Below are 57,671 nucleotides of genomic sequence, written 5' to 3' on the forward strand. Positions count from 1 at the left end.
CATCTTGTGCTTCTATTTTGTGTATAGAGTTTGGTCCCAGTTGATAAACATCTCCTTTTGCCCAGTTTTGTTCGACGCTGGTAACCACACGCTCTTTGGCCTCAGAAGAAATCCCCGTTCCTAATGCTACGATTTTATCTTCGAACATAAACCAGGATTTTCGGGCATTTGTTTTAAATTGGTTTTGCATATCAAAAACAAAATTTCCTATTTTCCCATTGGTTACTCCTCCTGAAAAAGTAGAAGTACCGTACGTGATATAATCGGTAGCTGGGATAATCTCCTTTTGTGGAGCAGTAGTGCCTGGAATTTTAGCCCAATCCCATATCGGATAGATGTTATAATACTCATTTCCATCAATCAAGAGGGTAGTAGAGCCTATAGAACGATATCCTCCTTTGTTATTTTCACCATTTCCCATATGGCCATAGGTACCACAGTAATCAGTTTCTGCCTGGGCAGTATGGATAGAAGAACCTTTGACAGAAAATAAAAATCTTTTATTTTGTACAGAGGCAAAGTCAGTACGCCAATAGTTTGAAAATACTTGTTTGATATGATAACCGGGGTCTTTTTTCTCTAAAATTCTTGCCAAAGCGTCATCATAAGTACTCTTATATTCGGGATCAATCCTTTTCATTTTTTCCAGATAAGGAATTAAATCTATGGCATCAGTAAAATTTTTCCGGCTTATTTGTCGACCAAAGGTATTATGATTGATATAACGTCCGCGAATCTGAGCCAATATTCCCTTCCGAACAAAATTGGATAAGATACGGAGATGTCTTTCTTTCATCTTAAAAGCCGTTTCACGGGTGACATAGCCAATAGAAGCCTGCCCTTTGAAATATTCAGAGCCATATCCAAAAATATGAAGCATAATATCGTGCTGTGCATAAGAGAAATCAGGTTGTATTCCTTCCTTATCCGTAGTCACATTGACACTATACATTCCCTCGATCGCTTTCATAGTGATTTCAGGATCTTGCTTAAGTATTCCTATGAAAAAAAGATGCATATCAAAATCTATCTTATTGACTCCGGTAGTTCCATTGAATCGTCTGACATTCATTTTTTCAATAAGGCTATCCTGAAGAACGGGAGCTAGCTTTTGTGCTCCTGCCTGCTGCATCATAACCAGAATCAAACCCAATGTTCTTGGAGTGCCAATTTCATTATGCCACCAATTGGTGCTGCGGCATTCATGCTGATTCCAATACGATAAAGCCGCTGAAATCTTTTCGAAAATAGAAAAATCCCCTTTAAGGCTACTCCAGGGAGCAGTATAAGCTATGGTTAACATTTTTACTCGCTGAAGGTGTTGTGCGGGAGGCCATGGACTACGTACCTTACTGGTATAGTCTATATCTTTCCAAAATCCATTCTGGAGCAATTGACTAAAGCTTTTCGTGTCGTTAAGTAATTGACTTCTATTATTTATGTTTTCCCACTGTTCCTCCACTATACGCAGTCTGATGACTTCAAAATCATTGCCCCGGTACAGAAGAATTCCAAGCAAAAAAAGGATCATACCCATTCTTTCTCTCATAATTACTGATGATTAAAGATACCAGTCTTGATAACGTTTTAAAGCCTCCAAAAAGTAATAATCTGCATAGATGAGCGGAACATCAATTTCTGAGTGTAATGGAAGTGCTCCAGTACTGTGCTTGAGGATAAAGCCTCCATTTTCTCCTATAGCAGACCTATATTTCGGGCCTGATAAAGATATAATTATTTGCTTTGCAACATCAAGATATTTTGCTTTTTCGGGCTCTGGTGTGTATTGACCAAGCTCCAGCAGGGCAGAAGCGATCAATGCTCCTGCTGAAGCATCCCGTGGTACGTCCGGGATTTTAGGATCATTAAAATCCCAGTAAGGAATCTTGTCTTCCGGTAAATTCGGATTCGTCAATATAAAATTGGCAATATTTTGAGCTTGCTTCAAATATTTTGGATCCTTCGTAAAACGATACATCATGGTATAGCCATACAATCCCCAACCTTGCCCTCTTGCCCACGCTGATTCATCAGAATATCCCTGAAAAGTTTTCTTTTTAATGACTTCACCTGTATTCATATTATAATCTACTACATGGTAAGAACTATAATCCGGACGAAAGTGATTCTTTAATGTAGTATTGGCATGGGTAACCGCTATTTCCTGATATTTTGAATCTCCACCGTTTTGACTGACCCAATTCAAAAGTTCAAGATTCATCATATTGTCAATGATCACCGGGCCGTCAAATTTTTTGCTGCTATTCCATGACTGGATAACTTTTGCTGCCGGTTTATACCTGCTGGATAAAGAAGCAGCTGATTGAAAGATGATCTCCTTATATTTTGGATTTCCCGTCAACCTGTATGCATTTCCAAAACTACAAAACATCATAAAACCCAGGTCATGATTTCCGGTGTAGGTTTGATTAGGCGCTATAATGTTGAGTGCTCTTTCCGCCTCTTTTCTGATAACAGGATCTTGGGTCTGCTCATAAATATACCATAAAGAGCCAGGATAAAAGCCTGTACACCACCAGGTCCGCTCATAACTAACGACTTTTTTATTGATAGAGTCATAAGTTTGAGGAAGTTTGTCCTCAGGAATAACTTTCATAAGGATCTTATACTGTTTTGCAGCCTGTTTAAAATTATCTTCTATGAGAGCGCCCATTTTTATTTTTTGGGCAGGAATAAAAGCATAGAGCAGATAAAAAAAAACATAATAGTATTTTGTATTGGGTACCTGATTTCATAGAACATATTTTACCAGCCGGGATTTTGTTTGATTTTAGGATTTTTGGCAATCTCTGAAGTGGGCAATGGCCACAAGTAATCTTTTTGCGGATCGAATGTTCTATTGCTTGCGGCTTGGATCAGAATATAATTATTCGCATCTACTGCAGTGTTAGGAGCCCAGCCTCCCGTACCAGGGTTAAGCATTTCTGTGAACAAATAACTTCCGGTAACCGATTTAGGCAGCTCCGTTTCAGCTGTTTTCCATCTGAGCAAATCCCAATATCTTAATCCCTCGAATGCAAGCTCTACTCTTCGTTCTCTTCTGATTTCTTCTCTCATATTTAATCCGTTACTTGCAACAAATATATTAGTCAGCTTTGGCATAGATACATAATTAGGTGCTGCTGTTGTCCCTATATTGATCTGTGGCAATCTTGCCCTCAGCAGATTTATGGTTTTATCAAGATCCCCGTCTGAAATAGCTCCGTCTGACTCATACACTGCCTCCGCATAAGTAAGCAATACTTCAGCATAGCGAATAATTGCCCGGTCAATAAAAGACCTTTGATCCTTCCATGCTATAGCGTTAGCATATTTTCTAACCGTATATCCTGTTCTGGAAAGCGTCGCATTAGGTGTTGTATATTCACTAGAGGTAAATTCATCTCCTCTTTTCATAAACGAGAAAGACATTCTTGGATCTTTTTTATTAAAGTATTCCGCATGTTTTGTTGTTGAGTTCGGAGCTGTATATAAAGGGGATTTATCTATTGGTAAACCGTCTGCCATTAGATATGATGCAGCGAGAGATTGTGTAGGCCCTGCATTTCCACCTTCAAAAGTTCTTTGAATAGTAGTGGATGTAATGTTATTTGTTGGGTCATTCCCATAGATTCTGACCAATATATTTTCTTTATTTGCCCTGCCATCTCCAGCTTCCTGGAATAGATTATAATAGGCATCATTCTGAATTTCACCATTCGGGCCGCTTTTAGGTGTATTTAATAAGCTATGTAACCCTGAATTCATTACAGCAGCTGACATTTCCTTTGCAATAGTCAAATGTTTTTTAGCGTCTCCGTAACCATGAAATTTGCATCTCGTTCCTTCAAACAGTGCTATTCTGGCCTTCAATGCCTGTGCTGCGGTTTTAGATACTCTTCCATAATCCACAGTGCCTAATTGATCTATTGTTTTCAGTTTTGAAATAGCATTATCCAAATCACTGTATATTTGGTCCAATACTTCATCTCTTGCAGCTCTCGGCAGATATATATCAGGATCATCAATATTCATAGTCTTCAGAATTAAAGGCACTCCTCCAAATCTTATAAACATTTTGTAATAGGCAAATGCTCTAAAAAAATAGGCCTCACCAACATAATTATTAATATCCGCCTCTTTACCTCCTTTTGCAATTACTCCCGGAGCTTTTTCCAGAAGATTATTAGTCGCAAAAATCAGACTATAATCATAATCCTCAGATGTTGCCGGGGTAACCCGCGAGCCATCACTAATTTTATCAGCACTTGTATTCCTTGCCAGATTATCTCCCCATACGTCCTCTATACTCTGACTGGCATTAAGTTCCGGTAATTTTTTATAGAAATAATTAGCTGCCAGTTTAACATCATTTTCATTATTCCAGAAATTCTGATCCACAAGACTGGTCTCCGGAAGCCTGTCAATATTACATGAGCTCATCAGCATAAAAGCTGTAAAACACCCTATCATTATTTTATATTTGAATTTCATATTAATTTTTTTTATCGTTAAAAATCAACATTTACCCCAAGTGCTACTGAAGCCGAAAAAGGGTAATTAATACCATTGTAAGGTTGCTCCGGATCTATAACACCTTTAAACACTCCTAATCTGGAAAATGTCAATAAGTCTTCTCCCGTGATATAAACTCTTAACCTGTTAATAGGCATTCCTTTGAGATCATTTTGTGATAAAGAATACCCAATCTGAACATTTTTCAGTCTTGCATAAGCAGCATTAACCACCCATTTGTCTGATGGGATATTATTCTGTCCTGCATTCAGAAAAGGTCTTGGAAATGCTGCATTAGGATTATCTGGTGTCCAATAATCCATATGGATAGACAATGGCTGATACCATGGTTGCTGCTGAGGAAAGATAAGCTCTGAGCTGGGCATAATATTACGTTTACCCACGCCTTGTACGAAAAGGCTAAAGTCAATATTTTTCCAGTTCATGAATATATTAAGTCCAAACAAATACCTTGGATTGGTGTTCCCCAAGTAAACAAGATCTCCTCTGTCTCCCAATCTTCCACCACCAGGACTAATCTTTCCATCTCCGTTTTGATCTACATAGAGAATATCTCCCAGCCCCGGTACCACTCCCGGCATATTATTCAGATTCGAATAACTGGGTGCATTTTTAAGCTGTTCTGCAGTTTGTATATAGCCGTTTGTCTTATATCCCCAAATTGTATTCAGAGAGTATCCTTCAATAAGATTATATATATTCTGATCCACATCAACCCGATTTAATCCTAACTGAATGATGTCTTTTCCACCATCATAACGAATTACTTTGTTATCACTGTCATACACATTCGCCATTACACTGAATTTGAAGTCCTGTCCAATTTTCCCTTTATATTGTAAGGACGCTTCCCAACCCCAGGTTTTTAATTCTCCGCCATTGACACGCGGGGTAGAAATACCTATTGTTCCAGGTAAATTAATTCCTACCAGCATATTTTTGTTGAATTTATTATAATAATCAAAACTACCGGTAAGCTTATTATTGAATAAACCAAAATCTACCCCTATATTTCTGGTTTCTATCGTTTCCCAGGCCAAGGTAGGCGATGGAATTCTTGATTGATACAAATAGGTTGTCCTGTCTACTCCCAGAATAATATCACTTCCTGAAGACAAGGATCTCAAAAAGTCGTAATAAGAAATTCCTGTCTGGCTGCCTACTTTAGCCCATGTAAGTCTTGGCTTAAATTCATTAATAAATCCCAATGTATTCTTGAACCAGTCTTCTTTTTGCATATTCCAGCCTAAAGAGAAGGAAGGAAACGCTTTCGCTCTATTTGCTCCCGGTGCCAGTCTGGAGCTTTCATCTCTTCTTAATGTTGCTTCAAAGATATATTTCTCGTTAAAGTTATAGTTAAACCTTCCAAAAAATGCCTGAAGAGCAAATGTATTGATGTTTTGATTATTGGTTTTGTTTTTTGGATCTCCGGTGAAACCTAGGGCTGGATTATCATTGACATATAAATTGCTGGTTCTGGCAGTTAACAAATCATATCTGTAATCTTCGTACTGAAAACCGCCCATAAAATGGAAATGATGTTTATTGAGCTTAAGGTCATAATCTGCTAGGAATTGAACATTTTGTCTTATATCACTACGTTTTTGTACTTCATAGGAATTGGGATTATTCTGTCTTCCCACAATTGCAGGTCCTTTATCATAGAAAACTACCGTTCTTCTGAAAATATTTTCATTAGAGTCAAAGTTTTCGCGCCCATAAATAGCTTTTAGCTCTAATCCTTTTACCATATTTTTAAAGGTAATTGTTCCCACATTAGATAATGTATTCTGCGTTAACCTGTCGAATCCTCCGTCCTTTAATAATGCATAAGCGAAAATAGATGAAGTGCCGCTGATATAATACCTGCCATCTTCCGTGTACACCGGAAACCGTTGCCTGGCTGTATAAAGCTGACGGAATATTCCATTTCCGCCGGTCTCCAGTCCATAACCACCATCAACAGCTTTTTTCTGATATTGGCTCGTATAGGAAGACCTTAAGTCCAGTGTAATATATTTGTTGAGCTGTGCACTGAGGTTTAACCTGTAATTCCATCGGCTATAATTATCTTCTCCGATTCTTATCATACCATCCTGTAAAAGGTTGCCCACCGAAGCCATAAAGGTGATTTTCTCCGAGCCTCCACTAAAATCAATATTATTCTGATACATATTATAGGATTTCCTCAGAATCATATCCGGGATGTTCTTCTGATTATAAGTGATGTATCTATTAGGATTATTCGGATCTGTAACATATTCAATTCCTCTTCTTATATAATCCATGTCTATGGAAGAATATTCAGGTTGCAGTCCGGCATTGGCTCTTGCCAAATTTGCATATTCCGCCTCTTGTAGTAATGATACTCTTTTAGGTAGATTGATAGGGTACTGGACTGCCATTGAGGATTGATAGGAAACCTGCATTTTTCCTTTTTTACCCGTTTTTGTGGTTACAATAATAACTCCACCTGCAGCTCTTGATCCGTAAATAGCAGCAGCTCCACCATCCCTTAATGTACTAATGCTTGCAATATCATTAGGGTTTAAAGCTAAAAAGGTATTTTGAGAGGCCACCACATTATCAATAATATAGAGTGGTTCAACTGTTCCATTTGCAGTTGTTGCCCCTCTGATTTCTATGTTTATATTTTCATTCCCTGGTCTTCCTGATGACCGTGTGATGGTTAAACCAGGAGATGCTCCCTGAAGTGCCCGGCCTATATTTGTCACGGGTCTGTCTTCTAAAATTTCCGGGCCCACCGTAGACACGGCTCCTGTTAATGTAAGTTTTTTTTGCTTTCCATAGCCCACTACAATTACCTCGTCTATGTCCTTGGATTTTAGAGTGTCTTTTTTCTTTTCTGTTAGCTTCTGACCCATTAAAGGGCTTCCGATACCTAGAAAGAGGAAGAAAAACACTCCGTTTTTATACCATAAAGAATTCGATGCAGATTTCATGACCTGTTATTTAGTTTTTAATAAACTTTGAGATTGTAGTGCCGGTTTCGGATTCTATATGAATAAAATAGGTGCCCTGAAGTAAAGTGCTCACATCAAAGCTTATAGTTCTACTATTCAGATTGGTTTTCATAGATTTCACAATATTACCCCATGCATTGTATATTTTCACGGTCCCGTTTTGTTTAGCCGGAAGCTTTATATTGATCACATCTTTTGCGGGATTCGGATAAACCTCTGCTTCTTCATTGGCAGATATGAGTTTCGCGGTACCAGATTGAGTAGGTCTTACACAACGAATAGATGCATAATGTCTGGAATTCTTGTTCCCATTTTCCCATATATTGGATTCAGCAGTACTGAAGTTATGATACCAGGTTGACGATTCGTCTATGAAACTGGCTTTCATTCCCATCTGATCTCCGCCATCGTAAGATTGTTGATCATTATTATAAACACCGGCAGGAAGAGCATTGAAGCCTACTGTATTGGCATTGGCATTCTGAATTGTCATTGGTCCTTTTGCCCAAAGTCCATCACTTACACGATCCCGGTCTTCTCCACATTTCATCATGGGAGCAAGTTGGTCATCAGTTGTATTGTATTCTTGCTTAATACTGGTGAACAGATTTTTCCAGTCCTGGGTATTGGCAACATCCCATCCGTTAGGACACCAGCTTTTTGATGCATTGAAAGCATTGGTAGGGTAGTATCTTCCATATACTTTTCCTTCAGAATCTCCTGGAACTGCTACCCCCACCGTATTATTGGTTGCTGCATTATTTCCATCATAGCCATTCCAATTGAGATTCTCCATAAACCAATCGGTATTCCCATAACGCTTATAGGCATATTTTTTACCATCTCTAACGTCGGTAACCTCACCATTTTTACTATCGTAATTACAGTATTTTAATTTAGAGGCAAGTTGGTTGCCAGGTTGTACATCAGCTGATGCTGGAGAAGAGCTTTTAATTCCTATTAAAGGTAATGGATAGGTCATGCCGGGATCCGGAGAAGAGAAAGGAGTTGTGAGGTATAGATTATCATTGTAAGGAGGTTTAGGAAGTTGCTTATCGGAAACAAGCTTGTCTATCTTCTCCTGATAATAGGCTGGAATAAACAGTCCCCATTTGTAATATAAATCCCGAAGATCGTATCCCGAAATTTCCATGATTTTATACAAAAAATAGAACTTTCTTTCATCATTACTACTTCCGTCTTTTTCTTCTTCTCTTGTTATTCTGTGCAATAGCTTGGTAAGCTCATCCCCAAAAATATATTGTAATTGAGCCAAAAATATCAAACGACTTTCATTAACATTTTGGTAAACATTTCCGATTTCATTTCCCCAGTAATTACGATTAGCATCGGGTTGGGGAAACCAATTATTATGTACTTTATCCCAAACTGACTGATCCCATTTTTGCCAGTTGGCTCCGAAAAAACTTCTCATTACAGCCATAGAATAAAAATTAACCGTAGTCTCTGTATATTCGCCAGGTTTATAAGCACTTTGCTGGTTTTGATGACCTAACTCATGAGAAATTCCCCAAGGGTTATTTTCTATTTGGTATTGGGTAAGCAATCTTTGCATAGCCCCGTCGTTACTCCCATTATATCCGGATCCATAATCTGTGGCAAACATGTATCCGCTGTTCGCTTCAACCATAAGGTTTCTATGACGAGTATTCATCGGCTTGTGAAGCGGATTTGGATCGTCACTGCTTACGCCGCTTATATCCCTCTGGGCATCAAATATTCTTTCTATAGATTTAAGCCATTCGTCTATATTATGAGGCTTGTTGTTATAATTGGTAAGAGAGTATTTTTCCACATTTGCTTTATTAACAACAATGATCGCATTTCTATTGGCAAATACCACATCTGTATAGCCATAGTTTGTCAATTGTTGTTTAAACTCATCGATCGTACTGGTCCCTAAAACATAGTAGGGATGCTTTACATGTTGACTTCCTGTTTGAGCAAAAGTAACTCTGGCCTTTCCTGTAGGATTGTTTCCATTAGTAATATAGCGTAGGTAGATGATTCCACCAGAATGTTGACTTGAAGAAATGGTATTGAGACCAAGCTGTAAAGGGATTTCTTTTACATTGGAACCGTCTTTTATTCTCGTTCCAATAACCAGAGCAGGCATACGGTTGTCTGAAGACGGAGTTAGAATCTCAACATTAAGCTTCAATGTTTTGCCTGCCGGAAGATAAAAGCCTGTAACTATATGGTCAAATTTTTTCTGTACCTGTCTCAACCTTTTTATTTCCACCTCTGTACTTGTAACTTGCGTTAGTTCAATACTGTTATTATATACATCTGAACTTTCTATTGTAAAGCTCTCTATGCTATTTAATTTGTTTTTTTCAGCAAATACAACATTTCCTTTGGCCAATAACAAAAATAGCAAAATTGTAAAAAATACATTTTTTTTCATAATACATTGTTTTTTTGATTCGTAAATGAAACATTAATTATCAATAATACAATTATTATGAGTATTGTTATTCTTTACCTTTATTTTCTAACATTTGTTTCACGCCTTTAAAAACGATCATCTAAACACAATCATATGATTATTAATTACTTACGAAATATTATTTAAAAATATTTTCACGAAAACGTTATAGTTATCATAATATGGAAAGAATACCACTGTAAATTACTATGATACAAGTATTAACCTACTAAAAATAACAGATATGGAATCCTTTTTTTGATGTAAGAAAATTGATTTTTTAATTGGTAGGGCTTAGGATAATCATTTAAGCCTTACCAAAAATTGCGTTTATTTACTATAAATTAGAGTATTGATCAATTTGTGGAATTCGTCAGGGGATTCTAATAGTTTCAATAAAGCTTCTCCTAACCCTATTGCTGAAGCACCCGCCGCGAACCATTTTTTTTATCTCCTCAATCTCTAACGGTATTCCTCCTGTAACCATAAATTTTAAATGGGGAAATAAAGGTTTGATTCCTTTTAAAAAAGAAGTCCCAATAACACTGGCCGGAAATATTTTGATCATTTTTGCTCCAAGATTCGAGCATATAGCAATCTCTGTGGGTGTCATAGCTCCCGGAATCCATATTTTATGATGAATAGCTGCTGCTTCCGCGATCTCGGGAAGTACTACAGGACTAACAAGGAAATCAGCATTTAAGCCGATAAAGGTTTCCGCTTGCTTTCGTGATGTAATGGTACCAGCCCCCAAAACTATTTCTTTAGCATACTTGTCGCGGTAATCCACTATTTTTTTAAAGTTTTCTTCTGCTTTCTCTCCCCGGTTGACAAATTCAAAAACCCGGATTCCTGCCTGATATGACCTATTAAACGCTTCAATGCATCGTGCAGGATCATTATGATAGTATACAGGAATAATAGGGTAGGCTTCGATCGTGTTGATAATGGTATTCATAATTATGAAAGGATTGTTACTTATATTATCTTGCTATAAAAATCACCGGGAATAAATAATTTTTCAAATCCCATGCGTGTTGCAAAGTCTATAATCTCCTTGGAGTTATTATTCTGACAAATTCCATAAATCAATCCCCCCCATAAAAGCGTCTCCACTACCAATTCTATCTACCACCTCCATTGTTTCATAAGACTCAGAAATCCAGTTTCCGTCCCGGGTGTGATAAGTTCCATAGAAGAGGTTATGTTTCGGATGATCCATAAACCTGAATGTATTAGCAATATGTTGACATTGTGGAAATTGAGTGAAGATTTCCAGGCTTAATTTCTCGGAAAAAATGTAATAATCTTGTTTAGAGGTATTTCTATCAAAATCTTCTTGTATTGAAGTTCCTAACATGAGGTGGGATGACCAGATATTTCCCATAATGACATCACAAAATGTTACCAATTCGAGCATTGCCTCTTTAGGATCTATTCCAAAGTCCCATAATCTGTTGCGATAATTTAGATCTACTGAAATAAACAGATTCCTCTTTTTGGCTTCCTTTAAAACTTTTTTCATGATGTGAATCCATCTTTCCGATAGAGAAGGAGTAATGGCACTCCAGTGAAACCATGTACATCCTTCGAATAATTGATCCCAGTCAAGGTATTCTTCATCTATATTGTAAAATGAAGAAAACTTTCGATCATAAACTACTTCGCCGGTGGTGAGACCGTTGTATCCCTCTAAAAAATATAAACCTATCCGATCTCCCTGAATTAAAACTTTAGAAATATCAACCCCTTTATGTTCGAGTACTTCCAAAGCATTTTTTGCTAATATATGATCAGGAACTGCCGTAAAATAAGAAACCGGGATTTCCAATGTGGATAATACTACAGAAACATTGGCTTCTGATCCCCCGGGATACATTTTAAACAAACCAGAGGAGGCTTCCGATATTTCCGGATCTGCATACGTCTCAAATCTTAAAAGCAGTTCACCCAACGAAAGTACTTTGTGCATAAAAATTCAAATATTGATAAAGTAAAAATAAAGATCTATAACGCTATTTAAAAATATGACAGCAAAAAGTTACGAATACGTTTTAGTAGGTAATTTAAAAAAATAGATCTGAAATAAAAATTTGTATTTACATTACACCCTCTATAATATGCAAGCCGATGGGAATATTAAATCAATTTTCATTACAAGATAAAGTAATTGTTATAACCGGAGCAACAGGAGTCTTGGGAGAGGCTTTTGTAACTGCGGTAGCGGAAGCCGGTGCCAAGGTTGTCATCATGGGAAAGTCTGAAGCCAGAGCAAATGAGCGGAAAATCTTGGCCGAAAGTCTAGGTGCGGAAGCATTGGTTGTCATAGGGGATGTTTTACATGAAGAAGATATGGTAAGAGCAAGAGAAGAAATTCTTACCAGGTTTGGGACAATAGATGGATTGGTGAATGCCGCGGGAGGAAATATTGCCGGTTCAACATTAGAACCTGAACAGGATCTGTTTTCTTTAGATCTGCATAATATAAGAAAAGCTATTGAACTCAATCTTTATGGGACTATGATCCCAACCCATATTCTGGGTCAGGTGATTGCAGAAAAAGGCAAAGGAGCTATTGTAAACATTTCCTCTTTGGCAGCAGACCGCTCTTTAACCCGTGTATTAGGCTATACTGTTGCCAAACATGGTATTGAAGGATACACCAAATGGATGGCAACAGAACTGGCACTTCGTTACGGAGACCAGGTTCGCATGAATGCCATTGCTCCTGGTGTATTTCTTACGATCCAAAATAAGAATCTCCTGACTGATGAAAATGGAAACTATACTTCGAGGGCGCAAAAATTTATCAATCATACTCCATTCTCAAGGCTTGGACTCCCCACAGAATTACAAGGAACATTGGTTTATCTGCTCAGTAATGCATCGGTATTTGTGAATGGAGAAACGATATTTGTAGATGGTGGATTTAGTGCATGGAGCGGTGTTTAAAATAAAATTAAGAATGAATAAATTGGAACAAACATGGAGATGGTATGGTCCTAAGGACCCTGTATCCTTACAACATGCAAAGCAAGCAGGTGCTACAGGAATTGTAACAGCACTACACCACATTCCTCATGGGGAAATATGGACAAAAGAAGAAATTATCCTGCGAAAAGAAATGATAGAATCCTCCGGATTAACCTGGTCGGTTGTTGAAAGCGTTCCGGTTCATGAATCCATAAAAACCCGGTCGGGAGATTCAGAAAAATATATAAAAAATTACTGTCAAACATTAGCCAATCTAAGTGCCTGCCATATCAAAACGATTTGCTACAATTTTATGCCGGTTTTAGACTGGACAAGAACTCAATTGGATTTAGAAATGGAAGATGGTTCAAAAGCATTGTATTTCGATTGGATTGATCTTGCTTACTTCGATATACACCTGTTACAACGTGAAGGCGCCATCAATGACTATTCGGACCCGATCTTAAAAGCGGTTGATAAAAAAAAAGAAAAGCATAACAGCGGAAGAGCGTAAAGTATTGTCTGAAAATATTTTAATGGGAATACCAGGAGAAAAGAACATTACTCTGGAAAGCCTCAGAAAGAGTATAGACGTCTATAAAATATCGGAACTGAAGGATTGCGGGCCAATTTAAAACATTTCTTAGAATCTATCGCTTCTGTTTGCCGGAAAGAGAAAATAAAAATGACCATTCATCCTGATGATCCTCCTTATCCTATTCTTGGATTGCCAAGAATTTTAAGTCATAAAGAAGACTTTGAGTATCTGTTAAACACCATAAATGATGAGTTCAATGGTGTTTGTTTCTGTACCGGATCGTTAGGAGCCGGTATCCATAATAATATTCCTGAGATCTTTGATTTGGTAAAAGACCGGGTAAATTTTATCCATCTCCGCAATGTCAAAAAGGATAAAATCGGAAGTTTTTACGAAGCAGATCATCTGAATGGTGATGTAGATATGTATCATATTATGAAAGCGATTACTACTGAAAATCAAAAAAGAAGCATTCCAATTCCATTCAGGCCGGATCACGGCCATCAAATGATGGATGATATGAATAAGATAACCAATCCGGGCTATTCTGCGATCGGCAGATTGCGGGGACTGGCAGAACTAAGGGGACTCGAAATGGGAATTTTAGGACAATAATCAATATTATATGGAATATTTCTTGCAAAATAATTTTATTTTGGAATCATCTGTAGCAGAGAAGATCTATTTTGATTACGCGGCTCCGCAGCCCATTATTGATTATCATTCTCATTTATCACCGCATATTTTAGCCCGTAATCAACCATTTGAAAATATGACTGAACTATGGCTTCAGGATGATCATTACAAATGGCGGGCAATGAGGGCTTTTGGTGTAGAGGAATTATTTATTACCGGAGAGGTAGATCCAAGGGAAAAATTTAGGAAGTGGGCAGAGGTAGTACCTTATACTATAAGAAGTCCTTTGTTCCATTGGACTCATATGGAACTTAAAAATCCTTTTGGAATCAAAGAATTATTAAATCCTTATACGGCAGATCGAATTTATAACCAGACTTTAGAGCAGTTGCAAAGTGACGATTTTAAACCGAGGAAAATTTTGCAAAACTTTAATGTGGAAATGCAGGGAACCACAGATGACCCTATTGACTCGCTCATGGACCATCAACAATTAAGGCAAGAAGAATCTGGCATAAAAGTACTTCCTTCTTTTCGACCAGATCAAGTTTTCAATATCAATCAGGGGGATGGTTATAGAAACTATATCCAACAATTAGAACAAGTCAGCTACACGAAGATCAGTAATTTTGAATCCCTGATTGCAGCGCTAAAAAAAAGAATTGATTATTTTCATCTGGCAGGCTGTGTCTCATCCGATCATAGCTTTCCCTCAATGCCGGTTCCGCATTTCACTATAGAAGAAACAGATCAGATTTTTCAACAGGTAATGAATGGCGATGATTCCCAGGCAGAAAAAGTTCATACGAGTTTCACATTTTATGTTTTAACAGAATTATGCAAGTTATATTATGACAAAGGCTGGGTACAACAATTCCATCTCGGTGCTCTTCGTGATGGAAATATTAACAAAGCTAAGATTGCAGGTTCTAATCAAGGATATGATTCCATTGGGGATTATGCCCAGGCTACACAACTTTCTTTTTTTTCTAAGCCACATGGAAGGAGAGGCACAATTAGCTAAAACGATTATCTATAATCTTAATCCCTCTGATAATGCTTTGTTTGCAGCTATGATAGGAAATTTTCAAGGGGATGGAATTAAGGGAAAAATACAATTAGGGTCTGCGTGGTGGTTTCTCGATCATCTCGATGGAATGACACAACATCTAAATGAACTTTCTAATATTGGTTTATTAAGCACTTTTATAGGAATGACTACAGACTCGAGATCGTTTGTTTCGTATTCCCGACACGATTATTTTCGCAGGCTACTGTGTAATTTATTAGCCAATGATATCAGAAAGGGATATCTTCCTCATGATATTCCTTTTATCGGATCGGTCATCAAAGATATTTGTTATCAAAATATTAAAAACTATTTCAATTTATAAAAGCTATGGAAAGCAATAGGGTGAAAAACTATAGATGGGTTATTTGTTCATTACTATTTTTTGGAACAACCATTAATTATCTCGATCGTCAGGTTCTGAGTTTGCTTCATCCTATTTTGGAAGAACAATTTCAATGGTCCAATTCAGATTATGGGATCATCACAGCTATTTTCCAACTTTCTTACGCTTTTTTCATGTTGCTGGCAGGCAGATTTGTAGATAAAATGGGAACGAAAAAAGGATATGCGATTGCTTTGGTCATTTGGTCTGTCGGAGCTATTATTCACGCTTTTGCAATCCCAATGGGTGAGGTTTCAGTCCAAATATTAGGGGTATTAGGTTTCAGCGGACTTTCTATTTCGGTGACGGGATTCATTATTGCACGTCTGATTCTTGGTGTGGGAGAATCCGCAAATTTCCCTGCAGCCATTAAGGCAACCGCGGAATACTTCCCAAAAAAAGAACGTGCTTTGGCTACCGGAATCTTTAATTCAGGTTCAAATGTCGGAGCTATACTCGCGCCGCTCACAGTTCCGTGGCTGGCATATTATTATGGCTGGCAAAGTGCTTTTATTATCATTGGCTCTTTAGGGTTTTTCTGGTTGATCTTATGGTTGATTTTTTATGATACCCCGGTAAAACAAAAAAGATTGTCACCTGAGGAGCTAAACTATATATTATCAGATTCGACTTCTGATATAAAAACTGAAGAAGAAAAGGAATATAAAGTCTCCTGGCTAAAGCTATTGACGTTTAAACAAACCTGGTCATACTCATTAGCCAAATTCCTAACAGATGGGGTATGGTGGTTTTTCTTGTTTTGGCTGCCATCCTACCTGAACAAAAAATTCCATCTTTCAGGCTCGGATATTATACTTCCTTTAAGTGTATTGTATACCATGACCATGATCGGAAGCATTTGCGGAGGATGGCTGTCCATGTATTTTATCAATAAAGGATTTGCTCCTTATGATGGCAGGATGAAAGCAATGTTTTATATTACTTTAGTTCCATTGATCGTTCTTTTTTTAGTTCAGCCTTTATCCGGAATATCGTATTGGGTTCCTGTTATTTTAATCGGATTAGCAGCTTCTGCACACCAAGCCTGGTCAGCCAATGTATACACTACTGCTTCGGATATATTTCCCAAAGCAGCAACAGCAAGTATTACAGGAATTGGAGGCATGGCAGGCGGGATGGGTGGAGCACTCGTTTCTTTTTTTGTAGGAAAAGTCTTTGACTATTATCACCGTATCGAAGATCCCAACCTAGGATATACATTAGTATTTTCAGCTTGTGCTGTTGCCTATCTTGTGGCATGGATCATTATGAAACTGCTTGTCCCAAAAGCAAAAATCATCAGAATAGAAGAAATCACAAATCTGTAGATTTATTAAAATGAATTGTAGTATCCAATAAAATAGTTTCATAAGCCCTATGTCTTTTATGTTGTTCCATATTTAACAAATCAACAAGTTTAGTAAGAGCCGTAAAACCTATCTCTTGTGTAGGTTGACGTATACTTGAAAGAGAAGGATTAAGAGCAAAAGGCATATCAAAATTTGAAAATCCAATCACGGCAATTTCCTCCGGTACTTTCACCTTCATCTGAGCTAAAATCCCAAGGACACGGATTGTAATCACACCCGTAGCCCCAAATATAGCATTAGGCTTTACCTTGGATTTTAATAATTCGGTGAGTGCCTGCGAAATTTGTTGATCCATCATTTCACTATTTTCAAGATTACAGGTAAGCATAAATTTGGGATAAAAAGGAATATCTAAGGTTTTTAGTGCTTTTTTAAATCCTTGAATTCGTGGATTATTTTCTCCAAATTGACATCCTGTAATAAATACTATTTTCTTTCGATTAATCCTGATGAGATGCTGAGTAGCTTGCAAGGCTCCTTTATATTCATTAACTCCTATTTTCATCGTTTCTAAAGAAGGATTGAAACGATCAAACAAAACAACAGGACAAACTTCCGAATTGATTTGACGCAAATATTCTGTATTGGATGTTTCACTGACAGGGGCTAGTAAAATGCCATCCACCCCTTTATTCAATAATGCCTCAATACATGATTTTTCATTTTCTACATTTTCATGACTCTGCATGATGATAATATCATATTCTGTCTCATAAGAAGCTTTTTGTATTCCATCCAAAATTTGAGAAACAAAAATATTGTTGATAGAACAGACGACTACTCCAATCGTATTGGAATGACCTCCCTTTAAGCTTTTGGCTAAGCGATTGGGTTTATAATGATTTTCTTTTGCGTAGTTCCGAACTCTTATTTTTGTTTCCTCACTGATTTCATAACTATCATTTAAAGCTTTAGAAACTGAAGAAACAGAAAGTCCCAAACTTTGTGCAATATGTTTTATGGTAATTTTTGTCATTCTATCAATTGCTTTTTATCGATTCAGCTTATTCCTTTTCAAAGTCATAAAAGTTAATCCCAACTTCTACATCTTTGACCTTGAGTATTCTGGTATCCAGCGGATAAAAAATAAATTCTCCGGCACCGCAAATTTTTGCATCCAAAAGATGTCCTGCCAGAGCTGTATAATCCTGTCTGCCTAACGTGATATGCAAATGGAGTAGTGGCTGGCCGTTGAGCTCAGAAACATTCCCGGAAATATTAGAGACTTCCATTTGTTCATTGAACGTTTTATCCACATATTTCTTTGTTGAGGGTACAAAATAACGAAGCGTCGCTTCACTTACAGCACCAATTCCTGTTATTTCTCCCGATTTGATGTCTTGATTTATTACAAAATCGGTCAACGCTTCCACAATACCTGAATGGTTTTTCACACTCACAATATAAGTGGAATTTACTTTTTTAGCAGTCCAGTTATTTCCTTTTAAAATAGCAGTACTCGTACTCATCATATTTCAGTTTACACTTATTATTTCTTAAGATAATTGATGATCCCGATAACATCATCTTTTCCAAATCCTTCATCATGGGCAGATTGATAGGTTTCAATAAGCGTTTTTGATAAAGGATAATCAGCTCCTGCATTATGGGCTAAAAGGATATCTTTTAACATCAGATCCAGGGCAAATGCCGGTGCATAATCATCATTGATCAGTAGTGGTGTTTTTACTTTTGTGGCACCACTTCCACTTGCACTTTCATTAATGATATCAAGCATGTCCTTCCTGTCGATTCCCAATTTATCTGAAAATAAGACCGTTTCCGCAAGGCCCTGATAGAGCGTAGACAGAAAATAATTCACCGAAAGCTTAGCAGCGATTCCTTTTCCGTTTTCTCCTAAATGTCTGATCTTTCCCAGCTTTTGTAAATAAGGTTGTGCACGATCAAGATCCTTTTCATCACCTCCTGCCATGATGATCAATGTTCCATCAGCTGCAGGTTTGGTACTTCCTGCTACAGGTGCATCGATAAAACCGGCTTCCTTTATCTTAACTGCAGAGGAAATATCATTGGTCGCTTGTGGAGAAATGGTACTCATATCTACGAAAAGTTTTCCATGAATATCCTCTGAAAGAATTTCTTCATATACCTGGCGCACTGCTGTATCATTGGTCAGCATTGTAAAAATAACATCACTGTTTTTTACCAGCTCAGTAACTTTGGTATATACGGTTGACTTCTCCTTAAAATCATTTGCTTTTTCGGTGGTTCTGTTATAGACAGACAAAGGAAATCCTGCTTTTTCTAAATTTTTAGCCATGGGATGCCCCATATTTCCTAATCCGATGAATCCAATTTTTGCGTCTTCCATATTTTTATTTTTTGTAAAATGTAAAAAGTATTAATAATGAATTGAAAGTTGGAAAATGCAGCTTAAAGATTAGACAAATAATGATAATTATGTATGGTTATTCATAACTGCCTCAGATTTCATATCCTGTAACCATTGATTTAAAATCCGGGATTCATAATTTACTTCTTATTTCTTAAGCCTTACAATGTGTTTTTCTATCCAAACAACAATCAACGTATCAAAATTACGCATTCCAAAATCAATTTTATTACCCTCACATTTTTTATAATGAGAAAACTTACAGAAATTTGCAGAAAAAATAAGCAGTATAAAAATGAAGATCATTGATGTTGAAAAGTGGAACAGAAAAGAACATTTTAATTTTTTTTTCAAAAATGGCAAGTCCTTATTTTGGTTTTACAGCAGAAGTGGATTGTACAAAAGCTTATGATACTGTAAAAACTAACGGTCATTCTTTTTTTGCCTATTACCTTCATAAATCGATGGTTGCCGTGAATTCTGTTGAAGAACTGAAAATGAGAATTGTTGATGACCAGGTGGTCATTTTCGATGTCATCGATGCGGGAAGTACAATCGCCAGGGCAGACGGAACTTTTGGTTTTTCTTATATTCCTTTTTCAGAAAGCTTTGACGTTTTCAATAAAGAATTACAAAAAGAAATTCAGGCTGTACAAAACTCTACAGGATTAAGATTAAGTACTGATACCGTCACCAAAGCTTTAATAAGACATTCTACTATTCCCTGGAATTCTTTCAGTGCATTGCTGCATCCTACGAATTTTGATAAGACGGAATCTATTCCGAAAATCACATTTGGAAAATACAGCATCCGTAACGGAAGGAAATATTTACCGGTTTCCATAGAAGCTCATCATGGTCTGGCAGACGGTCTTCATCTGGCAAAATACTTTGAAGAATTTCAAAAACAATTGGATTTGTAACGAATAATTTTAATGTAATTGAATTATCTTTGCAGGTAATTAAAAGGTTTCTTTTTCTTTCTGACCGGAATTTAAATCCTCGATTTGATTCCGGAAATCAGGAAAGATACTTATCTCATTATTCTATAATTAATTTTGAATTTAAAACGTTAGTATGCAGGCGAGTTCTTCTCAGGGCATTTCCAGAACTGTGATATGGCTGATGGCTATTATTTCAGGGTTGGTAGTTGCCAACAACTATTATAATCAGCCACTATTGGCACTCATTTCAAATGATGTACATATTTCAGAAAGTGCTGCCAGCAAAATATCCGTACTGACCCAGATAGGATATGCACTGGGATTGCTTCTTATTGTTCCGTTGGGTGATAAATTTTTCCGTAAAAAACTGATTTTGATTGATCTTCTTTTGGTTTTCGGATCACTTTTATGGATGACCTTTGCTACTCAACTATGGATGCTGTATGCTGCGAGCTTACTGATCGGAATGACCTCTGTTATTCCGCAGCTTTTTGTTCCTATCGCAGCAGAACTTTCATCTGATGAAAAGAAGTCTTCCAATATAGGATTGGTAATGTCCGGATTACTTTTGGGTATTCTCTTATCCAGGTTTGTAGGGGGAATCCTGGGAGAAATTCTGGGTTGGAGGGCCGTTTTTGGTATTGCGGCAGGCTTGATGATACTCGTTTGGTTTGCAGTGTATAAAATGCTTCCTGAGCTCTCACCAAATTTTAAGGGAACATACAAAGATCTGATGCGTTCTGTATTTCATCTCGCAAGGGCACAGCCTGTTTTACAACTGGCCTCTTTCCGGGGCGCAATGGCTTTTGGCTCTATGTGTGCTTTATTCACCACTTTGGTTTTTCATATGGAGAAACCTCCATTTAATGCCGGTTCATCTGTGGTAGGGAGTTTTGGTCTGGCGGGGGCAGTAGGTGCTTTAGCTGCAGCCAAAGTCGGGGCATTCCAAAAGTTCATGAATATCAACAGAATCATATTTTACTCATTACTAATTGTTTTAGGCAGCTGGGCTTTTACCTATTTTGCAGGATACACGTATTGGGGTTTGATTGTGGGAGTCATCCTGGTTGATCTCGGAGTACAATCCAGTCATATTATGAATCAAACCAGTTATTTTCTGATCAGAACCAATGCGGTCAACCGCCTGAATACGGTTTATATGGTCTGCTACTTTATCGGTGGATCATTAGGAACATGGCTGGCATCGGTTGCATGGCATTACGCACAGTGGGAAGGGGTGTGCTTCGTTGGGGTAAGCTTTGGTCTCTTAGCTTTAATCGCTCATTTGATCTTTAGCAGGAAAGTAAGTAAAACATTGTAATCCGCGTTTCTATTCGTGAAACGAAGTAGATTCAAGTTAAATGTAATAAATTTTGTTACATTAAAATTAAATGGTAACTTTGCAGAACATTACAACAAGAATTACAATGAAAATAGAAATATGGTCGGACGTTATGTGTCCGTTTTGTTATATAGGAAAAAATAATTTTGAACAGGCTCTTCAAAAATTGCCATTCAAAGATCAGGTAGAAGTAGAGTGGAAGAGCTTCCAGCTGGATCCTACCTTAAATACAGGTGAAACAAAGAATACACTTACCTACTTCAGAGAGAAAAAAGGCTTTCCTGAGGCCCAGGCTACGCAAATGATCAGCCAGGTTACTCAAATAGGAAAAGGGGCTGGTATTGATTTCAATTTTGAAACTGCGCTTATAACCAATACTTTTCCTGCACATAAATTGTTGCATTTATCTAAAAAATACAACAAGTCCAATGAAATGGAGGAAGCTCTGTTCATCGCCCATTTTATTGATGGCAAAAACGTGGGGGATGTTGATACATTGGCAGAAATTGCAGAATCACTGGGTATTGATAAAGAGGAGGCAAAGCATGCAGTAACTTCAGAGGAATTGACATCAGAAGTCAATGAAGACATCCAACAAGCCAGAAATAATGGAATTACCGGCGTTCCATTTTTTGTTTTAAATGGAAAGTATGCTGTTTCGGGCGCTCAACCTGTTGAAGTTTTTGAAAATGCACTCCAGCAAACGTATAAAGAAACGGTTTCTCCATTCACAGATCTTTCTAATGGAGAAAATGTCTGTGGTCCCGATGGATGCAGCATTTAACTGATATAATATTCAGAAGACAATTAAATTACGTTATATAGAAAAACCTGAAGAGATTTTCTTCAGGTTTTTCTTTTGTATTTGTAATTTTATACCCTTATTTATTGTCAGATTATGGATATCCATTTTTACCAACCAAGAAATCCTGTTCTTAAAAAATATATCCAGGGATATTATTTTATGGATAAAGATGAATCTGCTTCGTCTATCAGATATCTGACATTTCCAAACAATTTTTTCATTGTTTCAGCCTGTCAGGATGCCGAGATCAGATCGGATGAAGGCAGTATGGAAATTTATCATTCTCCCATAAAAAATATAGTGATTGATTTGGTCTCCCGATGCACAGGATCTACGGAAATCTTTTATGAGAAACCCATTAATGAAATTACCATCTACTTTAAACCTTTAGGGATCTATCATTTTTTTAATGCTGACAACTGCTTAATTCTAAAAGATAAAATTTTATCTTCGGACTTTCGTGAGGCTATGGATAAGATACTGAATGAACACGGGAAGGAAATACAAATAAAAGCCCTGGAAGATTACCTGCTCTCTAAATTCATTGATAAGCATCTGACTGGAGCCGAAAATATCATCAAAGACCTTGAGAATGATATCAGTATCCTGGACATTGCGGAAAAGAATGGCATTACAAGACAATACGTTAATAAAATTACCAAACGGTTTGCAGCAAAACCAGCCTCCGAATACCGTAAAATAAACCGGTTTCGAAATTCCCTGCTGCAAAACAAACAGGTGAAAAATCTTACGGAATTATCCTATGAAAATCTTTTTTACGACCAGTCTCATTTTATCAAAGATTTTAAGGAACTTACTCAAATAACTCCAAAAACATTCTTTAAAAAAGTTAATACAGAACAAAATAATATCTGGTTATTTATTTAATCTGTTTCCTTTTTTACAATTCTCAATTTTTCCTGCCCCGTACTTTTGTCATGAACTTAAATTTTATCTCATGAAGAAAACACTTGTCCTCATATCATTATTATATTCTTTAGCATTCTGCTGCCAGAAAACAAACAACCCTGTTGTGAAAGATATTCTGGAAAAGGTCAAAGATCACTATACAGATAAAGATCTTTATAAAAAGCTTGAAACGGAATTTCAACCGGAAGACTGGGATACACTGACCGGAAAAGAACTGGCTCAGAAGCTTACTGAAAAATTGAGGACTGTGTCCGGTGATCAGCATTTTTTCATTAAATACAAGGACGGTCTAACATCTGAAAATAAGAAAAATGCAAAGGAAACCGCTGCTGAAAATAATTTCCTTAATAGCCTTGAAAATTTCGGATTCGAAAATGTAAAAAGATTGGAAGGGAACATTGGTTATATTAATTTCAAAGGGTTTGCAGAATCCCATTCAAGTGCAAAAACACTTGCATCAGTAATGGATTTTGTTGCGAATACCAACTCTTTGATTATCGATCTTCGTGAAAACAGAGGAGGTGATAACGGAATGCTTATCTTATTTTGCAGTTATTTTTTCAAAGAAAAAACCAATCTGTATTCTACCTATTTCAGAGACAAAGAAAAAACGGTTCAAAATACTACCCGAACAAAAGTTTTAGGAAAAAAATACCTTGATAAAAATGTCTATATCCTTACGAGCAGGTCTACTTTTTCTGCTGCGGAAGGATTAGCCTACTTTCTTAAAAACTATAAACTCGCCAAAATCATTGGAGAAAATACCGGAGGGGCGGCAAATCCTGTAGACGAATTTATTATTGCAGATCAATACCTCACCGTTATTCCGGTAGGAAAAATTTCAGCCACAATAACCCATGGAAACTGGGAACACACAGGTATTTCCCCGGATATAAAAGCCACATCGGAAAATGCTTTAAAAACAGCATATATTCTGGCTTTAAAAGAGATCATGAACAGTAAAATACAAACAGAATTAAATAGGGATGAACTGGAAAATCTTATTGAAAAATTAGAAAATGAGAAAAGCAAGATGGCAGTTTTCTAAGCTTATATTTTCCAAATTGTAATACATCATAAAAAATCCTTTCTGCACAAATGCTCAGAAAGGATTTTATAGTAAAATTTAAATCTTTAAATGATTAGAAGTCTTTGAAGTTTTTACCCAAATGTTCTTCTATTACAAAGAATGGATCTTCTTTAAGGGTATGTCCCCTCATATCTATAAGACTTACTTTACTCATCATACGAAGCATGATCCTTCTTTCACAGGTATGTTCAACACCATTAATATTTTTTATTCCCGCGCGGAAAGCAGATCTTCCGTGGGCACATAAATGGTTATTAACGACGATAACATCTCCTGCCTGAGGAGTAAAATCTGAATAAATCAGATGTTTTGCTTCCTGCCAGAATTTGCTGAGCGCATGATGGGCAATATCTGTTTGCTTAATATCCGGATTAAACAATTGCTCTGCGGCATCAAATCTCATAAACGGCAGTTCCTTATTTCCGTATAAAATAGCATCTAAAGTATCGATTTCCTCTGCCTCGGTTTTTAGATTCGCATCCTTAGGAATCTTAAAGATCGGATCAAATAAAGGTTTGTAATCTTCGTGAATAGATTCATGGGAACGGATAGAGTAAAGGGTAGAAGGTACCTGCTCTTCATTACGGATATACATAAAGCTTAAAAAGTCTGCCTGATGTTTAAGAAAAGCATCTTCCGTATGGACATACAGATCTGTAGCTGATCCTGATCCCGTCTGAGTATCCCGCATTTTTTCATCCGGAATGATCGCATGGATCAGCCCGCCTCCCTTACGCTGTGAATAATACTGTACCGGTTTCGATGGAAGAGCACCATGCAACAAAGCACAGGCAAATCCGTATTGATTGAATTTTGAGTAATCCGCCGATTGCCAGTTGGGTGGAGTCTTTCCTATTTTTTCCTGGTCAATGTCAAAAAGGCCCTGGAAAATCAATGCACCATACTGCTCTCTGGAAAAATCGCTGGCAAATGACGCCAGAACCTTTAATAATCTTTCCGGTAAAAAATAAGAGGCCAGTTGATGAACCTGCATGACAAACTCTCTGTTTTCAAAAGTTCCATATTTTCTTTCGAGATGATCTACCGCGTCTTTGATCATCCTGCGCTCGCTATCTGTAATCTGAATGGCTACAGGAAGTACTCTTTCCATAGTCAAACTGCTTTCTTCAAGAATTTTTAGAGAATTCATTAAAAAAAAATTTTGTGTTAGGATTAAATTATTATATTTGTTTTTAATTATTCTAAATAACAATTGCGTTGTCAAATTTATGAATTTTTAATTAAGTACCAAATAAAAAATGCAAAAAAATAAAACTTAACGTATTGATTACGAGATATATAACCTATGCCCAAATAAAAATAAGTCAACACCATTTTTTTTAATCAACGTTATAAATAAATATATGAACAACGAAATTTTGCCTCACGAAGGAGTGATAAACGACACTTTGAATCACTTTTCGGGGAAATTTGAAAACATTTTTCATCAGGATAATTATGATCACTATCGTTCCGCTATTAATGACACTTTAGACCTGGTCGGAACATTTCTTCATAGAAACGACAAACCATTTAGCGGAATAGAAGCTAAAACAATGAAACAAAAGGTTCAGCACATTGACCTGAACCAAAAACTCTCTTCTTATGAAGAGCTCCTGAATGAGGTGGATGACATCTACGTAAAGCATGCCACAGCCTTTCACCTTCCTCAATATGTAGCCCATCTCAATTGCCCTATTGTAATTCCAGCATTAGCCGGAGAAATCCTTGTGAGCGCTATCAACTCTTCACAGGATACTTATGATCAGAGTGCCGGCGGCACTTTTATGGAAAGAAAACTGATTGACTGGACAGCAGAAAGATTAGGGTATTCTTCTGAAAGTGATGGTGTATTCACCGCAGGAGGTTCACAAAGTAATCTGATGGGATTGGTGATGATGCGGGATGTCTTCTCTCAAAAAAACTTACATCACAACATCAAACAAGACGGCTTACCGCCTGAAGCCGGCCGTTTTAGAATTTTCATTTCCGATAAAGCGCATTTCAGCAATTCAAAGAATGCATCTATTATGGGGTTAGGGGAAAAATCCATAATAAAAGTTCCCACTGACCATGAATTCCGGATGGATATTACATTACTTCAGAAATACATGAAGCGTGAGATCGAATTAGGAAATATTCCTATCGGGATCATAGCAACCGCCGGAACAACAGATTTTGGCAATGTAGACCCATTGGAGGATATTGCGAATATCGCAGCTCAACATAATATCTGGATGCACGTAGATGCAGCATATGGTTGTGCCTTACTTTTAAGCGCGAAATACCGTCATCTTTTAAACGGCATTGAAAAAGCAGATTCTGTAACAATAGATTATCATAAATCATTCTTCCAACCGATCAGCAGTAGTGCTTTCATTGTTAAAAACAAGAGAGAACTTCGAATTCTTAAACATCATGCCGATTATCTGAATCCTGCAGAAATGGATGAGGAAGAGATTCCTGCACAGATCAATAAGTCTATTATACAAAGTACCCGTCGATTTGACGCCTTAAAACTTTGGTTTACCTTAAGAATGATGGGGCAGGAACAATTGGCTGAATATACCGACAGGGTGATTGATCTTACTAAAGATGCAGCAGCAATGATCACTGAAGACCAGGAATTTGAATTGCTATCCCATACTGACCTTAGTGTATTGGTATTCCGTTATCTGAGAGACGATATTGAAGATCTGAATGCACTGAACTTACATATAAAAATGAAATTGTTCTACAGTGGAGAGATCCTGGTAGCAAGTACCAAGGTTGATGGTAATTTCTATCTGAAATTTACTTTCCTGAATCCTATTACTACGACTGAAGATATTCATCAAATATTAAACACAATAAAAAAGCATGGAGAAAATTTTGGAACAACAAACTAATGTTGCAGAAAAAGCACTTACCATTACAAGCAGAATCTTATTGAATGGTATGTTGCGGGAACTGGGGAACGGAAGATTTTATGAAGGAGTTCCAAAATATGATACCCTTACAGCCCGGGCACTTCAAAACAGCAATTACCTGCTATACATAAGATTTGAATTAAAAAAGAGCGATCTGTTTTTATTCGCCCCTGTTGCTTATCGTTCCGAAAGTTCATTTCACGATTATGCAATGCCTTTATGGGCCGTTGATCATAAAAATGAAAGCATTTTTGAGGTGGATATCGACCAGCTGACAGCTTTGGTTTATAAAGAGCTTTCTGAGCAATTCAGTGAACAAGGGTTGGAATTGTTTACCAAAAGAATCCAAAGCAGCTTCAGAAACCTGGAACTGATCATGAATGCTGGTGCTCAGGAGAATGATCCTGTTTCTTACTCGTTTCTGGAATCTGAGCAGAGGCTTCCGGCAGGGCATAATCTTCATCCTTTTACCAAAGCAAGGATGGGATTTTCAAAAGAAGAACAGCTTTTATATGGTCCTGAATTCAATAAAGAGATACAGCTTGAGTATTTTTTAGTGCATAAAAACAACGTTGTAGAAAACTCTGTTTTAGAGATCTCCTACAATGAATTTCTGAAAAGCATCGTTTCTCTGCCTTCGGACTTTGGAAAAAATTATCTTAAAGAAGGGGAAAGCCTGTCCGACTTCTATATCGTTCCATGTCATCCCTGGGAAGCCAGTTATCTTTTATCGATAAAAGAAGGCTCGGAAATGATAGAAAACAGGACATTAATTTACATCGGAGCCCTGGGAGAAGGATTTTATTCAACATCTTCTATAAGAAGCATGTACAGCCCTCATATTCCATGGATGCCAAAGTTTTCCCTGAATGTTCTTTTAACCGGTTCGATCAGGATCAACACTGAAAAAGATTTAAAAAGAGGCTATGCTTCAGCATTATGGCGTAAGCACGCAGCTTCAGCATTTGAAAAGGATTTTAATCAGTTCAAACTTCTTTTAGAACCTGTAACATTGGGAGTCTACCACAATGATAAAAACATTGATAGTCTTAATTTATTAGTTCGCGAGAATCCGTTTTTACCTGAAGATAAAATACTTTTACTCGCCAGGTTATGCCAGGATGAACCTGCTGACGGAAAGACTTTTATACAGAAATTTTTCTCGGATGTTTCAGATGTCCTGGGAATGGGTCTTGAAGAATCCATAACCATCTGGTTCGAAAAGTATATTAAACTATTAATCGCTCCATTAAACCACTTATACAGCCAATATGGAATGGCTCCTGAAGCTCATCAGCAGAACCTGTTAATTCAGCTGGATGATCAATTGCTTCCTCAAACACTTTTTGTAAGAGATGCACAGGGTTATCTCCTCAGAGAAAGTTCGAGAGACCAGTATACCGGGCTGGCTAAAGAATATCCGGAGATTGAGGATCTCTTTATCAAAGATGAGCGTCTTTTAGATATCATTTCTTATCATGTACTGGTGAGCAATTTTTCAGCACTTATCGCCTCATTAGGAAAAACAGGGTGGGTAAGTGAACGAATGCTGATTGATATATTATACCGGGAGTTTGATGCCGTTCACCATGAGATGCCTTCAGCGTTTACCAACTATGCCCTTCAAAACAGGTATTGGGGAACCAAAACAAACTTTAAGGCAGTAGCCAATGAGATTGATGGAATTACCAGTGCCGGTGCTATTTCTTATGCCAGGGTTCCCAACCTTCTTTACAAATATTTCTTCTCGGATCAGCTGATCAATCCAAAAGGAAACGATGTGTTCTTCAGGCGTTATTTTCAGAAAGAAGATGTTACAATCAGTATGCGTCCTATTAACCTTGATGAAGATCTTGAAATGCTTCATGAATGGTTCAATCGTGAGCATGCTGTAAAAATATGGCAGATGAACTGGCCGATTGACGAGCTGGAAACCTATTACCGACTGATGTTACCGGGTGACGAAGCCCACAGCTATATTATTTCGAGTAATGATGAACCTTCCTGCAATATTGAAGTTTACTGGCCATGCCGGGATATTGTGGGAGATTATTATGATGTAATGCCTACAGACTATGGGACGCATCAGTTTATAGCTCCGACAGATCCTAAAAAGAAATATGTTTCTCCTTCCACACAATCTATGGTAGATTACGTTTTTGCCCAACCGGAAGTTGGAAAAATGGTAGGAGAAGGCTCTGTAGATTCTTTTGCATCCATGATGAATAAGGCACATGTAGGCTTCAAAATAGAAAAAATCATTGAAATGCCACACAAAAAAGCCAATCTGAACTTCTGCTACAGGGAATGGTATTGGGAAAAATTCCCACAAAACAAAGATGTACAAATCACCGCAAAAATCGCTGAACATGACTAATGAAACCATATATAATGTAATAGGAATAGGTATCGGGCCTTTTAATTTAGGGCTAGCTGCTTTATCCAATCCTATATCTGAACTAAAAACACTTTTTCTTGATCAAAGGGATGGCTTCGACTGGCATCCGGGATTAATGATAGACCACGTAACCCTTCAGACACCGTTTTTGTGTGACTGTGTTTCGATGGCAGATCCTACCAATCCCTTAAGCCTTCTTAATTATCTTAAAGAAACCAACAGGTTATATAAATTCTTTATCAGGGAAGATTTCTTCATTCCCCGAAAAGAATACAACCGCTATTGTCAATGGGTAGTCAGCCAATTGCCACAATGCCGTTTTTCCACACAGGTTGTCGATATTATTTATGAAGACGGACTTTATCTGATTACCACACTTCACACCAAAACCAAGGAGGCGGTAGTTTTTAAAGCGGAAAGACTCATCCTTGGTACCGGGACACAGCCCCATATTCCTTCATTTATTCCCAAAGAAGATTCCAGGATCCTTCATACAAGTTCTTATTTGTACAGAAAAGAGGAGCTTTTAGCTAAAGGCCGTAAAATAGCGGTAATTGGTTCAGGGCAAAGTGCTGCGGAAGTCTTTTACGATCTTCTTCAAAGCCGCAATGAAAATACGGAATTAGGATGGTATTCCCGACCTGACCGGTTTTTCCCGATGGAATATTCAAAGCTTACCTTAGAGCTTACTTCCCCTGATTACGTAGATTATTTTTACAGCAGAAACGAAGCTGCCCGCAAAGCTATCTTAAGCAAGCAACAGGCACAGTTTAAAGGGATCAATTATGACCTGATCAACCAGATCTACGATTTTATCTATGATCTGAATATTGATAATGCCAATCCAAAGCTTACGATCATTCCCAACAGCCAGCTGGATCGGGTAGATAACAGCAATACAGAACGTCTTACCCTTGAATTTACACAATTGGAACAGGATATCCCTTATGAACAGGAAGCTGATTATCTCGTAATTGGAACAGGATACCGTTATCATGAACCTTCATTCTTAAAAAATATTGAATCAAGAATTAAAAGGGATTCCAACGGGTTATTTGCCGTGAACAGGAATTACTCAATAGATCATAACGGAGGTGAAATCTATGTGCTTCATGCTGAAGTCCATACCCATAGCTATATTTCTACCGACCTTGGAATGGCGGCTTACCGTAATTCTTATATCATCAATGATATTCTGGGAAGGGAGCATTATAAGATAGAAAAGAAAATAGCCTTCCAGGATTTTGACGTTGAAAAACACGCAATGCCAACCGCCAAAATATAATGAATAATGAGTAACGATAATACGATAATTAACCAGAAACACTGGCTACAGGCTAACAGGGACCTTATAGCCAAAACAATCGCCGAATTAATGCATGAGGAGCGATTAAAGCCTGTCGCTGTATCTCAAGATGAAGAAGGATATACCATCTTCAGCCTTGAGACAGGATTTGAAAACATAGAATATAGCTTCAGGGGACAGGAAAGAATGATGGATTTCTGGCATATTGATAAAGCCAGTATTACAAAAACAGAGAATGGCGAAAAAACCGACATCCTTAATATTCCTCAATTTTTCCTTGAAATGCAGGCGGTTTTTGATCTTGATTCCAATACATTAGCAAAATACACAGAAGAATTACTTCATACTTTATATTGTGATTCCCTGATCTTGTCCAGAGGGATTATGACTTCAAAGGATCTGGCATCCAGTAATTACCAGACAGTAGAGCACCAGATGACAGGTCACCCATGGGTTATAGTCAATAAAAGCAGATTAGGCTTTTCACCTACTGACCTTGAAACCTTTGCCCCGGAAGCGGATAAGAGCTTAAAAGTCCTTTGGTTTGCCGCTCATAAGAGCAGATCATCTTTTCATTCTTTAGGACATATCGATCAGGAAGAATTTTATCGCTCTGAAATCGGGGATGAATTATATCAGAATTTTCAACAAAAACTGATCAACAAAGGAAAATCAGTTGAGGATTATCATTTCATCCCGGTGCATCCCTGGCAATGGGAACATAAGTTAAAGATCCATTTTGCCGGAGATCTTGTCTCCGGAATATTAATTCCGATGGGAGAGGGTAATGACGTTTACAGCCCGCAACAGAGCATCCGTACTTTATTCAATGCAGATCATCCTGAGAAGAGATACTTAAAAACGGCTGTCTCCATTCTGAGTACCGGAAACATCAGAGGACTTTCCCCTAAACAGATGAAAATAGCACCCTCCATTACAGATTGGGTAAAAGGACTGATCAAAGGGGATTCTTATCTGGAAAATAAAGGAACCATATTTCTCGGTGAAGAAGCTTCAATCGCTTACTACCATCCGCAATACGGTGCTATTACAGGCGTTCCATATCAATATAATGAGTTCCTGGGGGCATTATGGCGTGAAAGTGCTGGATCTTATTTAAAGGAAGACGAAGAAATGTTTACCATGGCTTCATTGCTCTATGTGGATCAAAACGGAGTTCCCCTGGTACAAGCTTTTGCTGAAAAAGCAGGAATTAGTGTAAGACAATGGATCACAGAATATCTGGATGCTTATCTTACTCCTCTTCTTCATATCTATTACACCCATTCTCTTTGCGTAACACCTCACGGAGAAAACATTATGGTGGTATTGAGAAACGGGCTTCCACAAAGAATTGTTATTAAAGATTTTGTAGATGACATTGTTTTAACCACAGAAGCCAGAGAAAAATTACCGGATCATCTGGCAGACGGACTGATTCAGTCCTCAAACAAAGAAAATGTTCCATTGTCCATTCTTCTTGGAGTTTTTGATGCCTTTTTCAGATATTTATCAAACGTTCTTCATACTTATTCGGATCTTAAAGAAGAAGAGTTCTGGACACTTGTTCATGAATGCATAGAGCATTACAAAAATCAAAACCCTGATTTAAAGGAACGCTATGCAAAATATGATCTGTATGTTCCGTCATTCAAAAGATTCTATATCAACAGTGTACGCTTGAAAAATAACGGTTACAGTGAAAACAAAGCATTTGCTATTCCAAAGAAAGATGGTGCTTTACCCAACCCATTGTACCAGATAGCCAATAAAAATTCTGTTGTGGCACTATGAAAAAGTTCCTGCATCTTGTAAAAGACGGTTCTGTATTTGCGTACGGAGCATTAGCCGGGAGAAAAACCGAGCTTACCAGCGGAAGCATCAACCGTTCAATCTTCAGTTTAGCCATTCCTATGGTGATGGAGCTTGTTATGGAATCTGTTTTCGTGAGTATCAATCTTTTAATTATTGCGAAGCTTGGAGATAAGGTCCTCGGACTTGTTGGTATTACAGATAACTACATCAATTTTGCCAACGCGATTGCCATCGGTCTTGGGATAGCGGCTGCTACATTAACGGCAAGGAGAGCAGGTGAAAAAGACAAGGAAGGAATGGGACAAACGGCACAGTATATCATACTGTTTGCGTTTGGATTTGCCCTCTTGGTTGGGGGACTGTCATTTATTTTCGCATCCGATATCATCGGCTTTCTCGGGATTAAACCCGATAGTATTGATCATGGAGTCCTTTTTTCCCAACTGGTATTTTTAAGTATCGGATTGGTTATTCTGAGGCTTTCCATTAACGGGCTTTTCAGAGGGGCCGGGGATGCCTCCCTTGCCATGAAATCCCTTTGGCTTTGCCATATATCGAGTATGGTATTCGCGGTCATCTTTGTTTTCGGACTTGGTTTTATTCCTGCTTACGGATTAATGGGATTAGCTTATGCTACTGTTTTATCCCGTCTGCTCGCGGTAATATACCAGTTTTTTATCCTCCTTACAGGAAAAACTAGCATCAAGATCGGTACGAAGTTTCACTTCGACCTTTCCTTAACAAAGAAAATCCTCAAAATTACCTTTGGCGGACTGGTTCAGTATATTATTCCTGCCTCCAGCTGGCTGATTATGGTGAAGATTATTGCAACCTTTGGAACCACCGCACTTGCAGGTTACATTATTGCCCAAAGGATAGCTTCTGTGGCAACCATGCCTGCCTGGGGAATAGGAAATGCTGCGGGAGTTCTTACGGGCCAGAATCTGGGAGCAGGAAATCCGGATCGTGCGGAAAAAACCGTATGGAGGGCAGGAGGAATCAATATGACATATCTCGTGGCTGTTGCTTTATTCTGGCAACTGGCAGCGGAATATGTTGTTACCTTTTTTACTTCGGAAGCCCAGGTCGCTCAGTATGCAGTCCAGTATATCCACGTGGTTTCAATGGCTTATTTGTTATTAGGCTTTACAATGGTGATCAGCCGCGCACTTAATGCTGCCGGAAATATCATGCAGGTAACCCTGCTGTATATGATCATGTTTTATGTTATTCAGCTTCCTTTGGCTTATCTCCTTGGAGTAAGGCTTCAATGGGAACTGAAAGGAATATTTACAGCTATCGTTTCTTCGGAAATTGTACTGGCTGTGCTTTTCCTTATGATCTTCAGAAATGGTAAATGGAAAACTATAAAAATTTAAAATGCACACAACAGACGAATTTTATGAAATTATTGCATCAGCAATTGCAGTAAAAAAAGAAATGATTGATGAAAACCTTACCTACCAGGAAATCCCGGAATGGGATTCTATGTCCCATCTTCTTATAGTAGAAGCATTGGAACAGTTCTACCAAATAAAGTTTGATTTTAATGATATTCTTGAAATGGGAACTGTAGGAAAGATCCGCGACAAAATGAAAAAATACGATGTACTCGTAGAAAACTAAGTATATGAAAATTTTAGAAAATGTAATTGCCAACAGAAGCCTCTCTTTTATAGAGGCTTCCAGTGGCAAAAGTGTTCCGGTAGGAACATTGTACCGGTCATTAGACCTGAATCCTGTAGAAAAAGGATTGATTTTTTTATACAATGACAATCAGCTGTCCAGTATTGAAGTTTTACTGAACTTCTATGGTACGGCTCATGCCATTGCAATTCTGGGACAAAAGCTTCACCCGGACTTCAAAGAACGCCTGGAAGCAGAATACCGTCCGAAATACATCTTTGATCCGTCACGGGAAGAGTTTCAGGGATATTCATCCAGAGAATTCTCAGAAACCATTAAAATCTTTGTTAGAGAAGATTATAAACCGGAAGTTTCCATTCATCCGGATATTAAGATTCTTTTAAGCACCTCGGGAACAACAGGAGTTCCTAAGCTGGTTAAGCTTTCGGATGAGAGTCTTTATAAAAATGCGGTGAGTATTCTGCAATACATGCCTATCCTGGAATCGGATGTAGTTCCGTTAAATGTCCCAATTAATTTCGTGTATGGTTTTTCGATTTTCACTACCAACTGTATGCGGGCAGGGAAAATAGTATGCACGGATAAAGATATTATGCAAAAGGCATTCTGGGATGAAATGGAAGAGTACGGATACAGTACACTGGGTGGCGTTCCATACCTTTATGAAAATCTGAACCGAATAGGCTTCTTCAGAAAAGACAGTAAAAGCCTACGATACATGACCCATACGGGAGGGGTGATCAACGGAGAACTTCGAAAAACGATCTTCAATTACTGTCATGAATTTGAAAAACAATTCTTTGCCCAATATGGACAGACAGAAGCCGGAGGAAGAATGGCTTACCTCAGTACCGATGGACTTCTTGAAGAAGAAACGTCTATTGGTAGCCCGGTACACGGCGCAAGCTTTGAGATCGATCCGGAAACAGATGAACTTCTTTTCTTCCATGAAAGTATATGTGGAGGATATGCCAATACACTCCATGATCTTGCAACTTATGAGCAACCCAAAGTGCTTCGTACAGGAGACACCGCCAGGAGAGGACAAAATGGACTGTATTATATTACAGGAAGAATAAAACGCATCATGAAGCTATTCGGAATTCGTCTCAACCTGGATGAGGTTGAATTTATTCTTAAAAATGAACTGGAGGGAAACACATTTGTATGCCTTAATTCCAATGACAAAAAGATCATTGTATTATATGACAACAATGAAATTGATCCTCAGATTATCACTGAAACCATAAAGAATAAATTACGCATCAATCCTCAATATGTACGCACGGAACATATAGAGACATTTCCACTATCACAAAACGGCAAAATAAATTATCCCCTGTTACAAAACCTTCAGCATGAAAACATTTAGAACCCTTATATTACTTTTACTTCTTGTCAGCTTTCCCGTAATTGTCTCTGCACAACAGAGCGAACGTGTCAACGGCAAGATCATGCTGTCTGATAAAGCACCGGTAAAAAACGCGCTTTTAAGACTAGTAAATACGCCTTATCAGGCAAAAACCAATAATTCAGGAGAATATTATTTTGACAACGTGCCGCCTGGGGAGTATACTCTTCAGGTGGTTTTAAATGATATCGAACTCACACGTGAAACCATTCGTATTGAGAAAGATGTCTATGAAATCCCGGTTATTTATACCGCGGTGGAGAACAATGTTATTGAAGGAATTACCGTATATGCTGTAAGCAGAAATAAATTTCTCGATAAGGACAGTACTTCAATTGCTAAAATGCCGTTGAAAAACCTGGAAAATCCACAGATGTACACCAGCATCAATCAGCAGATCCTTAAAGAACAGCTTGTTTATGATGTTTCAGATGCCTTGAAAAACGTTCCTGGTGTTGTGAAAATGCAGGGAAGCGCCGGAAGAGCAGGAGACGGAAGTTTCTACTATAATTTAAGAGGTTTTCCAACAAGAGTTTCGATGGTAGACGGTGTCCCGGCAACCACCAACTCTGAAATTGATCCTTCAGATATTGAACGTATTGATGTAATCAAAGGACCTTCCGGAACATTATATGGTGGAGCGGTAACATCATTTGGCGGACTGATCAATGTTGTAACCAAAAAACCAAAAGATTATTTCGGGGGAGAAGTTTCCTATTTATTGGGAAGCTATAACCTGAATCGTGTTACAGCTGATGTTTATGGTCCGATCACCGATTCCAGAAAAACTTTATTCCGATTAAATGCAGCATATCAGTATCAGAACGGATTCAGAGATTCTGAGTTCAGAAAGTCTATGTTTGTGGCTCCTACACTGAGTTACCAGGTTAATGACAGATTAAAGTTCAATCTTGGAGCGCAGATTTATACCTACGAAGGAACGAATACGCCGATTATTTTCCTTGCCAGAACACGCCCGTTTGAAGCACATACTCCCCAGGAGCTCGGATTTGACTGGAAAAGATCATATTCCAACAATGATATGAGTTTAAAAGCTCCGTCTATCAATGTAAAAGCTGAGGTTAATTATAAAATTTCCGACAACTGGAGTTCGCAGACTTTGATTTCGAGAAACTACAGAAAAACAGAGGGATTATACCAGTATCAATTTATCCGATCACCTAAAAGAGATGATATGCTGGAGCGTAATGTACAATGGCAGAATTCAGAAGGAGCTTCCACAAGTATCCAGCAGAATTTTAACGGACAATTTAAAATTGGGAAAATTAAAAATAAACTTCTTATCGGATTGGATTATTTAAATCAGTCACTGAACAATAATAATTCTCCAATCGTAAAGTATGATACGATCAACGGAAGGGATCTTACGGGTAAATACGGTGCGATATCAAAAGATCTGGCACTTCAGAAAATACAGATTTTCACACAAAATGCTATTACTAAAACAGGAAAATCGCCATTGGAAAGAAATACAATTTCAAGTAATATGTATGGGGCTTATATTTCTGATGCCGTTTATATTACCGACCGTTTAATTACATTGCTAAGTTTACGTTTTGATCATTATGAAAGTAAAGGTCAACTTGACCTCAATACCAATACGAATACAGGTGCATTCAATCAGAATGCCTGGTCACCGAAACTGGGTATTGTTTACCAGGTATTTAAAGATCGCCTGTCTGCATACGCCAACTATATGAATGGTTTTAGCTATGTAGCTCCGAGCTCTCAGCCGCTTCCAGATTATAGCGGAGATTTTAAACCTCAAAGATCTAATCAATGGGAAGCTGGAATTAAAGGAAATTTGTGGAGAAACAAGGTGAATTTCACGATCGGATATTACAATATCCTTGTCGACAATATGCTAAGGGCAGATGTTGTGATTCGAGATGGAAAAGGGTATAATGTAACCATTCAGGATGGAGAACAAAGAAGTAAAGGAATTGAAATTGAAACCATTTTAAACCCTATCCATGGTTTAAATATTATGGCAGGATATTCATACAATGACAGTAAATTTGTAAGATCCGCGGCCAATGTGGAAGGCCGCCGTCCTTCATCTTCCGGTCCTGCAAATGTATTCAATTCATGGATCAGTTACATACTCCCAATCAACGGACTACAGGGATTAGGTATAGGTTTCGGACTTAATCGTGTAGGTAAACAAATAACAGTGGATAATGCAACTACAGGACAATTTATATTTCCTGCCTATACATTGATCAATGCTTCTGTCTCTCTTGAAAAAGAAAGATACAGACTAGGATTTAAAATGAATAATTTAGGGAATGCCCAATATTTTGCAGGGCAAGGTGTTGTAGTAGCCCAAATGCCTCGTAATTTTGTAGCTGAGGTTAGCCTTAAGTTTTAATAATGAATTCTAAATTGAGAAAAATCACATATCAATTACATCTATGGCTCGGACTAATGTCCGGGCTTATAGTTGTAATAATGGCAGTTACCGGCTGCATCCTGGCATTTGAAAAAGAATTAAAACATACGTTCTATCCTGAAAAATATTTTGTCAGATCAGTTAAAAATGAAAAGCTCCCGTTTTCGGAACTAAAATTGAAAGCCGAACAGGCATTACCTGACAGCTTAAAACTTAGCAGGGTAGAGATATCTTCCGATCCTTACCGCAGTTATGCATTCCGTTCCCTGAAAATGAATGACGAAGCATGGACATATTGGGGAACTTACATTTATTATTACCGGGTTTATATAGATCCTTATACCGGAAAAGTCCTTGCAGTTGAGAACGCCAAAACCGACTTTTTTGAAATTGTGATGGATCTCCACAGAAGATTATTGCTTGGAGAAAAGATAGGAAAGACCATTACGGGATATTCCACACTGATTTTAGCGATCATGCTTTTTTCCGGCTTAGTGATCTGGTATCCCCGTAAAATGAATAAAAATGCATTGAAAGGCATGTTTTTTATTAAAACATCAGCTAACTGGAAAAGAATTAATTATGACAGTCACAATGTTCTGGGTTTTTATGCTGTGATCCCTCTGCTTCTGATCTGCTATTCCGCAGTGATATGGAATTTTGAAAATATTGATCAATGGATAAAGAAAACTTTAAACGGAAAGGCCCACACTGAACAAAAAGCTAAAAGTACAGTACCCGCCACCGGGTTCTCCAATCAAAAAATGATCCTGGATATCGTAGGGAATAAAGTGGAAAAAAGTCTGGCAGGTAAAAAATCCGCATTGATCAGTTTTCCCAAAAAAGAAGAGGGAACGTACTATGCAGAGATAACATATGGTGATAAACAATACCAGAATGAGCAATTCAATTTTGATCAATATACCGGGGAAACTTTAAAACATCAATTGTATAATGACAAAAATATCGGGAACGGAACCGCTCTAAGAGGAAGAAATTACGATCTGCATACAGGAAGTATTCTGGGTACGGCAGGCAGAATTTTATATCTCATTGCTGGTTTAATTGCAGCATCACTTCCCATTACAGGGTTTATGATTTATCTAAACAGGAAAAAAAAAGAAACCAACAAAAAGGAGTCATGCAAAAATTCATAAGCGAAGACATTCCTTTTTTCAAAATAGCCACTAAAAAGAGTAATAAAAATAGTACTCATTTTTTTGGGCTTCAAAAATTACGAAATCAGTCTCTTTACATTTTCAGATAAAATTCTGATACTTTGTTCCATTTCTTCGAAAGTTAAGTTTCCAAATCCCAGCCTCATTGCCGTAAGATTTTTGTTTTGATACAATAATGTTTTAGGAATGAATAGGTTATTTTGAGCGCAATTCCTGCTGAGCTGCATAAGGTTCAGGGGAACATTCCACTCAATCCAGATCGCTAGGCCGCCTGATGGTTTTTGGAACCGTATATATTCCCCGAGATATTCTTCCAGTAAAAGAGCGAACTGGTCCCTTCTTTCCTGATAAATTTTGACCGATTTCTTAAGATAACGATGAATTTCTCCTTCAGCAATCATTTCACCCAATACCTGCTCCATAAGAATATCACCCTGACGGTCTATAATTCCCAAATATTTCCGCAATTCAGTCATCAGGTTTTCCGGAGCCACAATAAATCCTGTCCGGAATCCCGGGGCCAGTGATTTTCCGAAAGAACCGGTGTAAACAACCATTCCGTTTGTATCTGCACTTGCTAAAGGAAGGATAGGACTCTTATCATAATGGAAGTCATAATCGTAATCATCCTCCAGGATCACAAATCCAAATTCGTTCGCCAGGTTCAGCAGCTCTAGTCTTCTTTGAGCACTTAACGTTACCGTGGTAGGATAGTGGTGGTGAGGAGTGAGATATAACATCCGTATCTTTTGCTTTTTACAGGTCTCCCTTACATATTCCACCATAATTCCTTCTTCATCGATAGGAACAGGAACAATATGAACCCTGGCTTTCTCCAGTATCATATTAACCGAAAAATAGCTCAGTGCTCCTACCAATACAGTGTCGCCTTCTGATAAAAGTACTTCCGAGACAATATAGATGCTCATTTCCGTACTTCTTGTAATAAGCAGATTTTTTTTTGGAAATAGGAAGCCCTCTTGATAGATTCAGGTAATGAGAAAGGTTCTTTTTAAAGAATTCACTTCCGTCATGATTATAATGGCCAAGCATTTTATGATGTGCTTTACGCTTGAGAATAGCACTGTAAATCTTGGAATGCTGGTCAATCTGTGTTAACCTGATATCCGGTACCCCATCATTCAACAGATATTCACATGCAGAATGCTCAAATGGGTTATCGAGGATATTGGACGTTTTAAAAGAAAAGCCTGTTGTTTTCGGATAATGTTCAAGGTCATTGGTTTCAAAATTTTTAACCTTTGTAGGCTCATCCTTATTTTTCCCGATAACAAATGTCCCCTTATTCGGGATGCTGTCCACCCAGCCCTGAGCAAACAGCTCATCATATACGGCAACAATCGTATTACGATGCACTTCAAGGGTTTGACTTAAAGCCCTGGTTCCCGGAAGTTTGGTCCCAAAAGGAAGGTAACCACGCTGAATCGCATTGATCAGCTGATTGGCAATCTGCATATATATTGAAGCGTCTGAACTTCTGTTAATTTTGACAAAACTCTGATAAGGAATTTCAACCGGACTATCCATAATATTAAAACTGGCACCATTCAACCATCCGGCAATATACTACATTTGAATCAAAATAAAAATACATGGAATTTTACAATCTATTAGAACGTATTGTAAAAAATAATGAGGTTCATGCCAAATGGCTGAATACATTATCTTTTATGGAGAATGCAGGAGCCAGAAAAATTTCCAGCTGTGAGCATCCTACCCAGGTGAGCCAGATCCAGCTAAAACATGCAGCAGAAGAACACCGCCATGCCTACTATCTGAAAAAGCAGATCGGAAAGCTTAATCCCGACTTCTGTAAAACCTATGAAAAAGAGGAGCTTCTGGCTTCATTGGCAACCCGTCAATATCTGCACTCTTTGGATATTAAAGCGTGTAAATATTTACAAAAGGCATTTTCCTTAACCAAAGAAGAGCTAAAATATGCGGCTTACCTTTTTGTAACCTATGCCATTGAAGTACGTGCCGATGAGCTATATCCCGTATATCAGGATATCCTGACTAAAGAATCTTCTAAAATTATGGTAAAGTCAATCATTCTTGAAGAAGAAGGACACTTAGAGGAAATGATCAATCAACTGAATGAGTTTTCACCAGACTGGCAGCTTCATGCAGAAGAGATTCTTAAAATTGAACATCAGTTACATCAACAATGGATCAGCTCCATTACAAAAGAAGTAATACAGCTGAATTAAAAATGGGAGGGGGTCAATTAGCTCATTTCCAGCAGGCATTGGATAAAAGAAGAGAGCAGGGAATCTTCAGGTCTCTCCGGCCTAAGCTTGAAGGAACAGATTTTTATTCTAATGATTATCTGGGTCTGGCACAAAATAAAGCATTTCAGCATTATTTGCTCGGGCAGGTTCAGAATAATCCTGCATTATTAGCAGGCAGCACCGGATCAAGACTAATCAGTGGTAATAGTGCAGTAGCCGTTCACACGGAGGAATTTATTGCCCACCAACATCAATACGATTCAGCATTGCTTTTTTCTTCCGGATACAATGCCAATCTGGCTTTGTTCTCAACCCTGCCAGGAAGACAGAATACTATTATTGTAGACGAACACATCCACAGATCGGTACACGATGCCTGCTGCATCACCCATGCAAAAAAGATCAAGTTTAAACATAATGACCTTATCAGCTTAGAAGAAAAATTAAGCAAAATTCAGGGAAACTGTTATATTGGCATTGAAAGCCTGTATTCGATGGAAGGTGATTTTGCTCCGATCCAAAAAATCGTTGAGCTGGCAGAACAATACAATGCCCATCTCATCGTGGATGAAGCTCATTGTTTTGGTGTTTTAGGATATGGATTAGTTAATGAAAATCAATTACAGGACAGGGTTTTGGCTACTGTGATAACTTATGGTAAAGCTTTAGGGGCACATGGAGCAGCTATTTTAAGCAGTCGGCTGATCAAAGACTATCTCATTAATTTTGCCTCTCCTTTTATTTATACCACATCAGCACAGGATGTTCAATGGAATTCTGTAAAAGCCGGATATGATTTCCTGAAAATCCATCCTGAATTAGCATTAGAACTACAGCACAATATCACCTTTTTTAGAAAACAAGGACTTCAAAGCCCTTCATCAGAAAGCAGCCCGGTACAGGCTATTGTTATTCCTGATAATCACCAATTACAATTGCTTCAAAAAACATTATCGGAAAAGGGAATGCTCACCTATGCAGTCTACAGTCCAACCGTGAAAGAAGGAACAGAAAGATTGAGGATTTGTCTGCACAATTTTAATACCGAAGAAGATATTATTGAGCTTGCCACAACAATCAGAGAAATTATGTGAATATAAAATAACGAAATCACAGAATTGAGGATTTGTAGTTGATTATCAAGAGGTAAACGCCTTCTACTTTTTAACAACATTATAAATCCACAATTTTAAGATTCAGCAAGTAAGCTGTTCAGCGATTTCGCTTTTAAACAATATTAAACCTATGAAATTATTTGTCACCGGAATAGGAACCGAAATAGGAAAAACAGTTTGTTCAGCAATTTTAACCAACCATTTTAAAGCAGATTACTGGAAACCCGTTCAATCCGGAGATCTGCATTATACGGACAGTATGAAAATTAATAATTGGGTGGGACATGAGGTCTGTTGTTATCCCGAAACCTACCGTTTACAATTGGCAGCTTCTCCTCATCAATCTGCAGCAGCAGAAGGAAAACAAATCAGTGTTGAAGATTTTCAGTTACCTGATACATCAAATACCCTGGTCGTAGAGGGAGCCGGAGGATTAATGGTACCACTTTCGGATCATGAATTTATGATTGACCTGATAGAAAAACTGCAGTTACCTGTTGCCCTGGTAGTCAGAAATTATTTAGGATGTATCAATCACACTTTGTTATCCATAATGGCTTTAAGAGAAAGAGGGCTTTCATTAAAATACCTGATCCTTAACGGATCTTTTCCCACCGATACAGAACGGGTGATCATCAACTATATAGAAAAAGAAACCCATATCATCAGAATACCTGAGATAGATTCAATTACAAAAGAAAACATAGAAACAATATCAAACAATTTAAAACACGTATACAATGGATAAAACAACAAAACTTAGAAATGACTGGACGAAAGAGCAGATAGAGGAAATATTTAACCTGCCTCTATTAGAACTTGTATACAAAGCTGCGACCGTTCACCGGGAATGGCATAACCCTGAAGAAGTACAGATTTCAACATTATTATCAATAAAAACAGGAGGTTGCGTGGAAGACTGTTCCTATTGCGGACAAGCTGCACGCTATCATACGAATATCAAAGTACAGGCCCTACTTCCTACAGAAAAAGTAATTGAACATGCTCAGAAAGCCAAAGATTCTGGATCTTCAAGGTTCTGTATGGCTGCTGCGTGGCGTGAAGTACGCAACAACAAGGATTTTGATCGCGTAATCGATATGGTGAAAGGAGTAAACGAGCTCGGATTAGAAGTGTGCTGTACATTGGGAATGCTCACAGAAGAGCAGGCAATACGTTTACAGGAAGCAGGGTTATATGCTTATAACCACAATCTGGATACCTCTGAACAGTATTATGAAGAAATTATTTCAACGCGTACATTCGACAACAGGATCAATACCATTAATAACGTTAGAAAAGCAGGAATTACTGTATGCTCCGGAGGGATTATCGGTCTTGGGGAAACCAATGGGGATCGTATTTCCATGCTGCTGACATTAGCTACAATGCCTAAACACCCGGAATCCGTTCCGATCAATGCCTTAGCCAGAGTAGCCGGAACCCCTCTTGAAAACAACCCCAAAGTAGATACCTGGGAAATGGTGAGAATGATCGCTACCGCAAGAATTGTAATGCCATCATCAATGGTTCGTTTGAGCGCGGGACGCATCGAGATGACCGAAACCGAACAGGCATGGTGCTTTATGGCAGGAGCTAATTCCATTTTTACCGGAGAAAGGGAAACTCTTTTAGTAACGCCAAACCCAGGAGTTTCGGAAGATATGCAAATGCTCAATACCCTCGGATTGAAACCGATGAAAAAAAGAGAAGAAGCCTTTGTGAATAGTGAAAGTTAGAAGTTAGAGGTTAGAGGTTAGAGGTTAGAGGTTAGAGGTTAGAGGCAAAATTACAGATAAGTCCAGGTCTTTATTCTTTATTCTTTATTCTTTATTCTTTATTCTTTGTTCTTTTCTCTTTTCTCTTTTCTCTTTTCTCCTCTTTTTCTCCCCTTCATCATACACACTAAAACAACACACAATATAAATCAATCTATGCCGAACGAATTACAAAAAAGAGACCGGGCCGTGAACTGGCATCCGTATACTCAGATGAAAACAGCTGACGATGCAATTCCTATCGTCAAAGGAAAAGGAGTATATCTCTATGACAATGAAGGTAAAAAATATATCGATGCTGTTTCATCATGGTGGGTTACTTTGCACGGACATGCTAATGAGCATATTGCCGAACGTGTTTACAGTCAGCTGAATACATTAGAGCAAGTTATTTTTGCCGGATTTACCCACGAACCGGCGATACAACTTTCTGAAAACCTCCTGAAGCTATTACCGGATAATCAGGAGAAGATTTTTTATTCAGATAACGGATCTACTGCGGTAGAAGTTGCTTTAAAAATGAGCATCCAGCATGCTTATAATCAGGGAAAATCAAAAACAAAGATACTTGCTTTTAAAGATGCTTATCATGGAGATACCTTTGGAGCGATGTCAGTGAGCGGAAGAAGCATCTGGACCCAGCCTTTTGGCGAAATGCTGTTTGAAGTGATCTTCATAGATACTCCGAATTCTGAAAATCTGGAAGAATTAAAAATCCGGATTGAAGATTTTGCCGATGATGTGGCCTGTTTTATTTACGAACCATTGATACAGGGAGCTGCCGGAATGCTGGTACACCATGCTGAAGATCTTAGTAAGCTTATGAAGTTCTGCAGGGAAAAAGAAATCATCCTGGTTCAGGATGAAGTTTTTACAGGATTCGGAAGAACGGGAAAACTTTTTGCAGCGAATCACCTGTCCGAACAACCTGATATCATGTGTTTTTCAAAAGGATTAACAGGCGGAACAATGCCAATGGGTATTACAACCTGCTCAGAAGTGATTTTCAATGCTTTCTTATCCGATGATAAATATAAAACTTTATTCCATGGTCATTCCTTTACAGCAAATCCTTTAGCCTGTGCTGCGGCACTTGCCAGTATGGAGCTTTTATTACAGCAAGATACACAACTTGCCATTGAAAGAATCTCCCAACAACATGCTGATTTTACAAAAATCCTTCAGCAGCATAAGAAAGTGGAAAATGTCCGCCAAATGGGAACCATTCTGGCCTGGGAGCTCAAAACGGATCAGGGAACTTCATACTTTAATGAAACCGGAAAAAAGATCTACAATGAATTTCTGTCCAGAGGAATTATCATGCGCCCGCTGGGAAATGTGATGTATCTGGTTCCTCCTTATTGCATTACCTCAGAAGAGCTTGATTTCATTTATGAAAATATCATAGACGTTCTTAACCTATTTCTGAAAATGAAATAGCCCATACTCTCGCTGCCGGCAACGATACACAGATTTAAAAAAACACAAAATTATGATCTGTTACATTAAGCATGGTATGCGGGAGTATATTTTTGCATCTTTTTTCGCTGATTGGAGAAGATACTGAAGAAAAGTAAATCTTTAATTCCACGCTGTCTAAATTTAAAGTTTAATGATCAATTTTTCCCATGAATATTGATTCTTACCCCTTAAACTCTTAAATTAGCTCCTCATAATAACTATTACAATGATTCTTGAAACAGAGAGATTAGTCCTCAGAAACCTCCATGTAAGTGATAAAGAAGCTCTTTTCGAATACCGGTCAGATGCTGAAACCAATGAATTCCAAAGCTGGATCCCCAAAACAATAGATGAAGTGGAAGCTTTTATCCTTAGAAATCCTAAAGAATTCAATCAACCGGAAACCTGGTATCAGCTTTTGATTACGGACAGGAAGACAAATGACGTGATCGGGGATGTTGGCATCCATTTTATAGACAGTGACAACAAGCAAGTCGAATTTGGAATTACCCTGAACAAAAAACACCACCATAAAGGGTATGCTTCAGAAACATTGAAAAGCCTGATTGATTTGATGTTCAAAGACTTTAACAAGCATAGAATTACAACCTCTGTTGACCCCGCAAACAAAAGTTCAATTGATCTCATGAATCGTATAGGTTTCAGAAAAGAAGCTCATTTTGTTGAAAGCTTATATATAAATGGTGTTTGGGTTGATGATCTCGTTTTTGCTTTATTACAAAAAGAATGGCTTAATAAATAGCTTTTTGAATATATCTGGCACAATTTTGCCATGATATTTCACAATATCACTACGTATTTAATTAAATATTTTTAGCGCATGAAAAATTTGGTAAACCTGCTTCTGGTACTGATCACTTTCGGGCTTACACCCGCACAAAAACTCATCCACAAAGAAATTTTCAGCCCAAGGATGAACAAAAATATCAAAACCATTATCATTACACCCGATATTAAGCCTAAAGAAACGTATAAAACAGTTTATATTCTTCACGGGTTCAGTGGGAATCCGGACAGGCTGGTAAAGGAAGACCTGCCTAATCTACTTGACAAAGCCAAAACCTACAACACCATTTATATCCTGCCTGATGGCAATTACAGCAGTTGGTATGTAGACAGCCCTTTAAAAAAAAGACTCACAATATCAGACTTTTATCGGAAAAGAGCTGGTAGACTATATCGATAAGAATTATCCTGTAAAAAAAGAGAAAAAGTACCGTGGTATCTTAGGATGGAGTATGGGTGGCTATGGTGCGGTAAACATCGGCGTAACTTATCAGGACACTTTTGGGATTGTGGGAAGTTCATGTGGAGCTTTAGACCTTAAATCTATTGGAAAAGGTTACGAACAATACAAAGTTAATGAGGTTTTAGGCCCTTTGGAAAAGCTTGATCCAAAGTTTCTTACGGACAGTAAAATAGAGAAAATGATCGGCGCCAATCAAACCTATATTTTCGATTGTGGTACTGAAGATCAGCAAATGATCATGATGAACAGGAAATTTCATGAAAAACTTGTAGCCAATAAAATCCAGCATCTGTACACAGAATCACTGGGCGGCCACACTACGGAATACTGGAGCAGATCATTATCAGATCAACTGGCTTTGTTCAATAAATATTTTGATAACAAATAATTAAAAATAATTTGAGATAGTGATTTCAAAAATCTAAGAAATCGCACTTACTATAAAGTATGGAATAAGCCTTATATAAAGCAAATTAATCTTTTACAGCCATTTCATTTCCTATTGAAATGGCTTATTTTTTGGATGTTCATTCTAAATTAATTTCTATGATATCCATATTGCTCTTAGAACTCAACTGGAAAGAATTACTAATGGGACATGAGGAATGGTCATTTATTCTTGAAATCATTCTTCGTACAGCTATTATGTTTCTGACAATCATTATTGGCCTCCGTGTTTTAGGCAAAAGGGGTGTAAAACAACTCTCTATTTTTGAACTTGTTGTTATTATCGGTTTAGGTTCTGCCGCCGGAGACCCCATGTTCAATAAAGATGTCGGAATTATTTCTTCCATCATTGTTTTCCTCGTGATCATCATTATGTACAGCATCATTACCTATCTGATCGGAAAATACAAAAACGTTGAAAAAGTCATTGAAGGAACTTCTATCTGCCTTATTAAAAATGGAAAGTTTGCTATTGAGAACTTCAAAAAAGAAAATCTGGGAAGCGATGAATTTTTTGCAGAGTTAAGATTAAAAGGCATATCACAGCTGGGACAGATCGAAACAGCTATTGAAGAAATTTCAGGAGAAATCAGCGTATTTTATTTTGAAGATACCCAGGTAAAATATGGCCTTCCTATTATGCCGGACTCTTTAAAAAAAACCGTAAAGTACATCGATGAAGAAGGATATTATTCATGTACTTTCTGTGGACAAACGGAAATAAAAAATCAGGGAAACGCAGGAGATTGTCCGGTTTGTAAGAAGGATGAATGGGTATTGGCAAGCAATAGGAAAAGAGTGACATAAACATCTATTGAAATTTAAAAAATTCCTAAACTGTAAAAATTGAGTTCTAGTAAAACTTTTTTTTTATTTAGCAATCTTTATAAATCGCGGTACTCCTGGCAAACTTAAAAAAACAATCCTGATCATCTCATGATAATTAAAGTTTCCTAAAATCTAAGTGTTCTTTTTTCCTTATATTTGTTATCCCAAGTATCAGTTTTAAATAAAAACTGTGAAAAGTCTCATTAATCATGAACCCTTTTTATAACATTAATTTCCTCTTTACATGGTAATATCTGTGTAAAGCAATGGAAGAATACTTGTAAAAAACACTCAAATACCCGATAATTACACGTGAAGATTCACAATAAAAGAAAATACCTCAGTTTTCTTAAGTTTAAAAGAGATTTTCAGAAATATGGTCTCGAGAAAGTACGCAGCTATGAACTTGTCCTTCATTGGCTAAGCAACAGACTCAGCCGCAGCCAGTTTCTTATTCTTTCGGGTATCCTGGTAGGATGCACTGCCGGACTCGCAGGTGTTATCCTTAAAACATTGGTCCATACCATCCATTATTTCATTGTCAATAAAGTCCATTTCGAATATCAGATCCTTTTTTATATTGTTTTTCCTTTTTTAGGAATTGTGCTGACCACGAGTATTGTTCTTACTTTATTTAAAGGGCAGGACAGGAAAGGAATCGGGGCCATTCTTTATGAGATAGCTCAAAACTCCAGTATCGTTTCTTCAGTAAAAATGTACTCGCAGATTGTGCAGAGTGCCATTACCGTAGGATTGGGAGGATCCGCAGGACTGGAAAGCCCTATCGCCGTTACCGGTGCTGCCATAGGATCAAATTATGCGCAGACCTATCGTTTAGGATATAAAGAAAGAACTTTGCTTTTAGCTGCAGGAGCAACAGCAGGTATTGCGTCCGCATTCAATGCCCCGATAGCAGGAGTAATGTTCGCATTTGAGATCCTGTTGACGGGAGTTGTCTTTTCCGATTTTATTCCGCTTGTAGTTGCTGCGGTCTGCGGAAGTCTTTTATCAAGGATATTGCTTCAGGAGGATATCCTTTTCAGGTTTCACGCCAGAGAATCATTTAATTACCACAATGTTCCGTATTATCTGATATTAGGTATTGTTACAGGTTTATATGCCAGATATTTTGTGATCATCTCCCAGAAAGTAGAACATTTTATTAAGGAACTGAAAGTTTCCCGCATACGCAAGGCAATGATCGGAGGAGCCGCGTTGTCCTTACTTTGCGTCCTGTTTCCTCCGTTATTTGGTGAAGGTTATGAAACAGTAAAGGATTTCACCAATGGAAATACCCATTTTATAATTGAAAACAGTCTTTTCAGATACTTTGAAATCGGAAACTGGACGGTCATTATTTTTCTGGTCCTGATATGCCTGTTAAAAGCTTTTGCGACTTCTATTACCATTTTCAGCGGCGGGAACGGGGGGGAACTTTGCACCTTCACTTTTTGCGGGAGGTACGGTCGGTTTTCTTTTTGCTATGATCTGCCAGCAAATAGGGTTTGAGGATGTTCCTGTTACCAATCTGGTTCTTGTAGGAATGGCAGGCGCTATGAGTGGCGTACTATATGCACCTCTTACAGCTATATTTCTTATTGCCGAATCCAGTTTCGGATATGATCTGTTCATTCCGTTAATGATTGTTTCTGTAATGTCTTATTTAATGGCAAAATGGTTTTCCCCGATATCTCCGGAGCTAAAAAACATGGCTGATGAGGGCAAAATATTTACCCATGAGCATGATAAAAACCTGATGTCTTCACTTCGTACAAAAGAATTGATAGACCGGGACTCCCAGACTATTAGCCAGGATGCTCCCATTAATGATTTGTATGAACTGATCAAAAATGGAAAAAAGAACATATTTGCAATAACGGATGATGAAAAAATGCTGAAAGGAATTCTAACATTGGACGATATCCGGCCTTTGCTTTTTAACAGAGATAAAGATGCGTCATTCACCATCCAGCAGCTTATGAAAGCTCCGCCGGCAGTTATTCACCCCGAAGATGAGCCTTTGAAGATCATTCAGATTTTCGATGAAACAGGGGTTTGGAATTTACCTGTTGTGGATGCTCAAAACCGTTTTATCGGCTTCATATCAAAATCTACCGTTTTAATGAGCTACAGGGAATTGCTGAAGGAATATTCCGATTAGAATCCTTTTATTTTAAGAAACAATATTTGATATCTTTGTATCCATGAATATCCTAATCATAGAAGACGATCAGAGAGTTGCCCAGCTTACCCAAAGAGGTCTGGAAGAACAGGGATTTACGGTAACTCTGGCTTATGACGGGTTGTCCGGAAAGAAATTGGCCTTACAGAATGATTACGATCTCGTGATAACGGATATCGTTCTTCCTAAAATGGATGGAATCGACCTTTGCCGGGAAGTACGCCTTATCAAGCCTGACCTTGCGATCATTATGCTTACCGCATTGGGAACAACAGACGATAAGGTAGAGGGTTTTGATGCCGGTGCAGACGACTATCTTGTAAAACCGTTTGAAATGAGAGAATTACTGGTAAGAATAAGAGCTTTACTGAAACGCAACAACAAAGCTGCTCAGAATTCGGGATTTATCCTGCGTTACGCTGACCTGGAAATGAACCTTCATACCAAGATCGTTAAAAGGAATACAAAAGATATCAACCTCACTCCGAAAGAATTCAAACTGCTCGAATACATGCTGCACAACCCGGAAAGAGTTTTGTCAAGAGTAGAAATAGCCGAAAAAGTATGGGATACCCATTTTGATACGGGAACTAATTTTATTGATGTATATATCAATTACCTTCGTAAGAAAATAGATAAAGATTTTGATCAGAAACTCATCCAGACCAAATCCGGTATGGGGTTTATTCTTAAATTGGAGTGATGCAAATCAAAACCAGGCTTACCATATTATTCACCATTATTACAGCAACTATTTTGCTGGTATTTGCTTTTGTAATCTATTTTTCCGCAAGCCAAAGCAGGGAAACCGAATTTTATGCGCTTTTAAAAAAAAGAAGCTTACACCAAAGCCAATCTGTTCCTGAATGCTAAAGTAGACAAACATACCCTCCAGGAAATCTATCACAATAACCGTAAAACCCTGAATGAGGTTGAAGTAGCTATTTATAATACAGATCATCAGCTTTTATATCATGATGCAGTGGATATTGATTTCGTAAAGGAAACCTCAAAAATGCTTGATGATATCAATTCCAAAGGAAACATTCAGTTTTATCAGGATAACTGGCAGGTGATTGGGATTACTTATGCGTACCAGGGACAAAAATATCTGGTTACGGCGGCAGCGTATGACCAATATGGATACAGCAAAGTCAGTAATTTATTGAAAACGATCGTCATTGTTTTTATATTTTCAATCATCATCATTTTTCTGGCAGGAAGAATCTTCTCAAGAAAAGCGTTTCAGCCAGTAAATGAAATGACGGAAAAAGCTCGGAATATTTCAGCAACAAATCTCGATCTTAGACTGGAAACTACAGGAAATAAGGATGAGTTATCGGAACTGGCCAATACATTCAATGACATGCTCAATCGTCTGGAAAGCTCTTTTGATGCCCAGAAAAATTTTGTTTCCAATATTTCCCATGAACTGAGAACCCCTCTGGCCGCAATCATTACCGAACTGGAACTTTCTATTAATAAGGAGAGAACCAATAACGAATATAAAACAGTGATCAACAATGTATTAGACGACTCCAAAAAGCTGGTCCGTTTATCAAACAGCCTTCTGGATTTTGCCAAAGCAAGTTATGATCCTACGGAAATTTCCTTTAAACCTGTAAGGATCGATGAGATATTGCTGGATGCCCGTCAGCAGGTTCAGAATTATAACTATGATTATAAGATTGACCTCAATTTCAAAGCTGATATTGATGATGAAAACCAGATTACGGTAAATGGAAATGAGTATCTTTTAAAAGTGGCATTTGTAAACCTTCTTGAAAACGGATGTAAATTCTCCGATGACCATAAAAGTACAGTCTCCATTATATTCAGTAATGAAAAAATTATCCTTACATTTTCAGACCTTGGAATTGGTATTTCAGAAACAGATATGAACTTTATTTTTGCTCCTTTCCATCGAGGTGAAAATAAAGAATTTGCGGATGGAAACGGAATAGGGCTTCCTCTTACCAAAAAAATAGTTGATCTGCATAAAGGCAGCATCACCGTATCTTCACAAAAAAACAAAGGGACAACCTTCACGGTAGAGCTCCCGCATTTATAAAATTTCTAATAAAATTCTAATTTTTTTCTAGTGGTTCTCTAACCGTGTTTGTGGCAGATTGTAAAGACCTTTGTGCCAGCAAAATAAAAGAAGAGGAATCATGGGATTATTGGAATTTACAATCAGACTTTTAAGTGGAATGTTATTAGGTTCCGCCATCGGTATCGAAAGACATTGGCGTCAGAAAAGTGCGGGTTTACGTACCAATGCTCTGGTTTCCCTGGGTGCTACGGCCTTCATTCTTCTTTCCATTAAAATCGGTGGCGATGCCACCGGAAGGATTGCTTCATACATTGTAAGCGGTATAGGCTTTCTCGGTGCCGGAGTTATCATGAAAGACGGACTCAATGTACAGGGGTTGAATACCGCTGCAACCATATGGTGTTCTGCCGCTGTAGGTGCTCTTAGCGGAATGGGCCTTCAGATGGAAGCCGCGGTAGTTACTGTTACCGTTATGTTCACCCACATTATCCTTCGTCCTATAGGTATTCACCTAAACAGATTCACTTTCGTGAAATCCGGCAATGTACAGACAGACTATCTTTTTACAATAAAATGTACGGTCGAAGTGGAAAACCATATTCGTGTACTGCTCATGCAGATGCTGGGAAATGATGAAAAATTGTTACTGAAATCCCTGTCAAGCGATGATGTGGATGATAATGTTATCATCACCGCTGTAATCGTTACCGCAACACCTCAGGACAGCCTTATAGAACGTACCGCAAGCCGTCTTACCATAGAGGAAAAAGTACATAAGGTCAGTTGGGAGATTATAGGTACCCAGTCGGAATTATAATCTCTCTCTTTAACCAAAATTACCTTTTCGCGTAATGATCTACTAAACATGCATCAATCCTGTGATGCAGGATATTCTGTTCCTTTTTAACTCATTAATACCATGAGTCATGATAAAACTAAAAGAAAAAATTAAAAACCCATTTCATTCTGTAATCAATTCAGACGGAATGAATATCGGAACCATTACCAAGCTGCAAAATGCATCCAGCCAGGATGATAAATTTGTATATGCTATGCTGGAAACCAGTGAAGAAGGTATAACAAAGATAACGGCTGATGAACGTAAAGCCAGGTTCGGACACAATGAAATTCAACATCAGAAAGCTCCCAAATGGTACATCCAGCTGTTAAAAGCTTTTGCCAACCCTTTCATCTATATTCTGCTGGCTATTGCTGCAGTATCCTTTATCATTGATGTATGGCTCCCTCCCGCAGAAGAACGTGACTTTAAGACGGTAATCGTGGTTTCGGTTATGATCCTGGTCAGTACGCTATTGCGTTTCGTGCAGGAATACAGGAGCAATGCTGCTGCTGAAAAGCTGAAAAGCATGGTAAAAACAACGGCTACTGTACTCAGGAAATTTCAATCTAAACAGGAAATACCCATCAGCGAGCTTGTTCCGGGCGATATTATTTATCTGTCTGCCGGAGATATGATTCCTGCGGATTGCAGGATTATACAGAGTAAAGATTTGTTCGTCAGCGAAAGTATGCTTACAGGCGAAGCATTACCTGTGGAAAAGAACCATCTTCCGATCCGCGATGCAGAAACTAAACAGGTCATAGAACTTAATAACCTGTGCTTTATGGGAACTAATGTGGTAAGCGGCTCAGCGACGGCAGTTATTGTGGTGACCGGAGGCTACACCTATTTTGGTAGCATCAGTAAATCCATCACTGGAGAGCGTCCTGAAACCAGTTTTGATAAAGGAATCAATAAAGTGAGCTTTCTATTAATCCGTTTTATGCTGGTTATGGTTCCCGTGATTTTTTTGGTAAATGGACTAATAAAGGGAAACTGGCTGGAAGCCCTGTTGTTTGCTATTGCCGTTGCCGTAGGATTAACTCCGGAAATGCTTCCGATGATCGTTACAGCTAACCTGGCGAAAGGAGCTGTAAACATGAGCAAACGTAAGGTGATTGTAAAGCGCCTGAATTCCATTCAGAATATCGGTGCTATGGATATCCTGTGTACAGATAAAACCGGAACCCTTACTTTGGATAAAATTGTCCTTGAAAAACACCTTAATGTCCATGGAATAGAGGATGATGAAGTATTGAAATGGGCATATCTGAACAGCTATCATCAGACAGGACTAAAGAATCTTTTAGACAAAGCTGTTCTTGAGCATGTTGAGCTTCACGATTATTTAAAAGTGGAAGAACAATACCTGAAGGTAGATGAAATACCATTTGATTTTCAGCGCCGCAGAATGTCTGTTATCCTTAAAATGCACAACGGAAACCATCTCCTTATCTGCAAAGGAGCCGTAGAAGAAATGCTGGAACTATGCAGTAAAACTTTCGATCCGGGAGATAACAGGAATATTCATATTGAAAATGATAAAGCCGTTCCCATGGACGACGCCATGCGTAAGATCGTGCTGAAAACTTCAAAAAAAAATGAATGAGGAAGGACTCCGGGTAATCCTTGTTGCCATCAGGGAATTCGATGCCTCTCATCCGCTTACTTATACATTGGAAAGTGAAAAAGATCTTACTCTTACCGGATTCATCGGTTTTCTTGATCCTGCCAAGCCATCAGCTCAGCCGGCGATAGAAGCCTTACATAAATTGGGTGTTGGTGTAAAAGTACTTACCGGTGATAATGAAATTGTAACCCGGAAAATTTGCAAAGATGTAGGAATTCCGGTTCACCATATTATCAACGGAAGGGATCTGGATGAAATATCAGACGAAGTTCTGGCAGAGCGAATGGATTCTGTTTCTGTGTTTGCCAAACTAAATCCTTTACAAAAAGTAAGGGTTGTAAGAATTTTACGCGATCAGGGACATACGGTGGGCTTTATGGGAGATGGAATTAATGATGCGGCGGCCCTTAAAGAATCGGATGTAGGGATCAGTGTAGATACGGCAGTGGATGTCGCGAAAGAAAGCGCAGATATTATCCTTCTTGAAAAAGACCTTATGGTTCTCAGAAAAGGGGTGATCTACGGGCGAAGAACCTTTGGGAATATTATCAAATATATTAAAATGACTGCGAGCAGTAATTTTGGAAATATGTTCAGTATGCTGGGAGCCAGTGCATTTCTGCCTTTTCTTCCTATGCTGCCTGTTCATTTGCTGATTCAGAATTTATTGTACGATATCTCCCAGATTTCTATTCCCTGGGACAGAATGGATGAAGAATTCCTTGAAACACCAAAAAAATGGGATGCAGGCGGAGTGGCTAAATTTATGTTCTTTATAGGACCTATAAGCTCTATTTTCGATTTCGCCACATTTGCCGTGATGTATTTTGTGTTCAAAGCCAATACACCAGAACATCAGACCTTGTTTCAAAGCGGATGGTTCATTGAAGGTTTACTTTCGCAGACCCTTATCATTCATATGATCCGTACAAGGAAAATTCCTTTCATACAAAGCTGGGCCACCGCTCCGGTAGTTGCCTTAACAACTTTAATCATGATTATAGGGATTGCTATACCTTTCTCACCATTTGCAGCAGCTTTAAAGATGCAGCCTTTACCATTAAGCTATTTCCCATGGCTTTTAGGTATACTCACTTGTTATTGCCTGCTCACTCAATGGGTGAAAAACTGGTTTATCAGAAAATTCAATACCTGGTTGTAAGAAAAAGAATTCCTTTTCAAGTATTTATCGATCCAATTTCAAAAAAACAATTAAAACTATAAACGCAATGACTATTAAATCAGCACGATTGAAAAGCAATATGTCCGCAATGTTATGGCTGACAACTGCATCAATCTTTCTTTATTCCTGTAATAATAAGAAAGAACAGTCTGAAAACACAACACCGTATATCACAAAAGGAGATACGATCATTTTGCAGAAAAATACTCCGATACTTTCCAAACTAGTTTTGCATAAAGTACAGGAAGAGGAATATAATCCCAATTTACTTACCGTAGGAACGGTTAAAGCGATTCCCAATACCTATGCAGAAGTTGCCTCACCATTTGCCGGAAGGATATTGAAATCATACGTTAAACTAGGGCAGAAGGTAAATTCCGGATCTCCTTTATTTTCAATAAGTTCCAGAGACTATCTCGCTGCACAAAAAGAATACCGTGACGCCCAGCAGGAATACCGTCAGGCCGAACTGAACCTTAAGCGTCAGCAGGATTTATTACACCACGGCGTGGGTATCCGGCGTGAAACGGAAGAAGCTGCCACAGAATTCCAGATTAAGAAAACAGCACTCGACAACGCATCCGGAGCTTTGCAAATTTTTAAAAATGGTAAAAATATGTCTCCGAATACTCCTCTTGTCGTTGTATCTCCAATACAAGGAGAAGTGGTAACGAATAATATTGTTATGGGACAATACCTGAAAGAAGACGCTCCGCCTATTGCAGTAATTGCAGAGCTTTCCAAAGTATGGATAGCAGGACAGGTAAAAGAAAAGGACATTCGTTTTCTGCAAAATTTAACCTCGGTGGAAATCAATATCAGCGCATTACCGGATAAAAAAATTATGGGAAAAATTTATCATATCAATGAAATTGTCAATGAAGAAACCCGAAGTGTGGAAGTCCTGGTGGAGTGTGAAAATGATGACCGGCTTTTAAAACCCGGGATGTTTGTGAATGTAAAGTTCATTAACACCGCGGAGAAAAAAGTTTTTGTTCCTGCTAAGGCTGTCCTTCAGTTCAATGATAAAAATTATGTGCTGGTACAGACCTCTCGTAACCAATATGTAAAAAGGTATGTAGAAACAGGAATTACGGAAAATGATAAAATACAGGTCCTCAACGGGCTGAAACCTGGCGAAACGATCATC

The 57,671-nt window shown here is 38.1% G+C and carries 46 protein-coding genes and 2 pseudogenes (2 of these 48 running past the window's edge); 36 read left to right on the forward strand and 12 right to left on the reverse strand.

Going from position 1 to position 57,671, the window contains the following annotated elements; genetic code table 11:
* The 7 genes from ACJ5H0_RS02605 to ACJ5H0_RS02635 form a co-directional block, all read right to left on the reverse strand.
* On the reverse strand, positions 1–1,549 hold the 5' portion of the coding sequence (locus ACJ5H0_RS02605) for a polysaccharide lyase family 8 super-sandwich domain-containing protein (protein ID WP_411246995.1). 518 nt of this gene lie to the left of the window's left edge; the window shows 1,549 of its 2,067 coding nt (coding positions 1–1,549); its start codon is at positions 1,547–1,549; the stop codon falls past the left edge of the window.
* Positions 1,550–1,561: 12 nt separating this feature from the next.
* Entirely contained in the window at positions 1,562–2,674 is a 1,113-nt protein-coding gene (locus tag ACJ5H0_RS02610) for a glycoside hydrolase family 88 protein (protein WP_411246996.1), read from the reverse strand.
* A gap of 92 nt (positions 2,675–2,766) precedes the next feature.
* Positions 2,767–4,494 (reverse strand): RagB/SusD family nutrient uptake outer membrane protein, encoded by a 1,728-nt coding sequence (locus ACJ5H0_RS02615; RefSeq protein ID WP_411246997.1) that lies wholly within the window; start codon positions 4,492–4,494, stop codon positions 2,767–2,769.
* A 17-nt stretch (positions 4,495–4,511) separates the two neighbouring features.
* Positions 4,512–7,499 carry a SusC/RagA family TonB-linked outer membrane protein gene (locus ACJ5H0_RS02620; protein WP_411246998.1) on the reverse strand — a complete coding sequence of 996 codons (2,988 nt, stop codon included), beginning with the start codon at positions 7,497–7,499 and terminating at the stop codon, positions 4,512–4,514.
* A gap of 10 nt (positions 7,500–7,509) precedes the next feature.
* Positions 7,510–9,948: a M60 family metallopeptidase gene (locus ACJ5H0_RS02625; protein WP_411246999.1), complete on the reverse strand. Its 2,439-nt coding sequence runs from the start codon at positions 9,946–9,948 to the stop codon at positions 7,510–7,512.
* A gap of 394 nt (positions 9,949–10,342) precedes the next feature.
* The gene (locus ACJ5H0_RS02630) at positions 10,343–10,927 is read right to left on the reverse strand and encodes a bifunctional 4-hydroxy-2-oxoglutarate aldolase/2-dehydro-3-deoxy-phosphogluconate aldolase (protein ID WP_411247000.1); all 585 of its coding nucleotides are present in this window, start codon (positions 10,925–10,927) and stop codon (positions 10,343–10,345) included.
* 108 nt (positions 10,928–11,035) lie between these two features.
* Positions 11,036–11,941, reverse strand: a complete 906-nt coding sequence (locus ACJ5H0_RS02635; RefSeq protein WP_411247001.1) for a PfkB family carbohydrate kinase — start codon at positions 11,939–11,941, stop codon at positions 11,036–11,038.
* A gap of 158 nt (positions 11,942–12,099) precedes the next feature.
* On the opposite strand from ACJ5H0_RS02635, the gene ACJ5H0_RS02640 reads away from it, so the two are divergent.
* The 5 genes and pseudogenes from ACJ5H0_RS02640 (at position 12,100) to ACJ5H0_RS02660 (ending at position 16,898) form a co-directional block, all read left to right on the forward strand.
* Positions 12,100–12,921 (forward strand): SDR family oxidoreductase, encoded by an 822-nt coding sequence (locus ACJ5H0_RS02640; RefSeq protein WP_411247002.1) that lies wholly within the window; start codon positions 12,100–12,102, stop codon positions 12,919–12,921.
* Between the two features lie 13 nt (positions 12,922–12,934).
* Positions 12,935–14,095 (forward strand): annotated as a pseudogene (uxuA, locus tag ACJ5H0_RS02645) (mannonate dehydratase).
* A gap of 40 nt (positions 14,096–14,135) precedes the next feature.
* Positions 14,136–15,140 (forward strand): glucuronate isomerase, encoded by a 1,005-nt coding sequence (locus tag ACJ5H0_RS02650; protein WP_411247003.1) that lies wholly within the window; start codon positions 14,136–14,138, stop codon positions 15,138–15,140.
* Positions 15,115–15,510 carry a glucuronate isomerase gene (locus ACJ5H0_RS02655; protein ID WP_411247004.1) on the forward strand — a complete coding sequence of 132 codons (396 nt, stop codon included), beginning with the start codon at positions 15,115–15,117 and terminating at the stop codon, positions 15,508–15,510. Before ACJ5H0_RS02650 ends, ACJ5H0_RS02655 begins: the two co-directional genes overlap by 26 nt.
* Before the next feature lie 5 nt (positions 15,511–15,515).
* Complete coding sequence (locus ACJ5H0_RS02660; protein WP_411247005.1) at positions 15,516–16,898, forward strand: MFS transporter; 1,383 nt, start codon at positions 15,516–15,518, stop codon at positions 16,896–16,898.
* Here ACJ5H0_RS02660 and ACJ5H0_RS02665 read toward each other — a convergent pair.
* The 3 genes from ACJ5H0_RS02665 to ACJ5H0_RS02675 are packed head-to-tail and all read right to left on the reverse strand — an operon-like array spanning position 16,885 to position 19,272.
* Positions 16,885–17,916: a LacI family DNA-binding transcriptional regulator gene (locus ACJ5H0_RS02665; RefSeq protein WP_172282789.1), complete on the reverse strand. Its 1,032-nt coding sequence runs from the start codon at positions 17,914–17,916 to the stop codon at positions 16,885–16,887. The genes ACJ5H0_RS02660 and ACJ5H0_RS02665 overlap by 14 nt on opposite strands.
* A gap of 28 nt (positions 17,917–17,944) precedes the next feature.
* On the reverse strand, positions 17,945–18,412 hold the full coding sequence (locus ACJ5H0_RS02670) for a PPC domain-containing DNA-binding protein (protein WP_411247006.1): 468 nt from the start codon (positions 18,410–18,412) through the stop codon (positions 17,945–17,947).
* Positions 18,413–18,429: 17 nt separating this feature from the next.
* Positions 18,430–19,272, reverse strand: a complete 843-nt coding sequence (locus ACJ5H0_RS02675) for an NAD(P)-dependent oxidoreductase (RefSeq protein WP_411247007.1) — start codon at positions 19,270–19,272, stop codon at positions 18,430–18,432.
* Positions 19,273–19,649: 377 nt separating this feature from the next.
* On the opposite strand from ACJ5H0_RS02675, the gene ACJ5H0_RS02680 reads away from it, so the two are divergent.
* The 5 genes from ACJ5H0_RS02680 (at position 19,650) to ACJ5H0_RS02700 (ending at position 24,362) form a co-directional block, all read left to right on the forward strand.
* Positions 19,650–20,216 (forward strand): CatA-like O-acetyltransferase, encoded by a 567-nt coding sequence (locus ACJ5H0_RS02680; RefSeq protein WP_411247008.1) that lies wholly within the window; start codon positions 19,650–19,652, stop codon positions 20,214–20,216.
* Positions 20,217–20,370: 154 nt separating this feature from the next.
* Positions 20,371–21,558, forward strand: coding sequence for an MFS transporter (locus ACJ5H0_RS02685; RefSeq protein ID WP_411247009.1), 1,188 nt, complete (start codon positions 20,371–20,373; stop codon positions 21,556–21,558).
* Positions 21,559–21,664: 106 nt separating this feature from the next.
* A complete protein-coding gene (locus tag ACJ5H0_RS02690; RefSeq protein ID WP_411247010.1) occupies positions 21,665–22,363 on the forward strand; it encodes a DsbA family oxidoreductase in 699 nt (232 codons plus the stop codon).
* A gap of 114 nt (positions 22,364–22,477) precedes the next feature.
* Positions 22,478–23,272, forward strand: coding sequence for a helix-turn-helix domain-containing protein (locus tag ACJ5H0_RS02695; protein ID WP_411247011.1), 795 nt, complete (start codon positions 22,478–22,480; stop codon positions 23,270–23,272).
* Positions 23,273–23,342: 70 nt separating this feature from the next.
* Complete coding sequence (locus ACJ5H0_RS02700; protein WP_411247012.1) at positions 23,343–24,362, forward strand: S41 family peptidase; 1,020 nt, start codon at positions 23,343–23,345, stop codon at positions 24,360–24,362.
* A gap of 94 nt (positions 24,363–24,456) precedes the next feature.
* Here ACJ5H0_RS02700 and ACJ5H0_RS02705 read toward each other — a convergent pair whose 3' ends face one another.
* Entirely contained in the window at positions 24,457–25,554 is a 1,098-nt protein-coding gene (locus ACJ5H0_RS02705; protein WP_172282776.1) for a Fe(II)-2OG oxygenase family protein, read from the reverse strand.
* Between the two features lie 214 nt (positions 25,555–25,768).
* Between ACJ5H0_RS02705 and ACJ5H0_RS02710 the strand changes: the two genes are divergently transcribed.
* The 9 genes from ACJ5H0_RS02710 to ACJ5H0_RS02750 are packed head-to-tail and all read left to right on the forward strand — an operon-like array spanning position 25,769 to position 39,460.
* Positions 25,769–27,292, forward strand: a complete 1,524-nt coding sequence (locus ACJ5H0_RS02710) for a pyridoxal phosphate-dependent decarboxylase family protein (RefSeq protein WP_411247013.1) — start codon at positions 25,769–25,771, stop codon at positions 27,290–27,292.
* Entirely contained in the window at positions 27,264–29,690 is a 2,427-nt protein-coding gene (locus ACJ5H0_RS02715; protein ID WP_411247014.1) for a GNAT family N-acetyltransferase, read from the forward strand. The genes ACJ5H0_RS02710 and ACJ5H0_RS02715 overlap by 29 nt, the downstream gene beginning before the upstream one ends.
* A complete protein-coding gene (locus tag ACJ5H0_RS02720) occupies positions 29,683–30,996 on the forward strand; it encodes a lysine N(6)-hydroxylase/L-ornithine N(5)-oxygenase family protein (protein WP_411247015.1) in 1,314 nt (437 codons plus the stop codon). Before ACJ5H0_RS02715 ends, ACJ5H0_RS02720 begins: the two co-directional genes overlap by 8 nt.
* 6 nt (positions 30,997–31,002) lie before the next feature.
* Positions 31,003–32,811 (forward strand): IucA/IucC family protein, encoded by a 1,809-nt coding sequence (locus ACJ5H0_RS02725; RefSeq protein ID WP_411247016.1) that lies wholly within the window; start codon positions 31,003–31,005, stop codon positions 32,809–32,811.
* Positions 32,808–34,211 (forward strand): MATE family efflux transporter, encoded by a 1,404-nt coding sequence (locus ACJ5H0_RS02730; protein WP_411247017.1) that lies wholly within the window; start codon positions 32,808–32,810, stop codon positions 34,209–34,211. Before ACJ5H0_RS02725 ends, ACJ5H0_RS02730 begins: the two co-directional genes overlap by 4 nt.
* A 1-nt stretch (position 34,212) precedes the next feature.
* Positions 34,213–34,458 (forward strand): acyl carrier protein, encoded by a 246-nt coding sequence (locus ACJ5H0_RS02735; protein ID WP_172282766.1) that lies wholly within the window; start codon positions 34,213–34,215, stop codon positions 34,456–34,458.
* Positions 34,459–34,462: 4 nt separating this feature from the next.
* Complete coding sequence (locus ACJ5H0_RS02740; protein ID WP_411247018.1) at positions 34,463–35,851, forward strand: AMP-binding protein; 1,389 nt, start codon at positions 34,463–34,465, stop codon at positions 35,849–35,851.
* The gene (locus ACJ5H0_RS02745; protein WP_273648002.1) at positions 35,838–38,282 is read left to right on the forward strand and encodes a TonB-dependent receptor; all 2,445 of its coding nucleotides are present in this window, start codon (positions 35,838–35,840) and stop codon (positions 38,280–38,282) included. The genes ACJ5H0_RS02740 and ACJ5H0_RS02745 overlap by 14 nt, the downstream gene beginning before the upstream one ends.
* Before the next feature lie 2 nt (positions 38,283–38,284).
* Positions 38,285–39,460: a PepSY-associated TM helix domain-containing protein gene (locus tag ACJ5H0_RS02750; RefSeq protein WP_411247019.1), complete on the forward strand. Its 1,176-nt coding sequence runs from the start codon at positions 38,285–38,287 to the stop codon at positions 39,458–39,460.
* 77 nt (positions 39,461–39,537) lie between these two features.
* On the opposite strand, the pseudogene pdxR reads toward ACJ5H0_RS02750, so the two are convergent.
* Positions 39,538–41,029 (reverse strand): annotated as a pseudogene (gene pdxR, locus ACJ5H0_RS02755) (MocR-like pyridoxine biosynthesis transcription factor PdxR).
* A gap of 65 nt (positions 41,030–41,094) precedes the next feature.
* Here pdxR and ACJ5H0_RS02760 point away from each other — a divergent pair.
* The 17 genes from ACJ5H0_RS02760 to ACJ5H0_RS02840 form a co-directional block, all read left to right on the forward strand.
* Positions 41,095–41,712, forward strand: coding sequence for a hypothetical protein (locus ACJ5H0_RS02760; protein ID WP_411247020.1), 618 nt, complete (start codon positions 41,095–41,097; stop codon positions 41,710–41,712).
* Positions 41,713–41,714: 2 nt separating this feature from the next.
* The gene (locus ACJ5H0_RS02765; RefSeq protein ID WP_411247021.1) at positions 41,715–42,827 is read left to right on the forward strand and encodes an aminotransferase class I/II-fold pyridoxal phosphate-dependent enzyme; all 1,113 of its coding nucleotides are present in this window, start codon (positions 41,715–41,717) and stop codon (positions 42,825–42,827) included.
* Between the two features lie 151 nt (positions 42,828–42,978).
* The gene (gene bioD, locus ACJ5H0_RS02770; RefSeq protein ID WP_411247022.1) at positions 42,979–43,596 is read left to right on the forward strand and encodes a dethiobiotin synthase; all 618 of its coding nucleotides are present in this window, start codon (positions 42,979–42,981) and stop codon (positions 43,594–43,596) included.
* Positions 43,589–44,587 carry a biotin synthase BioB gene (bioB, locus tag ACJ5H0_RS02775; protein WP_273648007.1) on the forward strand — a complete coding sequence of 333 codons (999 nt, stop codon included), beginning with the start codon at positions 43,589–43,591 and terminating at the stop codon, positions 44,585–44,587. The genes bioD and bioB overlap by 8 nt, the downstream gene beginning before the upstream one ends.
* A 195-nt stretch (positions 44,588–44,782) precedes the next feature.
* Positions 44,783–46,066, forward strand: a complete 1,284-nt coding sequence (gene bioA, locus ACJ5H0_RS02780; protein ID WP_411247023.1) for an adenosylmethionine--8-amino-7-oxononanoate transaminase — start codon at positions 44,783–44,785, stop codon at positions 46,064–46,066.
* Positions 46,067–46,313: 247 nt separating this feature from the next.
* Complete coding sequence (locus ACJ5H0_RS02785; protein ID WP_411247024.1) at positions 46,314–46,850, forward strand: GNAT family N-acetyltransferase; 537 nt, start codon at positions 46,314–46,316, stop codon at positions 46,848–46,850.
* 78 nt (positions 46,851–46,928) lie between these two features.
* Entirely contained in the window at positions 46,929–47,294 is a 366-nt protein-coding gene (locus ACJ5H0_RS02790; protein WP_411247025.1) for a hypothetical protein, read from the forward strand.
* Positions 47,287–47,745: an alpha/beta hydrolase gene (locus ACJ5H0_RS02795; protein WP_411248052.1), complete on the forward strand. Its 459-nt coding sequence runs from the start codon at positions 47,287–47,289 to the stop codon at positions 47,743–47,745. Before ACJ5H0_RS02790 ends, ACJ5H0_RS02795 begins: the two co-directional genes overlap by 8 nt.
* A 158-nt stretch (positions 47,746–47,903) precedes the next feature.
* Positions 47,904–48,611, forward strand: a complete 708-nt coding sequence (locus tag ACJ5H0_RS02800) for a DUF421 domain-containing protein (RefSeq protein WP_172282746.1) — start codon at positions 47,904–47,906, stop codon at positions 48,609–48,611.
* 333 nt (positions 48,612–48,944) lie between these two features.
* On the forward strand, positions 48,945–50,141 hold the full coding sequence (locus ACJ5H0_RS02805; protein WP_411247026.1) for a chloride channel protein: 1,197 nt from the start codon (positions 48,945–48,947) through the stop codon (positions 50,139–50,141).
* Positions 50,023–50,793, forward strand: a complete 771-nt coding sequence (locus tag ACJ5H0_RS02810) for a chloride channel protein (RefSeq protein WP_411247027.1) — start codon at positions 50,023–50,025, stop codon at positions 50,791–50,793. The genes ACJ5H0_RS02805 and ACJ5H0_RS02810 overlap by 119 nt, the downstream gene beginning before the upstream one ends.
* A 43-nt stretch (positions 50,794–50,836) precedes the next feature.
* Positions 50,837–51,517 (forward strand): response regulator transcription factor, encoded by a 681-nt coding sequence (locus tag ACJ5H0_RS02815; protein WP_411247028.1) that lies wholly within the window; start codon positions 50,837–50,839, stop codon positions 51,515–51,517.
* A 279-nt stretch (positions 51,518–51,796) separates the two neighbouring features.
* Positions 51,797–52,885: a HAMP domain-containing sensor histidine kinase gene (locus ACJ5H0_RS02820; protein ID WP_411247029.1), complete on the forward strand. Its 1,089-nt coding sequence runs from the start codon at positions 51,797–51,799 to the stop codon at positions 52,883–52,885.
* Between the two features lie 100 nt (positions 52,886–52,985).
* A complete protein-coding gene (locus ACJ5H0_RS02825) occupies positions 52,986–53,684 on the forward strand; it encodes an MgtC/SapB family protein (RefSeq protein WP_411247030.1) in 699 nt (232 codons plus the stop codon).
* A 109-nt stretch (positions 53,685–53,793) separates the two neighbouring features.
* Positions 53,794–55,317 carry a magnesium-translocating P-type ATPase gene (mgtA, locus tag ACJ5H0_RS02830; RefSeq protein ID WP_411247031.1) on the forward strand — a complete coding sequence of 508 codons (1,524 nt, stop codon included), beginning with the start codon at positions 53,794–53,796 and terminating at the stop codon, positions 55,315–55,317.
* On the forward strand, positions 55,310–56,500 hold the full coding sequence (gene mgtA / locus ACJ5H0_RS02835) for a magnesium-translocating P-type ATPase (RefSeq protein WP_411247032.1): 1,191 nt from the start codon (positions 55,310–55,312) through the stop codon (positions 56,498–56,500). The genes mgtA (ACJ5H0_RS02830) and mgtA (ACJ5H0_RS02835) overlap by 8 nt, the downstream gene beginning before the upstream one ends.
* Positions 56,501–56,567: 67 nt before the next feature.
* Positions 56,568–57,671, forward strand: the 5' portion of a protein-coding gene (locus tag ACJ5H0_RS02840; protein WP_411247033.1) for an efflux RND transporter periplasmic adaptor subunit. The gene runs 36 nt beyond the window's last position; 1,104 of the gene's 1,140 nt are visible here — the first part of the coding sequence; the start codon lies at positions 56,568–56,570; its stop codon lies off the right edge, out of view.

It is taken from the genome of Chryseobacterium proteolyticum (genome assembly GCF_046591535.1).
In the GTDB taxonomy this organism is placed as follows: domain Bacteria; phylum Bacteroidota; class Bacteroidia; order Flavobacteriales; family Weeksellaceae; genus Chryseobacterium; species Chryseobacterium proteolyticum.

Excerpts from the sequence above, each read along its gene's own strand:
- ACJ5H0_RS02610 (WP_411246996.1), bottom strand. The coding sequence starts at position 2,674 with ATGGGCGCTCTCATAGAAGATAATTTTAAACAGGCTGCAAAACAGTAT.
- ACJ5H0_RS02615 (WP_411246997.1), bottom strand. The coding sequence starts at position 4,494 with ATGAAATTCAAATATAAAATAATGATAGGGTGTTTTACAGCTTTTATG.
- ACJ5H0_RS02620 (WP_411246998.1), bottom strand. The coding sequence starts at position 7,499 with ATGAAATCTGCATCGAATTCTTTATGGTATAAAAACGGAGTGTTTTTC.
- ACJ5H0_RS02625 (WP_411246999.1), bottom strand. The coding sequence starts at position 9,948 with ATGAAAAAAAATGTATTTTTTACAATTTTGCTATTTTTGTTATTGGCC.
- ACJ5H0_RS02630 (WP_411247000.1), bottom strand. The coding sequence starts at position 10,927 with ATGAATACCATTATCAACACGATCGAAGCCTACCCTATTATTCCTGTA.
- ACJ5H0_RS02635 (WP_411247001.1), bottom strand. The coding sequence starts at position 11,941 with ATGCACAAAGTACTTTCGTTGGGTGAACTGCTTTTAAGATTTGAGACG.
- ACJ5H0_RS02640 (WP_411247002.1), top strand. The coding sequence starts at position 12,100 with ATGGGAATATTAAATCAATTTTCATTACAAGATAAAGTAATTGTTATA.
- ACJ5H0_RS02655 (WP_411247004.1), top strand. The coding sequence starts at position 15,115 with ATGGAAGGAGAGGCACAATTAGCTAAAACGATTATCTATAATCTTAAT.
- ACJ5H0_RS02660 (WP_411247005.1), top strand. The coding sequence starts at position 15,516 with ATGGAAAGCAATAGGGTGAAAAACTATAGATGGGTTATTTGTTCATTA.
- ACJ5H0_RS02665 (WP_172282789.1), bottom strand. The coding sequence starts at position 17,916 with ATGACAAAAATTACCATAAAACATATTGCACAAAGTTTGGGACTTTCT.
- ACJ5H0_RS02670 (WP_411247006.1), bottom strand. The coding sequence starts at position 18,412 with ATGATGAGTACGAGTACTGCTATTTTAAAAGGAAATAACTGGACTGCT.
- ACJ5H0_RS02675 (WP_411247007.1), bottom strand. The coding sequence starts at position 19,272 with ATGGAAGACGCAAAAATTGGATTCATCGGATTAGGAAATATGGGGCAT.
- ACJ5H0_RS02680 (WP_411247008.1), top strand. The coding sequence starts at position 19,650 with ATGGCAAGTCCTTATTTTGGTTTTACAGCAGAAGTGGATTGTACAAAA.
- ACJ5H0_RS02685 (WP_411247009.1), top strand. The coding sequence starts at position 20,371 with ATGCAGGCGAGTTCTTCTCAGGGCATTTCCAGAACTGTGATATGGCTG.
- ACJ5H0_RS02690 (WP_411247010.1), top strand. The coding sequence starts at position 21,665 with ATGAAAATAGAAATATGGTCGGACGTTATGTGTCCGTTTTGTTATATA.
- ACJ5H0_RS02695 (WP_411247011.1), top strand. The coding sequence starts at position 22,478 with ATGGATATCCATTTTTACCAACCAAGAAATCCTGTTCTTAAAAAATAT.
- ACJ5H0_RS02700 (WP_411247012.1), top strand. The coding sequence starts at position 23,343 with ATGAAGAAAACACTTGTCCTCATATCATTATTATATTCTTTAGCATTC.
- ACJ5H0_RS02705 (WP_172282776.1), bottom strand. The coding sequence starts at position 25,554 with ATGAATTCTCTAAAAATTCTTGAAGAAAGCAGTTTGACTATGGAAAGA.
- ACJ5H0_RS02710 (WP_411247013.1), top strand. The coding sequence starts at position 25,769 with ATGAACAACGAAATTTTGCCTCACGAAGGAGTGATAAACGACACTTTG.
- ACJ5H0_RS02715 (WP_411247014.1), top strand. The coding sequence starts at position 27,264 with ATGGAGAAAATTTTGGAACAACAAACTAATGTTGCAGAAAAAGCACTT.
- ACJ5H0_RS02720 (WP_411247015.1), top strand. The coding sequence starts at position 29,683 with ATGACTAATGAAACCATATATAATGTAATAGGAATAGGTATCGGGCCT.
- ACJ5H0_RS02725 (WP_411247016.1), top strand. The coding sequence starts at position 31,003 with ATGAGTAACGATAATACGATAATTAACCAGAAACACTGGCTACAGGCT.
- ACJ5H0_RS02730 (WP_411247017.1), top strand. The coding sequence starts at position 32,808 with ATGAAAAAGTTCCTGCATCTTGTAAAAGACGGTTCTGTATTTGCGTAC.
- ACJ5H0_RS02735 (WP_172282766.1), top strand. The coding sequence starts at position 34,213 with ATGCACACAACAGACGAATTTTATGAAATTATTGCATCAGCAATTGCA.
- ACJ5H0_RS02740 (WP_411247018.1), top strand. The coding sequence starts at position 34,463 with ATGAAAATTTTAGAAAATGTAATTGCCAACAGAAGCCTCTCTTTTATA.
- ACJ5H0_RS02745 (WP_273648002.1), top strand. The coding sequence starts at position 35,838 with ATGAAAACATTTAGAACCCTTATATTACTTTTACTTCTTGTCAGCTTT.
- ACJ5H0_RS02750 (WP_411247019.1), top strand. The coding sequence starts at position 38,285 with ATGAATTCTAAATTGAGAAAAATCACATATCAATTACATCTATGGCTC.
- ACJ5H0_RS02760 (WP_411247020.1), top strand. The coding sequence starts at position 41,095 with ATGGAATTTTACAATCTATTAGAACGTATTGTAAAAAATAATGAGGTT.
- ACJ5H0_RS02765 (WP_411247021.1), top strand. The coding sequence starts at position 41,715 with ATGGGAGGGGGTCAATTAGCTCATTTCCAGCAGGCATTGGATAAAAGA.
- bioD (WP_411247022.1), top strand. The coding sequence starts at position 42,979 with ATGAAATTATTTGTCACCGGAATAGGAACCGAAATAGGAAAAACAGTT.
- bioB (WP_273648007.1), top strand. The coding sequence starts at position 43,589 with ATGGATAAAACAACAAAACTTAGAAATGACTGGACGAAAGAGCAGATA.
- bioA (WP_411247023.1), top strand. The coding sequence starts at position 44,783 with ATGCCGAACGAATTACAAAAAAGAGACCGGGCCGTGAACTGGCATCCG.
- ACJ5H0_RS02785 (WP_411247024.1), top strand. The coding sequence starts at position 46,314 with ATGATTCTTGAAACAGAGAGATTAGTCCTCAGAAACCTCCATGTAAGT.
- ACJ5H0_RS02790 (WP_411247025.1), top strand. The coding sequence starts at position 46,929 with ATGAAAAATTTGGTAAACCTGCTTCTGGTACTGATCACTTTCGGGCTT.
- ACJ5H0_RS02800 (WP_172282746.1), top strand. The coding sequence starts at position 47,904 with ATGATATCCATATTGCTCTTAGAACTCAACTGGAAAGAATTACTAATG.
- ACJ5H0_RS02815 (WP_411247028.1), top strand. The coding sequence starts at position 50,837 with ATGAATATCCTAATCATAGAAGACGATCAGAGAGTTGCCCAGCTTACC.
- ACJ5H0_RS02825 (WP_411247030.1), top strand. The coding sequence starts at position 52,986 with ATGGGATTATTGGAATTTACAATCAGACTTTTAAGTGGAATGTTATTA.
- mgtA (WP_411247031.1), top strand. The coding sequence starts at position 53,794 with ATGATAAAACTAAAAGAAAAAATTAAAAACCCATTTCATTCTGTAATC.
- mgtA (WP_411247032.1), top strand. The coding sequence starts at position 55,310 with ATGAATGAGGAAGGACTCCGGGTAATCCTTGTTGCCATCAGGGAATTC.